Below are 52579 nucleotides of genomic sequence, written 5' to 3' on the forward strand. Positions count from 1 at the left end.
GAGGCGCTCCAGGACACGTGCCTCCAGGCCCGGCAGGCGCTGCCTCAGATCCGGCTCCGTCAGCTCCGCTGCTGCTGGCCGACGCGATCCGTGCCGACCCCTGGTCCGACCTCAGCCGCCCCCTGCTGATGGCCCCGGCCGGCACCGCGTGGCTCAGGGCCGTGCCGATGTCCGACCCCGTCTCGGCCGCCGTACGCGAACTCGCCGCCGACGGCGGCGACGGACCTCTCCGCGTCCTCACCGAGAACGACATGATCACCGTTCTCGCCGTCTCAACCGCCGCACGCGGGATCGGAACGTGGGGGTTGGAGGGGACCCTGGAACGGCTCGCGAGGGCGCGTGAGGTCGTGGCGCAGCCGTAGATAGGCGCAGCTCAAGGGCCCGCGTCCGGCGTCGGGGCGGGCCCTGAATAGTGCTGAAGGTACTGCGGCTACTGCACTTCAGTACCGCAGTGTCGCCGTAGTTGCCGGTCCTGAGGCGGTCGAGGACACACTCCTCCAGGCCCGGCAGACGCTCGCCGGCATCAGGCTCCGTCAGCTCAGCCAGGAGAGCACACGCGACCTGAGCAAGGGCGACCTCCGTAAGGTCAAGGCGCAGCGCAGCACTGTTCGTCCAACGCCTGCCCCCGGCCGGGCAACCGACTTGGCTCCTGACCAGCATTGAACCTATGGCTCGCTAGGGCAAGCGGTCTTGGGCCCCGGCCGGGGAAGCCCAACCATCTGACTTGGTCTTCGTGGCGGACTTTGAAGACTTTCCTAGCGGGAGACGAGCGGCGCGTGGGCGGGAACCATCTGACTTGGCTTTCGTGACTCACTTTGAATACTGCGGCGTGTCCGTACCTCCCCGCTCGGCCGGACCGGGATGATCAGCGCATGAACGTGGAGTTGCCCACTGAGCAGTGGGACGAGCTGTGGCTGCCGTTGCGGCCGTACGCGACGAACCGGCTGCAAGAGGGGATCCGGCGCGAGCGTCGTCCGGTGGCGATGACCCGTCGGTACGTGGAGGCGAACCCGTCGGCGATCAGCAATCTCCTCGTCGTGGATGTGGACCATTCGGATGCGGTGCTGCGGGCGGTGTCGTCGGTGGGGTCGCACCCGCTGCCCAACGCGGTCGTGGAGAACCCGGTGAACGGGCACGCTCATGCGGTATGGGCCCTGGCGGAGGCGGTGACGCGGACCGAGTACGCCCGGCGCAAGCCGCTGGCCTACGCCGCTGCCGTCACCGAGGGCCTGCGCCGCGCGCTGGACGGCGATGCGGCGTACTCGGGGCTGATGACGAAGAACCCGCTGCACACGGACTGGAGCACCGAGTGGCTCCACGGGGGACTCCACACGCTCGGCGGCCTGGAGGAGGCGCTGAGCGGCCACATGCCGTCCGCCCGCTGGCGGGAGACCAAGCGGTTCCGCACCAACATCACAGGGCTGGGGCGCAATTGCTCGATCTTCGAGACGGCCCGGACCTGGGCGTACCGCGAGGTACGCCACCACTTCGGCAGCCCCGACACCCTCCACACCGCCATCCACGCAGAAGTGCACACCCGCAACGCCGAGTTCACGGAGCCGCTGCCGACATCTGAGGCCCGCGCGATCGCCAACAGCATCCACCGGTGGATCACGACCAGGTCGAGGATGTGGAAGGACGGTGCGGCGGTCTACGAGGCCACCTTCGTCGCCATCCAGTCCGCCCGCGGCAAAAAGGGCGGCGCCAAGGGCGGGAAGGCTTCCGGGCAAGTACGAGCTGCGCGCCGGGACGAGCGTGCAGCAGCAATGCTGGAGTACATGAGGGGGACGTCGTGACGCAGGAACCCAACCGTGAACGCCGTACCGCGACGGCCCGTGAGCTTGCGGACCGGTTCGGAGTGTCCCCACGGACGGTGGTGCGCATGGTCGCTGAGGAACGCGCGGCGTACGAGGGCCGCTCCCGGCAACGACGGGACCGGATCGTCGAACTGCACCGGCAGGGACTGAAGGGCTACGAGATCGCGCGCGAACTGAATGTTTCCGCCGGCCTGGTGTCCACCCGGCTCAAGGAAGCACGCTCAGCCGGTGTCGACCTCACCCGCCACGCCGCCGCCGGTTCCTGAAACCACCGCAGGTCAGCAAGTACGGTGTGCGGTCCGGCTGTTGGGTGCGGAACAATCGACGGGCCTGCGTCGGCCGATGGGCGGCGCGAGCGTCGTGGTGCAGACCGAGGGGAACTCATGAGCGTCCGGACACGTGAGCTCCTCCTTCAGCCGCCGCACCTCGGGGTCGGCGAGCAACCCCGACCAACGACACCCGGCCCAACCGGCCTCAGTCAGGTACTGCACCAACTGAACCCACTGACATCACTGAACAACCCCCACCCACCCCCAACGGCACCAAGCCGGCTCCACCACCGGGCCCTCAGACGCCCCTGAAGGCCCCTCAGACGCCCTGGAAAGCCCCCAGCCAGGCGAGCCCCGGCGGAGCCCAGACGCCCGCACAGAGCCCCCCAGGCACCGAAAGGGCCCGCCACAACCGGCACGGACCCCAACCTCAGTAACCCACTGCACTAACTGCACTTCAGTAAACACAGCCATAGGCAACTATGAACGCATAACCCCGCAGCCGCGGTCACCCGGGAGTAGACGAACCAGCCTCCCCGACAAGGGAGTTCGCCTAACTGACAGGAGCACGCGGAAACCTGTCGTGATGCCTGCCGGCGGCGCTCTACCGTTTGCCGGGTGACCAACGACCCCCCATGGACACCTCTGTCCAACCGCGACACCCCCACCCCCCGCACCCTGCGGGACGGCGTTCCCGCCGGCCTCGAACTCCCGCTCCGGGAGTGGGTGCGCACCACCGCCGACCGCAACACCGGTGCCGCGAGGCGAGCCGCCGTGCGTACCGACACCGTCCTGTACGCGGAGGACGACGGGTTCGAGGACGCCGGTGTCGGCGAGCGCCTGGCTTACGCGCCGCCCGCCGAGAGGCTGCTGGACGTCACCGACGCGCTCCTCGACCTGGTCCCCACCGGCGGCTGGCACAACACCCCGCAGACCATGGGCCAGCCGAAGTGGCAGGCCACCCTCGTCGGGCTGAACTCCCTGCCGGACGTCCAGCACCGGGTCCCGCTGCAACGGCTCCTCGACGACGCGGGCTCGCTCTACACGATCCGCCGCGACGGGCGGGCCCTGGCGCGGCGCGTCGACCCGTCGGTGGCGGCCGTCGTCGCCGAGGCCGCCGGGGCGGCGGACCGTCCCGGGCGCGGGTCGGCCACCCGGCACCTGCGGCAGGCATTCAACGCCGCGTACGCGCTGTACCCCGACCCGGTGCGGGCGTACAGCGAGGCGATCAAGGCGGTCGAGTCGGCCGCGCACGCCACCCTCCAGCCCAACAACGCCAGGGCGACGCTGGGCACGATGATCGGGGAGTTCGCGCAGATCCGGCACAAGCTCAGCGTGCCGATCGCCGGGAAGACCGGGGCCGAGGGCCTGACAGTCGTCGAAAGCATGATGAACCTGCTGTGGACAGGCCAGACCAGCCGTCACGGCAATCTCCAGGAAACCCGGGACGAAACTGTTGAGGAGGCACTCATGGCGGTGCATCTCGCCTCGACGCTGGTCCAGTTGTTCGCGTCGGGAGCCTTGCGCCTCTCGTAATAAGGCCCGTGCTGACAGCCGGACGGGAATAGCGGGGTCCTGTCAGGGGTGGGCTGCTGCGTCTTTTATGGGATAGGCGGCCCAGACCTTTCGAGTCTCTGAGCCGCTTCTTTCCTGATCTCGTCAAACACGTCGCGGGCATCGAGACATCCACTCAGGGCAGCAGGAAAGTTTTCCTTTTCGGACCCTCACGGAAGTAACACATTAGGAATTGCCGGAGCGCCTTCGACTTCAGTCAGGTACTGCGCCGACTGATGTGCAGTCGGCGCAGTAGGCATGTGCAGGCGGAGCGCCCAGGTGCCGCTTGGGGCCCCTGCAACGCCCTGGAGGGGGAAACCCCCACCAGGGCGTTGCAGGGCGTGTAGACGGCAGCGCAGACCCGTCGGCGCCTATGGGTTGCTGACCTCACTGCGGATCAGTGAGGTCAGTACCGAGCTGGAGTGTAGTCCGCGTGCGGGTCGTAGCCGGCTTCCAGGAGTACTCCCGCCTCCTGCCGGAGTTCGCCGGCCGTCGTGCGGCCGACGCTGAGGTCCCCCTCGATGTCGGCGAGGGTGACGACGTCGAGGTTCTGATCGTCGCCGCCGGCGGCGACGATCATGCGAGCCACCCGGCGGGCGCGGCGCTCGCGGGGCGTGAGCCGGGCCCAGCCGTCCGCTGTCTGGGCCTCGGCCTCCAGGAGCGCGGCGCGGTGCCGGGCCTCAGCGGCCCGCACGATCTCGGCGTCGGCGTCGGCGGAGGCCTTCTCGGCCTTGGCCCGCTCCGCCTGCGCGCGGGCCCGCTCCGCCTCCGCGTCGGCGGAGGCCTTCTCGGCCTTGGCCCGCTCCGCCTGCGCGCGGGCCCGCTCCGCCTCCGCGTCGGCGGAGGCCTTCTCGGCGGCCCTCTCGTCCTCGGCGACCTTCCGCGCCAGTGCCGTGTGCTCTACCGACCGGAGCGCCTCGGCCTCGGCCTGGACGGCTCGATCCGCCTCCGTCTTCAGTCGCTCCGCCCGTACCCGGGCGACTTCCGCTTCCGCCTGCGCGTTCGCGGTCTTCGCCTGGGACAGGGCCGCCGCCGTGCTGGTATCCGCGGCGATCCGGTGCTCTGCGGTCTGGATCCGTGCGGCCGACTCCGCCTTTTTGATCTTCAGGTCCGCGTCCCGGTCGGCGGCTTCCGCCATCGCCACGTCTTTCTGTTCTGCGGCGCGGCGGGTCCGGGCGGCCTCTTCGGCCTCCCAGCGTGCGGGGAGCGCCAGGGCCTCGTCGACGGTGAATCCGCGCGGGGCGAGGGTCATGGGCAGGAGCTGCACTTCTGTCGCTTTGGACAGGTCTCCGCCCAGCTTCTGGGTGAGCCAGACCCGGTACCCGTCGAGGTCCTGCTCGCGGCGGATCATCTCCGGGTAGGAGAGCACGCCGGCGAGCCGCATCCGCCGGTACAGGCGGGTGGTGGGCTTCGGGGCCAGTACCCAGCGGTGCAGGGGGATGCGGTCGCTGACCTGGCCGCTGGCGAGCCGGGCGGCGTACACGATCAGGTGCCGTACCGCCTCCACCCCGATGACGAACAGCAGGGGCATCAGCCCGTGCCAGAGCGCGCTGATGACGTCCTTGCCGGCGGATGCGTTGAGCACGACCGTGGCGAGGGTCATGGTGTGTGCGGCACCCCGCAGCAACGGCCAGGGGGTACGGCGGGCCGCCAGGTACAGGTCGAGGGCCAGGAACGCGAGGATGGCGCCGTCGATGCCGATGGGGACCCAGTACGACAGCGTCTCGGTGAATCCGTGGTCGGCGGCGGACTTCCGGAGAGTGTCGTAGGACGAGGCGAACCCCACGCCGGCCACGACGGCCATCCCGGCCCCGATCACGCAGTTCAGGGGGTACCGCGTCCACTTCCCCATCCGAGCAGGCGCGCGCGGCGGCCTCCCGGTCTCCGGGGGCTTGCTCGGCCCCGGCACGGCCGGAGCGGTATCCGGTGCGCCCGGAGCGGCCTGCCGGGCGGCCGGAACGGTGTCGGTCCCGGCCGCCGTGGGGGCGGCTGTCGTCGCGGTGTCGGTCCGGTTCTGGTCGTACGTCAGCAGATCGTGCACCTCGGCAGTCTGCACTGCCGGGCCGGGAACCGGAGAGCCGCCCCGCCCGCCGGGGCCCGCGCGGGGGTGCGCTGAGGGCGCGCGGAACGAAGACGGAGGACAGCGGCATGGTGGCGGAACGGGGCAGGACCGTTCGCCCGCGTTGCCGTGCAACGCCTCCGGAGAGTTCCGAATTCTGAAACCTTTATAGGTCCACCGCTGGCCGGGAATACGGACTTTCCGGTAATGCAAAAGAGCCCCGCTTCCGGCGATCGCCGGAAGCGGGGCTCTTAGAACTCCTAACGAAATGATCTTCGAGGTGGTTGGATCGCTCCGGGACCGTTGATCCGGGGGTGTGAGGTGGCTCGGCCGAAGCCGTGGGATGTCGACGACGAGTTGTGGGCGGTGATCGAGCCGCTGCTGCCCACGATCGAGCGTCGGACCCGGCATCCTGGGCGCAGGCGGCATCCGGACCGGCTGGTGTTCCAGGGCATCCTGTTCGTGCTGCACACCGGGATCGCCTGGGAACACCTGCCGCAGGAACTCGGCTTCGGCTCGGGCATGACCTGCTGGCGGCGCCTGGCCGAATGGACCGGGGCCGGCGTGTGGCCCAGGCTGCACGAGGTCCTCCTCGCCGGGCTCCGCAGCGCGAACGCCCTGGACTTCTCCCGGGCGGCGGTCGACGGCTCCCACATCCGGGCGCTAAAGGGGGAGCCAGGACCGGACGAAGCCCCGTCGACCGGGGCAGGACGGGCAGCAAACACCACCTGATCACCGACGCCACCGGTATCCCGCTCGCCGCCACCCTCACCGGCGGCAACCGCAACGACGTCACCCAGCTGATCCCCCTCCTCCAGGCCGTGCCGCCCGTGCGGGGCAAACGAGGCCGGCCCCGACGCCGCCCCGATGCGGTGCTGGCCGACCGCGCCTACGACCACGACAAGTACCGCCGGCTGGTCCGGGATCTCGGCGTGAAGCCGCTGATCGCCCGCCGCGGCACCGGCCACGGCTCCCGGCTCGGCACCCAACGCTGGGTCGTGGAGCGCGCCTTCGCCCATCTGCACTGGTTCCGCCGCCTGCGCATCCGCTGGGAGATCCGCGACGACACCCACGAAGCCTTCCTCACCCTCGGATGCGCACTCATCTGCTGGCGACGCCTGAAGTCATTCCGATAGGAGTTCTTAGAGGTCCGCCAGTCAATTACTGAAGGTGGCGACGGCGAACAGTGCCAAGGCGACCATCCGATGCCCCTCAGTCACCCGGTGTTTACGGCCTCTGAGGCAAGCTCCGATGCTTCAGCGCGAGCCTGTACGACGCGGTAGAGGCCCAGCCCGGTCCTGAGGACTCCCACGCCGACCAGCATTGACGCCGCCTTCGCCAGGAACGGGCCCACGCCGTCGATGTCACGGCCGGCGTAGGCCACGACCGCCATGCCCAGCATGAAGATGAGCCCGCTGCGGACCATGTACCAGGCATCCTTCTTCGGGTTGGGCAGCAGGCACTCGTCCTCGTCCTCGAACCCCTTGAATTCTTGTGACATCTCGCTCTCACTCCTGGTGGTCATGCCGGCATGGCACCGGCGGGGTCCTGGCAATACGGACATCCTGACGGCCCCCGTGAGCGCCCGTGTCCCGGTTGAGCTAATCCTGAGGTTCCGGCAGTCCGTGTTCCTGCCGGTCGGCCGCCGGAGGCGGTGACCGCCGTGACGGCGAGCGGCGGCCGGGCCGGCGACTCGTCAGCCCGGGGTTCCTTCCCGCACTTGGAGGCGGCTGAGGATCTCTACCGGGCGGGGGTTGCCGAGCACTTTGGCATCGCGGGCCGCCGCCCACAGGGCCTTCTCCAGCTCCGCCACGGCCTTCCCGTATCCGTGCCAGGGTGCCTGCTCGACCCGTTCGTAGGCGTCCATCAGCCGCCGGGTACCGAACTGCCGGACGTCGTCCAGCTCGGGCCAGGAACCGGCCAGCGTCGCGTCGGTGGACAGCCGCCCCATCAACTCCCGTACGAAATCGTGCCGCGCCATCCACCCCTCCGGACGTCGGCCCGGTTCCTCGATCATCAGCGTCGTCTCCTTCACGGCGTGGGTGGCCGCGTTGATCGCGGCGATGTGCTCGGTCTTGACGTTCTCCGCGGACATGCGGGAATCCTTCCCTGTTGGGTGGTCCGGGTGGAAGGCGGGGACCCGGCCGGTTGACGCCGACGGGCGACCCGCGTATGGCGGGGTGGCGCAGCCGGCTCCTACGGCTGCGCCACCCCGTCCTCCGGCCGCGATCTGCGCGGTCACCGGCAGGGCCGGGGCGGGGGTCAGGCGCGGTAGGTGGGCGGGCGGACACCGGCGCGGAGTTCGCGGATGACCGCGCAGGGGCCCTTGGTGGCGCAGAACGCGTCGTCGGTGTCCGGCAGGGAGTTGCGCGTGGTGCCCCACATCTCGCGGGCGACCGCGTTCGCGATGCGCAGCGTCTCGCCGTTGTTGGGGCGGCAGGCGCTCTTCTCGGTGCCGACGCCGTGCCGGGCGGCGCTGATGATGTGCTGGCGGGCCTGGCGGGCCGCCCAGTGGCGGGCGTCGGGGCCGGTGTTCTCGTGTACGTGCCCGCAGTTGTGGAACGTGTCCGCGTGGCAGGCGGTGCAGTGGTAGGTGACCAGTTGCTGCGGGTCGCCGCCGCGACGCCACGTGCCTTCGAACTCGTAGACGATGACCTCGGCGCCCGGGGTCTCGGTGTGCGCGAAGGCGGTGACGAGGCCGACGCCGTCCGCGATCGCGCCGTGGGCCTTCGCGCACCAGAAGACGCGGGGGATGAAGTTGTCCCAGCCCTTGCCGGCAGGCCAGTTCGCGTACATGACGCCCTGCGAGACGTCGAAGGTCGCCGTGCCGTCGGTGTTCTCGCGCCGGTACTTCTCGATCTGTTCGACCGACCCGAAGTAGGTGGCGCTGAACTCCTCGGACTCCAGGAAGATCACCCCGTACCCCTCGGGGCGGGTGTCGTGGCCGTTCTCCTTCAGCATCTCGACCATGTCCTCGTAACCGGCGAGGCCGGGGACGATCGTGCCGACGAGGGGCAGCCGGTAGCGGTCGCAGCTCGTGACGTGGGCCGGGTTGTTCTCGCTGACGTTGTGCACGGTGCCGAACGTGTTCCTGATCGTGATGTTCATGGTGTGGGTGTCCTTCCCGGGGTGACAACGTGGCGCGGATGGTGCGGGACAGCGGGGCGGCCCGGTCTCGGGTTGACGCCGGCGGACCGTTCCGGCGTACGGTCGGCGGGCGGGGGGGGGGAGGGGGGCCCTTCTCGCTTTCTCCCCCCCCCCCCCCCGAACCCCCAGATAAGGCTGGGGGGGGTGAGGTCTGGNGGGTTGACGCCGGCGGACCGTTCCGGCGTACGGTCGGCGGGTGGGGTGGCGCAGCCGGCTCCTACGGCTGCGCCACCCCGTCTCCGCCGGACGTCAGGCGCGGGTCGGGGCGATGTAGTGCCGGGCGGCGACCATGAGGCCGAAGGCCAGGGCGAACCCGGTGAGCATGGACCCGGTGATGGCCAGGGAGGCGGTGGTGCCGGTGAGGTCCTGGCCGTGGACGACGAGTTGTCCGGCGGCGTAGCAGGTGCCGCAGACGGCGAGCATGGCCGTCAGCAGGAGGGTGATGCGCGCGCCGAGGGGCAGCCAGTGGGGGCCTTTGGAGGGGCCGGTCCGGGTCGCGAGGTGGTCGAGGTGAGCGGTGAGGACGCTTTCGCGGGTGCCGGCGGGGTGGTGGGGCATCCGGCCGCAGGAGCACGCGGCCCGGTAGAGGGCGGTGCCGGCGGAGGTGGAGGCGTCCTCGTCGATGACGATCTGCGGCGTGTGGAGGCCGTCGTCGATGAGGTACCGGTCGAAGCGGCCCTTGTTCGGTTTCTGTGGGGTCACCGGTTCGTCTCCTTGGCGTCGGGGTCTTCTGCGGTGTCCAGGGAGGAGCGGACGTTGCCGACGGCGGTGTGGGAGAGGCCGGAGGCCCGTCCCAGGCCGGAGTCGGTGTCCTCCTCACCCCAGCCGAGGACGCGGGTGACCAGTACGGTGCGGCGCTTGCGGGCGGGCTTGAGCTGGGTCTCCAGGGCCTCGATCTGACCTCGCAGTTCGGCGAGCTGGGCGCGGACGGCGGTACGGCGGTCGGCGCGGAGGGTGTGGGCCCAGCGCCCGGCGCCGAGCAGCTTGACGCCCTGGGCGGCGGCGTCGCGCTCGGCGTTGCGGGCGGCGGTGGCGAGTTCGGTGTCGGTGCTGTCGTCGGCGACGTGGAGGGCGTGACGGGCGGCGCCGTCCCATCGGGTGACGTCGGTGGGGGTCAGGCCGCCGGCCCGGTCGAGGCGGTAGGCGTGGAGCCAGGCGCGGGCGCCGTGGAGACGGACCTCTGGCACGGCGCGGCGGCCGTCGCTGCTCTCGGGCAACGGGGCGCCAGTGAGGCTGATCGAGATCAGCTTCTCCATGGCCTCGGGTGCGTTCTTGTACCGCTGGTAGAGGCGGGCCTCCAGGTCGGCGGCGGCGTCCTGGAGCTGCTGGTCGGTCCCGTCCGCCCAGGCCGGGTTGATGAGGTCGGGGAAGGCGTCCACTACGGCGGGCGCGTCGACCGCGTAGCAGAAGCTGCGGCGCGGGAAGTCGTACTTGCTGCCGCGGTAGGGGTAGCGGTCGAGGAGGTGTCGGGCTTTCTGGGCGGCGTCGTCGGCGCGGGCGGTCCAGTCCCGGCCGGTGGTCCCGGCCACGGGCAGCAGGTTGTCCACGATCTCCTGGGCCAGCGGGCGGATCTCCTCCAGGACCGTGTTGATCTGGTCCGGGTGGGCCAGGCTGGCGGACGTGTTCAGGCTGATGCCGCCGAGGTGGATGACGGGGGGGACGACGCCGTTGCGGGTGTGCTGGTAGCTGATGAACTCTCCGGGCACCTGCCGTTGTTCCGCTCCCTGGCGGAAGGGGTGGACCGAGAGTTCGCGCCGCTCGGTGTCGAGTACGTAGGCGACGCTGGCGCGGTAGCCGGTGGACGTCCGCTCGCCGTCCGGGTCGCTGATGTCCAGGACGACGTTGTCGCGTTCCCAGTCGGCGGGCGGAGTCCAGTTCCTGGGCAGCGGGCGGAGCGTGAGCTCTGTGGTCGTGGCGTTCACCAAGGTCTCCTTCGCGGTAAGACGGGATGTTCTGCAAGTACTTGCATTCTCTGAGTTATTCGACAGGTAACGCAAGTACTTGCAGAATCATAAAGATGTTTCGGCTTGTTCCTGATGTCCTGACGGCCGGTTCCGGGCGCCTGTACGGTCCGCGCTACTGCCGGGCGTGGACTCCGGCGGGCAGCAGCGGCTCGCCGATGTCGCGGTGCTCGATCCCGGCCCGGCGACCGACCAGTTCGAGGAGCTCGGCGGTCCTGCGCGCCAGGCCGACGCTGCGGTGCCGGCCGCCGATGCATCCGAACGCCAGGACGACGTCGCCGTCGGTCTCGTCGGTGAGGCCGATCGCGGTGGCAGCCGCGTTCCGGGCCAGAGCCTCGATGCCGGGCGTCGCCCGGACGTGGTCGTACACGGCCTGGTCCAGGCCCGTGAGCTGCTTCAGCGCCGGGTCGTGGAAGGGATTGCGGAACCGCTTGCCGCTGACGTCGTAGGTGATGTCGGCCGTGGGGGCGGCGGCGTGGCCGTAGCCGAAGGAGATGATCCGGATCATGGGGTCCTCCAGGATGGTTGCGGTGGGACGCGGGCCTTCAACTGCCGGATTCCTACGCGCCGTTCCCGGTCTCGGTGCGCCACGTCCACGGTTCGCCGTCGGCGGCGGCCCGCGCGGCGGCGCCGGCCAGGGCGCGTGCGAGGGCGGACCACCTGGCGCCCGTGCCCCGGGCGCGGGAGACCCTCAGGAGCTGCTCGGCGTACCGGCCGGCGTCCTCGGCCGCAATGGTCCGGGCGGCCGGATTCACCAGCGTGTCCAGGAGCGGGGCGACCGTCTCGCGGTCGCTCCAGGAGAACGCGGCGGACACGTACGGGGCCAGGCCGCGCAGGCTGGTGGCCGCGTGCCGGTCCTCGCCGAAGAAGTCCGTGCCGTGGGACACCACGATCACAATCGCGGTCATCGTCACCGCTCCCAGGGGAAGTTGAGCATCGCACGGGCAGCGGCCTCCGCGGCCTCGGCGGCCTTGATCTCGGCCAGCCCCACGGTGACGCGGGCGCGGTAGTCGGCGTCCTCCTGCGGGGAGCGCGGGGCCTCGATGGGGCGGTAGGGCAGGGCCCTGTGCGCCTCCTCCAGCCTGCGGCGGGCGGCACGCCACACGGTGTGGTCGGCCTCGTAGGCCGCCAGCCGCCCGGCGTCCTCGTCGGGCCGGGGGTCGGCGGTGCCGAAGGTGACGATCTCGTCGAATCCCTCGTCGGCCAGGCCCTCGCGGGAGTGGAGCGCCTCCTGGTACTGGGCGCGGACCACGTCGTCGGGCACGGCCCGGTGCGCCGGACGTTCGGCCTGCCGTGCCAGGCACACGGCGAGCGGAGTGTCCATCAGGACCGCGACCGCCGGCATCCCGTGGCACCGGGCGGCCTCGATCAGCGGCTCCCTCACCGCGCGGGAGGTGTTCGTGCAGTCGATCAGGGTGGGCAGCTGCCGGGCCATCCGGCGTTCCAGGAGCAGGTGCAGGATCTCGACCGCTTCGCGGGTCGCGCTCTGGTCGCCGGCGTCGCTGACCGCCTCGCGCAGCGCGTCCAGCGACAGCACCCGCGAGGAGGGCCAGGACGACGCGACCGTCGACTTGCCCGAGCCGGCCGCTCCGATCAGGATGACCAGGCAGCGCGAATCCGGCAGCGAAACATGCTGTAAGGGGTTCAATTCGGTTTCTCCAGACGGGAGTTGTCGCCTCGCCGCCCCGGTCGGGGCGGGCGGATCGTGTCGGGTGCCCCGGGCCGGAGTCGATCCGGCGGCCTCGCGCCGAGTTCCGGGGCTGGTGGTGCGGGAGGGTGTCAGCAGTCGGTGACCGTGACCACGACGATGTGCTCGTTCTCGAAGGGCAGGTCCTCGTACGGGCGGGCGCTCTCGTTGTCGGGGACGGTGGTCTCGACGGTCGAGCCGGTGTCGTCGGTGATCGTGATCTTCTTGGCCATGGCGTGCTCCGTTTCCTGTTCCTGGCTGGGCTGGGCTGGCTGCCGGTTACTGCTGGTCGAGGTGGTCGAGGGCGCGGCGCAGCAGCGGACGGTGCGCGGCGTAGAGGGTGCGTCCGGCGGCGGCGACCGCGCTGTCCAGCTGGTCGAACGAGCCGAAGGGGTACCAGCGGGCGTCGAGGGCGTCGTCGGCGGCGACGGCGGTGACCGTGGCGGGCAGCTGGTAGAGCGCGGAGGTCGAGACGACCCATGCGTGGTCGCTCTGGCGCCAGTCGTCGACGAGGTCACGTCCGAGGAGGACGGGAGGGTGGCCGGCGAGGTCGACTCCGGTCTCCTCCCGGAGCTCACGGACCAGGGCTGCGGGGGCGGTCTCGCCGGGATCGACCATGCCGCCCGGGATCGCCTCCACGCCGATGTCGGACCGGGTGATCAGCAGCACCCGGCGCTCCCGGCCGGCGCCCGCGACGACGATCGGGTCGGCGGCGGCGTTCTCGCCCCACTTCCCCAGGTTCCGGCCGGTGCGGCCGGTACGTCCCTGGGGGTGCAGGGGCCAGCCCCGCCCGTCGCACGCGTACGGCACGAGCGCGTCGGTCTGCCGCTGCGTCCAGTCCTGCACGTCGGCCGGCGTGGCAGCCGCCTCGGCCCAGCCGGGCACGTGACGGGCCAGCGCCGACGGCAGCAGTTCGGGCGGTGTGACGTCCACGGGCGTGTACTGCGGCCAGCTCACCGACCAGCAGCGCAGCTCGGCGGGGACGGTCTCGGTGATCTCGCTCATGACGCATTCCTCCAGGTCGGTTCCGGCGCGGGTCATCGGATCAGTGCGGCCAGGACGGCCGCGGCGGCGAGCAGCACGATCCCGGCCAGGGTGCAGTCGACCGCGTACCTGATCCGGAGGAACTTCAGCCGGGCCGCCGCCGCGAGCGCGCGTACGTCGTCGGTGTCGTGCCCCCGGGCGAGACGCAGCTCCAGCACGTCGTCGGTGAGCCGGTGCCAGGACGGCCAGCCGCCGCCCAGCCAGGGACGGACCGTCAGCAGCAGCAGGACCGTCGAGGCGACGAGGGCGCACACCCCGAGCGCCCCGACGGCCGCCGCCGCGACCGGCAGGTCGAGCTGGGGGACGGCGGAGCCGATCCCGGCGAGTCCGGCCCCGGTGAGGGCCAGTAACAGGGAGGCCTTGCTGTCGGCCCGCCCCAGCTCGGTGCGCAGGACACCGGCCATGGCATCGGCGCCCGGGGTTACGGTGCGCTGCGGTTCGGTCGTGGTCACGCTGTCTCTCCTGATGTCGACGGTGGTGGTGCGGGAAGGGAGAAGGGGTGCCCCGGGCCGGAGTCGATCCGGCGGCCTCACGCCGAGTACCAGGGCCGGTGATGCAAGGGGGGTGTCAGTCCGCCGACAGGAGGCGGCCGGCCGCTGCGACCAGGTCGTCGGCCTTGGCGGCGGCGAACTCGCGGGCGCAGCTGAGGACGCCCGGGGTGTCGGCGCCGCGCATGCTGTAGACCGCCTGGGCGGCGACCCGCGCGGGGAGCGCGATCTCGGGCATGAGCAGCTGCACGGACAGCAGCCGGGCCGTCAGAGCGGACCGCGTGCGGTGGCTCTCGCCCCGGGCGTCCGACCAGTCCGCCCCCGACAGCCGCAGATCCTCACGCATCCACATCGCGCGGCGGTGGTCGTCCAGCGCCTGCCCTAACGCGATCACAGCGGCCAGGCACGACTCGTAGTGCGCGGAGGCGTCCTGGTCCCGGCGGACCGCGCGCTGCCCGACGTGCTGGAGATAGCCGGTCAGCAGCGACCCGGCGAGAGTACCGAGGACGGCGACGAAGGCAGTGAGCATGGGATTCCCCTCCACTTGTCAACTTTGTTCGCGAACTAAGTTGACAGTAGGGCGCACCGCAGACGTCTGTCAACTTAGTTCGCGAACTTTATTCGCGAACTAAGTTGTGGGAGGCTGGCGGCATGACACCGACCGAGGACCCCGCCGCCGCCGTCGAGCGCGCACGGGAGACGTACGACGAGGCCCGCACCGGCCTGTTCGCCGCCATCAGGGCAGCCCTCGCGGCGGGCGTGCGCCCGTCGGAGATCGCCCGGCGCAGCAAATACACCCGCGAGTACATCGCCAAGATCCGCGACGGCCAGGGCCCCAAGGATTCCTAATGGAGATGTCAAGCGGCCAGGGTGGCGGGCGGTATGGGGGCATAGCACCGTCCGTCACGCAAGAGGGCCCACAGAACGTTGACCCGCCGACGGGCGAGAGCCATCACGGCCTGGCTGTGCCGTTTACCTTCGGCGCGCTTGCGATCGTAAAAGCGGCGGCTTTCGTCGCAGCAGCGGATGCTGATCAACGCGGAGGTGTAGAAGACGCGTTGGAGGCGCCGGCTGTAGCGAGTGGGGCGGTGCAGGTTGCCGCTCACCTTCCCGGAGTCACGAGGCACGGGAGAGACGCCGGCGAAGGCGGCCAGCCGGTCCGGGCTGGCGAAGGCGCCCATGTCTCCACCGGTGGCGGCCAGGAACTCGGCGCCCAGCAGGACACCGATGCCAGGCATGCTCGTGATCACCTCCGCGTCGCGGTGGCGGCGAAATCGGCCCTCGATGAGCTTGTCGGTCTCCGTGATCCTCTCGTTGAGGGCCATCACCTCCCTGGTCAGGGAGAGCACGACATGGGCGGTCATGTCCTCGCCGGGGACTGCGGTGTGCTGTCCTTCGGCCGCCTGGACGGCCTTGGCGGCGAGTTCGTCCGCGCCGCGGACCTTGCGGTTGCGCAGCCAGGTGGCCAGTCGCCGCTGGCCGGTGCGGCGTATGGAGGCCGGGGTCTGGTAGCCGGTCAGCAGTACCAAGGGGCCGATGTTGCCCAGGTCGAGTTCGCGTTCCAGGCCGGGGAAAATCTCGGTGAGGTGGCCGCGGAGCCGGTTGACGGTCCTGGTGCGGTCGTCGCTGAGATCCCGGCGGTGCCGGGTGAGGACCTTGAGGTCGGAGACCAGTTCGTCGCCGGGCCGCAAGGGCGTGAGGTCGCGCCGGATGCGGGCTTGGTCGGCGATCACCGCCGCGTCCTTGGCGTCGGTCTTGCCGTCGCCCCGGTAGCCCTCGGAGGCCCGGTTGACCGCGCGGCCGGGGATGTAGAGGAGCTGCTGGGCGTGGTTGAGCAGAACCGCGATGACCAGGGCGGCCCCGCCGTCCGCCAGGTCGATGCCCCAGACCGTTTCGTCGCCCAGGTCGAGAACGTCTCCGAGGAGCTTGAACAGCTCGCTCTCGTCGTTGGTGACGCGCCGGGACAGCAGCCGCTTGCCGGTTTCGTCGATCACCACGCAGTGGTGATGGGTCTTCCCGGCGTCGATACCGGCCCAGATCGCTGTCACGTGCTTCTCCGCGGGTCGTGTTCGTACAGGTACCACGGACGACCTCGCTGTCAAGTCCCTACTGAGCGATCAGTGCCGCAATTCCTAATGAGCAGCCGAGTCGTCGTGGGGCGCCGGGCGGCGAATCGTTGGAAGCCACAACTACGGCAGACGCCTGAAAGCCACACCCGGCACCCCTGGGTGAGCCAACCCTACGAATGGCTCGCTCAGCCCGATCAACAAGGTAGGGACGCCTGAGAACCCGCCCGGCACCCCGAAAACACGGGTGGGCCCGTACTCGATCGATCGAGTACGGGCCCACCCGTCATCGTCTCAGGACACGATCCCCAGGTCCTTCTCCAGGCTGTGCACGTGCCACCGGCAGGAAGCCCGGCGCAGGCGCGCCAGACGGTAGCGCCGGGCCCAGAACACACAGAGGCCCGCGTGACACGCTCCGAGAAAAGCCATCAGGCCCCGGTACCCGGGCGGACTCTCCGAAGCCGTCACAGCGAGCCACACCGTCATCGGCGTGATCACCCCGGAGACGACCGCTTGGGACGCCGCCTGCCGCACGCACCGCTGCTCCTCCCGGAGCCACTCGCGCATCCAGACCAGCATGGCCTCATCGTCGCTCCGCCCCCACGCCACAACCACACCTCCTCGAAGAACACAACGATTCAGAGATCCGAAGGAAGCTGCCGACCGGTCTCCGTCGGTCTCCGTGTGCCGGCAGCCGCAGCCACCACGGGCACGACCACCGGCACTCGGTACCAGCACGGGCTCATGCCGCCCGCCGCCGCTGCTGCGCCCGCTGCCTCTCGGTCTCCCGATCGAAGCGGCGCCCTCGCCGGCGCATCACCCACCTCGGCGTCAGCGCATCGCCGGGCCGTTCACCGCGGAGGGCGACCCTCACGGTCACGAGCACCGCGTACATCCACACGAAGACCATGGCGATCCAGGCGCTCCAGTCCATGTCCCTGCCGTCCTTACGTTGTTGCCGTGCTGGTTCCAGACCGTAGCGCCGGGCACCGCCTGTCAGTGGTTTTGATCTGTCACCCGATGGGGTGCTGAACCACGAAGGGGCCTGCAACCCAACCGAGTTGCAGGCCCCTTCGCCACGGAACGGCATCAGAGATCCGAGGGCAGCCGCCGGCCGCTCTCCGCGTCGTACGCCACCCCGGCCGGGGAGAGACGCACCGTACGCGACGCCGCCCGCGACCCCTCCGTCCACGACGCGCCGCCCACCGCCACCCGCACCGTCACTTCCGCCAACGGATCACTCACCGGCAACGCCAGCTGAGGATCTTTCGGGAAATAACCGTCCTTCTGCGTACTGCTAGCGGTCTGCTCACCAGCGTCGACCCTCAGATACCGCGAATTACGGTCGAAATATGAGCTTAGTTCCACGATGACGCGCTGACGGTCGCTGCTCCAATGGGCCACCACATGAACCTTGACTCCGTCGATCTGGAGTGCGGCTCCGGAGCGGCCTTTGTAGGCGGCGGCGGTCGCCGCCCGCTCTTCGCGGGCTTGCTCCAGGCTGGAGTGCTGGAGGAAAGCAGCGATCGCGATGCCCACGGCCGCGATCCCCGCGACGTAGCGCCAGGTCCGCCGGCGCTTCGGCGCGGGAGCCCCGGTGCCGCTCGGGGCGGGGTTGGTGAGCGGGGGCGGGGGCGGCGGGGAAGCATCGTACGGTGCGCTTCCGCCGGCCTGCGGCCCGGGACGCTCGTACTGCTCGAACCATTTCACGTCTTTGCCCATACGGGTGACGGTAGCGCGCAGGTAGGCCGCCTGAGCACGCTCACCGCACCTGTCGGCCATCCGCGCGCGGGTCACCAACCACGCAGCGGCCTCATCGGAGTTGAGCCCGTAGGTGGTGATGTCGTCCCGCTCGTGCACGGCTGCCAGCTGGGCGGCCTCGCTGTAGCGGCCCTCCTCCGCGGCCTGCATCACGGCCTGGTGCCGGGCGTCGAAAAGCCGTCGCCGGGGGTCGTCAGGCTGTTGAGAGTCGACCACAGGCTGCTGAGGGTTGACCACGTTGGGAGGCATCTCCCAGCCCCACCCGTCCTTCTCCCCCTCCTCAACTTCAGCGGCCTCGTCGGCGAGGCCGTGATCCGGCTTGATCAGGTCCACCGGGCCGCTCTGCCCGGCGCCCTCTTCCTCATCGTCTTCCGTCCCGGCGACGTCCTGCCCGTCCTCCTGGTCCAGGACTTGCTGGGCCCGGCGGCGGCGTGACGAGGTGTCGGTCAGCCGGACCTCGTCCTCCTCCAGGAGTGTCTCGACGATGTCGACGTAGTCCGGGCCGATCTTCCAGACGGCCTGTCCAGGGCCCAGAGAGGGGATCTTGTCGACGGCCCACTGCGGCAGGCCGAGCACCGAGCCGACGGCCAGGGCCTCCTCGGGAAGGAGACGGCCGACATGCGCGATTTCGCAGAGGCGGGCGAGGTCCCGGGCGCGGCCGTCACCGAGGTCGGACAGGGTGTGCATCACCACGTCCAGGCTCAGCGCGGTCTTCCGGCTGTACTTCAGCTGCCTCTGGATCAGGGCGGCGGAGGCGGGGGACAGCAGGAGCTGCCAGGCCTCCTCAAGGACCAGGTGGCGGTGGACGGCCGTGGACTGCCGCAGCCACACGTGTTCAGCCCAGCAGGAGACCGCTGCCATCAGGGACGGGATCGCGGGCGAATTGCGGTCGAGGAGGGTGAAATCGAAGCTGATGATCGGCAGGTCCGCCTCGGGGAGCGCGGCGTCCTCTCCGTCGAAGATGCCGCTCAGCGAGCCCTCGGTGTACCGGGACAGCGCGATCGCGACGCCCTCGCCCCACTCGGCGAGGCGGGCGGCGGGCCACCGGCCGTCCTGGGGACTGACCAGCACGTCGACCAGGGCGGCCAGGGCGGTCGCCTTGGGGTGGGCCAGGGCGTGCTGGAGCGCGTGGCCGGCCTGGGTGGTGAGCGCGCCGGGTTCGACCGAGAGGATGAGGGAGCGGATGAGCTGCTCACGGACCGGCGGCGAGAACAGTGTGCTGCACGGGTTGAGTGTGAAGTTCCCGGCCTGGATGACCCTGCCGTTCAGCTCCTTGGTGATCGGTGTCCACTCCCCGCGGTCGCCGTCCTCTCCCTGGGAGTCGATGACGACGGCCTGGTGGCCGTGGTCGCGGATCTCCCGGCGGATGCGGACCTTGGCCGTCGAGGACTTGCCGGAGCCGAGGCCGCCCAGCGCAAGGCTGTTGGTCGACGGCAGGACTGCGGCGTCGGCCATGACGGGGGACAGGCGGAACTGGCGGCCGTCGAGGAGCGAGCGGCCGACGGGGATGCCCGGGAACCGGCTGCTGGACACGGCGAGCGGCGCGGTGATCGCGGCGTGGGTGGAGGACAGGCGGATCATCAGAGGATCGCTCCCTTCCTGGTGGAGGCGCCGTGGGGGCTGGTCATCACGTGCGCGCGGTGCTGCTGGCCCGGGAGCCAGTCGAGCCGGATGCGGTGGCGGTCGGCGTCGAGGGAGGTCTGCCAGCGCGCGGCGGCGACCTGCTCGGGGCTGTCGCCCCACACGGTCAGGTAGGCGTCGACGTCGACGAGGGTCGCGCCCTGGACCAGCGCGCCGTGCGTGCCGCTGGAGGCCTGCTGCTCCGAGTCGAGCTTGACCTTGTCGGTGGTGAACGCCTCGCTGGCGGCCTGCTGCCACTTCGCGGAACGGCGCGCCTGGCCGACCGGCAGCGGCCGGTACAGCACCCCGACCGACCGCTCCGGGCCGTCCCGGTCCTCCAGCAGCAGCTTCGACATCAGGTCACCGCCGGTGGCGTCCGGCCAGCCGGTGATCCGGGCCGTCGCCGCGAACCGGCCGTCGTCCAGGCCGACCCACCCCGGGCCCCGCTCCACCGCCTGCGGGACCGGGTCCGGCTCCACCAGCATCAGCGCGCCGAGCCGGGCGAACTCCGCCTCCAGCGTGTCCAGCACCCGCCCCGGCTGACCGACCAGGCCCTCCGGCACGTGCACGGACACCGTCTGGGTGTGCACGGTGTACCCGCCGGTGGCGGCGGCGTGGTGCGTGACGTGCACCTGGACGCCGGCCGCGCGTGCCTGTTCGCTGGCGAACACCAGCGCCGCCGCGAACGCCTCGTGGAAGGCGGCCCGCCGGTAGGCGTCCTGCATGACGCCGTGCTGGGGGTAGAGCGTCCACGTCTCCGTCTCGCCCCGGCCGGCGGTCATCGAGGCGGGAGCGGTCCGCTCGCGCAGGTGGCGGTAGCCGACCGCCGCCCACCGCCCCACCGAGCGCCGTCCCGGCGCGGCGTTGATCACCGCCGCCGCCGCGCCGACCACGCCGAACGACCACAACGGGGGCGGCGCGGCCATCGCCGACAGCAGCAGTACACCCCCCATGCCGGCGTTCAGCTGCGTCATCAGGGTCTCGGCACGGCTCAGCCCCCGCTGCACGGCGGGAACCCGGTAACCGGGAGAGAGGGAATACACGGGCACGCTCCTTCAAGTCTGGGGTGGGGGAAGGGAAATCGGGCGCGGCCCCTGGCCCTGCCCCGGGTGAGGGCGGGGCCAGGGCCCCCCTCCCCCGCGTCCGGCTGGCCGGGCTACGGCCGGGCCGGGCCGGACCGGGGGGCCTGCGTCCTGGGCCTCGGGGCCTGCGCCTGCCCGCCGGACGGGGCCTGCTGGCCGGGGCCGGACGGCGGCTCGGGCCGCGACATGCGCGCCGCCCGGCGCGCCTGGGTCAGCCGGGCGGTGCGCTCCGCGCCCTCCTGGGTCTGCGCGATCACCGACGGCGTGGTCAGCCGCGATGTCCGGCTCGCCGGACGGATGCCGTACGCGCCGAGCAACGCGTCCTTGTCCCGGTGGACGGCCAGGCCCGGGGTGTCGACCGTGCGCCGGCCCTGCGGGGTCAACTCCCGCTCGTACGTCTCCGGTGCACCGAGCCGGACCAGCGCCCGCACCCCTTCGTGCTCGGTCTTGCGGTCCACCACCGTCCGCACGGCCCCCGCGACCCGGGGGCCGATGTAGGGGATGCCGTGGTGGATCATCCGGAGCATGATCACGTCCGCCGCCGTCAGCAGCACCAGGTGCATGGCGACGGAGTCCCTGGCGAAGCTGACGAACGGGGTGATCGCCAGCAGCGCGAACGGCGTGAACATCAGCCCCAGCAGCCGGTTCAGCCAGAGCTTGACCGCCGAGGTGTCGCCCCCTCGGGCGAGGGAGGCCAGCACCAGCGGGGCCATGATCACGTAGGCCAGGATGCCGAGCTGCCTCGTCATGAACACCAGCACGGCGAACCCGATCGCGACGCACATAGCGGCGAAGAGGAGCATCATCAGCAGCGGATTGCCCGCGTCGGGGCCCTTCTCCACCTCGCGGCCGATCGACCCCAGCAGCGTCGTCTCGTTGGAGTTGAACGCCGTCTTGAAGGCGCTGCTGATGGCTTTGTTCAGCAGCACGACGATGCCGGGGACCGAGGCCATGCCGGCGACCGCCGCCAGGGTCCAGCCGGTCGACATCCCCATCTGCTTCAGGCGGGGCGCGCCCTGCCAGGCCGTCAGCCCGCAGATCACGACCACGCACACGAAGATCGCGACCGCCAGATGCTGGCCCAGCCACAGGAACGGCCCGTACAGCCCCTCGGTGGCCTGCGCCGGCGCCCACAGATGCCCCGGCGCCAGCAGAGCCTTGAGCATCCTGATCAAGACGTCGGCAAGGTCTTTGACGTGGTCGGAGGCGCCGCCGATGAGGCCGCCTCCGCCGCTGCTGCCGCCGGAGCCGCCGCCCTCGGTACCCCGCTCGCAGTACTCGCGAGCGGGGCCCGTGATCCCGTCACAGGGATTGGAGGGCATCCGGATCAGCCCTTGACCGACGTGACGGTCGAGAACAAAGTGTCACCGTAGAGAGCCAGGACGACGGCGACGAACAGGGTGCCGACCGCCATCGACCCCCGCCGCAGGGACTCCTTGGGGTTGTTCGACAGGGTGAACAGCATCCGCAGAGCGATGACCGCGATCACGGCAGCGATGCCCTTGACGACCAGGCCGCCGCCGGTCAGTCCGATGGTGTCGAAAAAGTCTTTGAAACCGCCGGACATGTCGACAGCCTTGGCGAGCTGGATCGGGGACTTGGACATTTTCATGCCTCCTTGCTGTTACGGGGAACGGGCCGCGCGACGCCGAACAGATCGGTCATCGAATTGAGCGGTGAATAACGGACACTGATGCCGGGCCGGGGAGCCTCGATCATCCAGCCGCCGCCGATGTAGATGGCGACGTGATGGATGGCCGCGGCACTGGCACCGTAGAAAACGAGATCGCCGGGGCGCATGTCGCCGGGCCGGACCGGTTCCGACGCCACGTACTGCTGGGCGGCGGTCCGGGGGAGGAAAATACCGGCTTTCGCGTAGGCGTAGAGGGTGAGTCCGGAACAGTCGAACCCGGTGATCGTCTGCCCGGAACTCCCGTTGGGCGAGCAGCATATCCCCGTACTGGGACCGGACGCGTTCCCCCCGCCCCACGAATAGGGCTTGCCGATCATCTCCTGGGCGGCATTGATGGCGGTCACGCCCTGCGACGTACTCGCCGTTTTCCCGCCGGACGCCTGGCTGGCGAGGAACTTTATCGACTGGACATAATTCTGTGTCTCCTTGTACGGGGGGACGCCGCCGTACTTCTTTACGGCGCCGCTCCCCGCGTTGTAGGCGGCCAGCATATTGCTCTGCCGGTCGCCCGGAACATCTTTCACGTCCCTGGCGATGGAGCAGAGATATCCGGCGGCCGAGGGAATCGCGTCCTCGGGGTCCCAGACATCGCGTTTTCCGTCGCCGTTCCCGTCGACCCCGTGGGCTTCCCAGGTCGCGGGCATGAACTGCGCGATCCCCTCAGCTCCCACGGGCGACCGGGCTTTCGGGTTGAAATTGGATTCCTGCGTGAGGAGTGCAGCGATCAGATTCGGTGTGACCTCGGGGCAGGTTTTTCCCGCCTCCTCGATCAGGGACCGGTACTCGGCGGGGACGGACAGGCTGAGCGCCGCTCCCGCGGGGTCGTCGCCGGCCGTCTGCACGAGGGCCGCCACGACGACGGCCGCAGTGGCTCCCACGCCGATCGTGGCGATGGTGGTGGCTCGCAACGCCGTTTTCCCCTCCTTCCCTGTTTTTGATCGTTTTCACTGGTCAGGACCGTCATCGGGGACCGTCACAGGACCGTCCGGGCACCGTCCGGCGGACGGTGGTGACCGGCGGCCGACCGTCTTCCGGACGGTGCCCGGACGGTCCCGGCGACGGTCACGAACCGGACATCAGGGCCGCTGTGAGAGCGGCGAGCTCGTAGCCGCGCACGCCCTTCACCCGGCCGGCCGGAACGCCGAGAAGCCTGGTGAGCTTCTTTCCGGTATCGGTCGCGTCGTCCCCGAGAATTCCGAGGGCCGCCGCGAGATCGGGAGTCGCCATGAAATCGACTCCCTTGTCCCGCAGCACGTCGACCGCCTGTTTCAGTGGGGAAACAGGAATCGCCTCGATCTGCTTCTCCTGCCGCTTCTGAACATCGTCCACGACATCCCAGATGAACTGGTCAGGGAAATTGAATCCCCGGACGAGAGTGGAGACGCCGTGAGCGAACAGAACGCCCTGTCCCTTGATGGTCGAGTCCAGAAGAGAGGGACTGATCGGGGCCACGGTTTCGAAATACGTGTCACCGAGGACGACTTTCGCGGTGCCTTCGGACGCCACGTACAGGCTCAGCCGGTAGAGGAACTGGTCCCGGACCATCACCGGAATCGCGTCATTGGCCGGGCGCTGCGTGAGCATCACCACGCCGATTCCGGACTCCAGCGCCTTCGCCACCAGGGAACGTGCTTTCTCGGCGACCCTGCGGGCCATTTCCTTCCCTGCGGGTGTCCCGTCGTCGGAGAAGAAATCGGCCGCTTCGTCGACGATGAAGAAAACCGGCCGGAATATCGGAGCTGGTTTGCGGTTCCGGATGGCGTCCTGGATCTCGGTGTAACGGGCCGTGACCTTTCCGTTCAGTTCGTCGAGGAGATTATCCATGACAGCCGGTTCGTCCGACGCCTCGTAGCGCACGGCGATCGGTGCGAACCTGGTCAGCCCGCAGTGTTTTCCGTCGAGCAGGTAGAGGTCGAATTCGCCGTAGGCGATCAGAAGGCATGTGATGAGGCCGTTGACCAGAGTGGTCTTGCCCATCTGTGTCATTCCGCCGACCAGCATCGACGCCTTGTCGAACGTTTTTACTCCGGCGAGCTGGCCGGTGACTTCGTGCCCGAAGGGGACCCCGTCGAATTCCTCGATCTCCGTCCGGGTCGGCGGCGCGAACGGCTGGGTGAACGGGGGCTCGTTGAGGACCAGCAGCTGCACCCGGCGCTCGTTGTCGCGGGAGCGTTCGAGCTTCAGGTGAAGGCGGGTGACGCCGAACATGCCGGCGACGGCGCCCAGCTTCTTCTCGACGTGCTGGTAGGTGCGGCCCTTGGGCACGAGGAAGTCGTACATCCTGCCGACGGGCGGCAGGAGCTTGACCGTGGCCTCGTCGGCGCGCACCACCTCGTCGCGCCCGATGACCTGGGCCGTGCGTAGGGCCTCGGTCAGCTCCGGGTGCGCCGGAACCGCCTCAGGCTCTTCGCTGCTCTTCCCGGCCGCCTCCTGCTTCAGCGCCACTGCGGCGGGCTTGTCCTCGCCGCCCGCCCACAGCCGCTTCAGAGCGGTCTTGGCCCTCCAGGCGGCGTAGCCCAGCAGGACCAGGATCCCGGCGGTGAGCAGCACCGTCGCGGGCCACCCCAGGCCGAGCTTGTCCTTGACGGCCGCGAGGACCGCGAACACGGTGACCAGGGCGCCGATCGCGCCGGCCGTCTGCCCGTACATGTCCTCACCGGTGTCGTCCCGGCCCCTGGCTGCGGTTTTCCTCCCCACATTCCCTCCCTTTGCTGATCTTTTAGGCACGCAGGCACGCGAGCATAACCGAACGGTTGTTCCGAAAACTTGCGGGTTTAGCAGCGGTGCTCGCCGGGTCTGCTCCCTGGGTCTGCGAACGCTCCGTCCGCTCACCAGGTCACTCGCCGGGTCTGCGCCACCGTCGACTGCGGTGATCCGGCAGTCGCAGCAAGGGCCAGCCCACACGGGGCTGGCCCTCACTGGTGGTGCCGGGACACGGGCCGTCAGGCGCCCTCGGACTCCTCTTCCGCGTCGGCGTCCTCGGCCGCCTCGGCGGTCTCGGACCGGACGGAGACGCCCTCCTTCGCCATCAGCGCGCTCCACGCCTCCCTGATCCGCTTCTCACTGCCCGTGTAGCCGGCGGCGCGGAACTCGTCGCGCGCCTGGCGGTAGGACATCGGCGGGTCGTCGTGGTAGCGCAGGCGGCGCAGGACGACGTCGATCTGTTCGTCGGCCAGCGGTGTGCCGGGCTGCGGGACCGGCACACCCGCGACGGCCGCCAGTTCCTCCAGCTCGGTGTCGTGTGCCGCCGGGCGTGACGCCCGTGTGCCGCCGGGTGTGACGGCGTCCGTTGCGGACCCCTCCGGCAGTGCGCTGACCTGCGTGACTCCGTCGTGGCCGCCCGTGCCGGGCAGAGCGGCGGCGGCACGCCCGGGTGTGCCGGGCAGGGCCGGGGCGGCCGGGGTCCACGTGTCGATCTCCGGCAGGACGATCGCGGTCACCGAGGCCGGCAGCACCTTCTCCGCGACCGTCGCCGCGGTCGTCTGCGCCTGCGCGTGCAACACCTCGACCGTCTTCTGCTGGATCTTCAGCCGCTCCTTGCGGTAGGCGGTCTGGGCTGCGTCCACCCGGCGTTCCAGGTCGGCGGCGACGGTCAGGAACTCGATCCGGTTCGCGGCCTTGGCCGCCATCTCCTCCAGGCGGTCGGCGGTCTTCTGCCGCTCTTGCGCGATGCGCTGGCGCGTCTGCGACGACGTCGCACGCCCCAGCGCGGGGAGCACGATCCACCACGCCCCCTTGGTCATGACGATCGCGACCGGGGTGAGGACCACCGCCATGTCCGCGCCCGCGCCGGACAGGATCAGGTCCGCCGTCGGGATCGCGGCGTTGACGGCCGTCAGGACCAGCCCGGCGGTCATCACCCGCCACGCGCGGGAGCGGTTGTTGCCCGCCAGGGCCTCCGTCGCCTGCATCACGAGCCACAGGGTGTCCAGCGCACCCACGACCGGCACCGCCCACCACCCGAAGTGTGGGCTCAGGACGGTGTAGCTGACGTGGACCGACAGCACGGCCACGCCCAGGGTGATCACCCCGAGGACGGCCAGCACCGCCTCCCGGTACCGCTCCGCGAGCTTCTCCGTCTTCTCGCTCATCGTGTTCTCCGTAAGTTGTTAGGCGGCCCGGGAGGGCCGGGTGTGGCTGATCGTGTCTTGCCTTCAGTGGCTTCAGAGGAGTGGCCGCCCGGCTCTCCGGGGCGCCCTGGCTGCTGATTGAGATGTGCGCGCTTCGAGCGGTCGCTGATTACGGAGACGACAGCGGGGTGTTCCTCGGGCCCACGGCATACCGGATGGTGCGAGGAGAGGCGAATGAGTAAGCGGAAGGCCCAGGTCTGGGCTGGTATCGATGCCGGCAAGGGTCACCACTGGGGAGCGGTGGTTGATGAGACCGGCGTGACTCTGTGGTCGAAGAAGATCGACAATGACGAGTCGGCCATCCTGGCCGCGCTCGGCGAGATCCTCGACCTGGCGGACGAGGTCCGCTGGGCGGTGGACATCTCCGGCACGTCCTCCGCGCTGCTGCTCGCGCTGCTCGCGGCCCACGGCCAGAGAGCTGTTTACGTGCCCGGCCGGACGGTCAACCGCATGTCGGGCGCCTACCGGGGCGAGGCGAAGACCGACGCCCGGGACGCCTACGTCATCGCCGAGACCACCCGCCACCGTAACGACTTCGCCAACATCGAGGTACCAGCCCAGCTGGCCGCCGACCTGGCACTGCTGACCGCCCACCGATCGGACCTGGTAGCAGACCGAGTACGGATGATCAACCGTCTGCGCGACGTCCTGACCGGCATCTTCCCCGCGCTGGAGCGGGCCTTCGACTACAGCTCGCACAAGGGCGCACTGGTCCTGCTCACGGGCTACCAGACCCCGGCCGCCATCCGCCGGCGAGGCCGGGCGAGGCTGACGGCCTGGCTGGCCAACCGTGGTGTTCGCGGCGCCGACGCGGTCGCCCAGGCCGCGCTTGAAGCCGCTCAAGCCCAGCAGACCGTGCTGCCCGGTGAGGATGTCGCCGGGCAGATCGTCGCCGAACTGGCCGAGCAGATCCTGGCCCTGGACGACCGGCTCAAGCGGATGGACAAGCAGATCCGTGAGACGTTCCGCAGCCACCCGCAGGCGGAGATCATCGAGTCGATGCCCGGGCTGGGCCCGATACTCGGAGCTGAGTTCGTCGTTGCGGCCGGTGACCTGTCGTCCTACGCAGACGCCGGTCACCTCGCCTCCGCGGCCGGACTGGTACCCGTCCCACGCGACTCCGGACGCCGGACCGGCAACCTGCACCGGCCCAAGCGTTACAGCCGCCGCCTGCGCAGGGTCTTCTACCTGTCCGCGCAGACCAGCATCATCCGCGAAGGCCCGAACCGGGACTTCTACCTCAAGAAGCGCGGCGAAGGCTGCAAACACGTTCAGGCTGTCATCGCTCTCGCCCGCCGACGAGCCAGTGTCTTGTGGGCTTTGCTGCGTGACGGGCGAGTCTTCACCTCCGCCCCGCCGGTCACGCAGGCGGCTTGACTTCGTCATTGAGACTCCTCTCTCTGCAAGTGAGCCCGGCCGGCCGCCGGTTCGGGGCGGCCGGCCGGGATCGGTGCCACGGGGTGGAGCGGTGATCCGCGCGCGTCTCCCGCGCGACGGGACCGGCCGCTCCACCCCCCGGGGCGCCGGGTCAGTAGGCGGGGCCGTCCACCCGCACGACCCTCAGACAGGCCCTGGGGTGCTCTTTCTGGGTGCGGAGCACGTCGAGCGCGACCGACTGCAACGAGTTCGAGTCGCCGAAGCCCAGCAACTCACCGTTCCGCTGGTCGTAGATCCGCCAGTGGATGTCCTCCATGACGAGACCGCGCGGCGGCAGGGCCTCTCCCTGCCACATGTCCGGCGGCCGGGTGGCCGACCGGGCGGTGGGCCGGGCAGGGGTCAGGCGGTCACGCAGCCACGGGGGCAGTCCCATGCTCAATTTCCTTCCGTTCAGGGGGTTTTGGGGTGTCACCGGGGGCGCTGCTCGGACCGCTTGTTGACCTCGCGGACCTTGTCGCTCAGTTCCCGGTGCCCGTCCTCGTCGAGTCGGGTGGTGGTGATCACGCGGCGGCCTCCTGCCCGGCGGCGGCCGGGGCGGCGGCCGGGGCGGGCGCCGCTCCCGGCGGGCAGTCGGCCCCGGTGCAGCTCCACCTCCCGCACATCACGCAGGCGTCGTCGGCCATCACCGGCCGGTGCAGGGTCAGCAGCGGCGGGCGCTCGTAGCCGGGCGCCATCTCCGCGAGGGTCCGCCGCGCCCGCCGACCGGCGGGGACGGCCGCGTCCTGGCGGCGGACGACGTCCAGGAGGTGCGCGCCCAGCCGCTGGTCGGCCTCCCGGCCCGGGACCGGGCGGGTACGTGTCATGATCTTCGTGGTCAAGGGGCTCTCCTTACAGGTCCGTTGACCGGACAGCCCCGGAGCTCTCACCTTCCGGGGCTGTCGCTCGTTTCGTCCGGCCGGACGGCCGGCCACGGCCCGCCTCCCACCCCGCCGCACGGGCAGCGGCACGGGAGGGGGACCGTGGCGGATCGTCAGGCGGCGCCGGTCCAGGCCGACGCGCCCTCGCGCAGCAGATGGTCGCCGTCGGTCCAGGCCGACTCGATCGCGACCGGCTCCGACTCGGCGCGCCGTACATCCCTCACGACCAGCGCCCACCGCGCGCCCTCGCGGCGCAGCAGCCGCGCCGCCTCAAGCGGCCGGGTCACCACAGCGAGGACTTCCCACCGGACGCCGGCGCGGTCCTGGTAGAGCGTGCCGCGACGGCGCGGGCCGATCTGCCCCGCCACCGACTCCCGCAGCTCAACGGCCATTGCAGTCACCGCCGCACCGCCACATGCTCCCGTCGGCGATCCGCTCGGCGTCCTCCACCGTGAGCCTGGCCCGCCGCTCCACGATGCTGGGCCAGTGCGCGGCGTCGGCGCTGTACAAGGGGTCGCCGTCGGCCGACACCAGGGGTTTGGTGCGTGTCATGCTGTTGTCCACAGGTCCTCCGCGTAGGTCCTGGACAGCCCCGGGGGTGCGATCCCTGGGGCTGTCGCCGTTTCCCGGGCAGTCACCCGGAGCGCCCCGGACCGGACTCGAACCGGTCGTCGTTCCAACGGGGCCCGCGATATTCGCCCTTGTCTCACCGCGCGTTCGGATCACGGGCCGCCCGTGAAGGCGGCCCGGAAAAGGTTCGTGTCTAGCTCGCGTCGGCAGGGCTGGCTTGTCGCAGTTGCCTGAACCCGGGTGACCAGAGGACTCACCTCGTAGCTCCCCTCCGCAGGTCTCGTGCTCGGGGGCGCCGGCTAGTCGTGGCTCCGGGATCTCTCTATGCAGTTGAGAAGGAACGGACGGCCAGCCAGCTTCAGCCCCGTCAAGGGCCTGGTTCTGACGCCGCACATTCGGCACGCCTACGCCGGGAGCGCACGGGCCGAGACCCGGCACTCAACTTCGTGTCAGAAGTTGGCGCGACACAGACAGTAGCCTCCGGGCGTCAAGGTCGTCAAGAACTTCAGACACGAAGTTTGGGGAGTCTCAACAGGCCAAGAAATAAGGATTATTCGGAGAAAAGCGCAGCCAGCGGCAAGGACTGGGAGGGCTTCAGACCTGAAGTTGAGAATTCTCGTCCTGACTTCCGACCGGAAGTTGGGCTACTCTGCCGGGCATGCCACCAAGGATGAAGTCACCGCCGGTCCGCGAGATCGTGGACGACCTGGAGGGGCAGATCGTCTCCGGCGAACTGCGGCCCGGGGACCAGCTGCCCAGCACCCGCGACCTGTCGAGCCGGTACGGCGTCAGCGAGAAGACGGTCTACCGCGTCATCTCGCTGATGAAGGCCAGCGGACGGCTCGAAGCACGGCAGGGCAAGGGCGTGTTCGTCCGCTCCATCAGGCCACTTGAGTGGCATCTGCACCGGTTTGAGCGCGGGAGTCGCCGCGACGACCAGGACACCGGCCGGGACGACTGGAAGGCCGCTGCTGAGGAGCAGGGGCGCATCGCCACGCAGGACACCCCCCGGGTGACGGTCGAGCCGGCGCCCGCCGATGTCGCGGAATGGCTGATGGTCAAGTCCGGCACCTTCGTGGTGGCGCGGCGCCGCGTGCGCCGGGTCGACAACCAGCCGTATCAGCTGGCCGACAGCTGGTTCCCGACCGACATCGCCCTGAACACGCCCTTGATGGAGGAGGAGGACGTGACCAGGCCCGGCGGGGTCCTGGCGTTCATCGGGCACCCGCAGGTCGCCCTCCGCGACGAAATAAGGTGCTGGCCGCCCGCATCGCCCGTCGAGGTCGAGCGGCTCGAACTCCCCGAAGGGGTCGGGACGCCCGTCATCCGGCACACACGCATCGGGTACGGAGAGGACCGCAAGCCGGTGCGCGTGATGGTCACTGTGGCGCCTGGCCACCTCAACACGCTCGTGTACGAGATGGATGTCTGACCGTGAAGAATCAGAAGATGACCATCCGTCACGCCTCCAGCAACGACGAGGCGGCCCTGATGGGACTGCGCGTCGAGGCCGAGGAGTGGCTCGCCGCCGCCGGCATCGACCAGTGGCGCAGCGAGGGGTTCCGCGACCGCGCCCTCGCGAAATGGCGGGACGACATCGCTGCGGGCCGGACCTGGGTCGTCGAGAACAACCGCAGGGACGTCCTCGGGACAGTGACCCTCGCGCGTGCCGACCGCGACTTCTGGCGGACGTCCGACGTCCCGGAGGCCGCCGTGTACGTCGCCAAGCTGATCACCGCCCGCGAGGCGGCCGGCCTGCAACTGGGGGGCCGCATCCTCGACTGGGTCGGCTCGATCGCCCGCGAACGCCGGCTGCCCTGGGTACGCCTCGACTGCTGGCGCACGAACACCCGACTCCAGGAGTACTACCTGGAACAGGGGTTCCAGCACGTGCGGACCGAAGCCCCGGCCCATCGCCTCTCCGGCTGGATGGCCCAGCGGCCCGCCACGGTCGTCGCCCACCCCGACCTTCCACCGATCGTCACGGGAGCGGCAACCGTCAACACTCCGCTCTCGTCTCTCTGACCCACATCCGGCGCGGGGAAGGAGGATGATGGCCCGCAAAGTGGCGTCACGCCGACCCTGCGCCGCCCGCCCAGCGGGACGGTTCCGCAGGTTTTTTCCCGGAGGGCGAGCCCTCGGTGTACCGGCAGCGGAAACCCGGTACACCGCCCGCCCGGGGTCCGGCAGGATCGCCAAGTACATCGACTTTTGCCAGCTCAACGCTGGTTTCCCCAACCAGCGGGAGGGTTTCACGATGATCGCAGTGAACGCGCGCGCCCCATAACGCCCGAGGGCCGCCCTGTTGGAGCAGGACGGCCCTCGAACTCACTGCTTTTGACTCAGCCCCTGGCACCCAAGCCAGACAGAGACTGGGTCGTACGTCGGCGGTATGCCGGGCGCCCTACCCCGAAGGGCCCGGTCACCACGGACCAGAGTAGCGGGCGACACCAGGTCTACGCAGCACCATCGTGGACTCGCCCGGCCATCTGATGCTGCCCCGGCGTGCGGCTCTCTACCCCGATTGGGAGAGATCGCACCTCATGCACCACCCCCCCGGACTCGCTCTCGCGATGTCCCCCACCCCGCACCCCGCTACCGACGGCAGAGCCGGACCGTGTCCACAGGGGAATCACCGCAGGGTGGCGGCCATGACTCGTACCGCTCCCTCCCGCCAGGGCGATCTCGCGCCCCAGAACACCGCCGCTGCCTCGGCCGTGAACACCGCTGAGGGGGTGGCCCGATGACAGAGCAGCGTCCCCGCGAGACGTGGGTACGGCGGATCGAGCCGGAGCCCTCGGTCACGATCACCGAGGAGACGTTCTTCGGGCACGGCTGGCAGCCGTTGACGATCGCTGCGCTCCAGGCCCTGTGGTTCATGCCGCCGGGTGAGAACTTCGACGTCCCCGAACTCGTCGGCTGGTTCCGCGCGATGGGCTGGAAGTCGGCGAACGGCAAGCCGCTGGGCGAGGACGCCGTGCGCCGCGAACTCGCGCTGATCCGCAAGGCCGGGTACATCCGCGCGTACCGCGTCAAGGGTGAGAAGGGACGGCTCATCGGGATGCGCTACGAGATCTCCAGGCGCCCGGGGCCGCCGCAGGAGCAGATCGAGGTCGTCTTCGAGGATGAGGCGAAACCGCAGGTCACACCACATGCCTCCATTGAAGGCATGTGGAGGTCGACGGGCGGGGACAAAACGGAAAACCGCAGGTCGCGCCATGTGCCTCCAATGACCGCACATGGTGAATCACCACACATGGTGGATGAGGCAAAACCACAGGTCGCGCCATGTGCCTCCAATGGCGGTTTCCCCCCCACACCCCCCCTGGTGGTGGTGGATACCACCACCCCCAACCCCCTCACCGCTCCCGCTGGTCTCTCCGGTCACACCGACCCCGCTGCGCGGGGGGAGGAGGAGGCGGAAGCGTCGTCCGACGCCGAGGCACTCTCCGCCGCTGAGGAGTTCCTCCAGGAGATGCCCGCGCCGTGGGCCGTGGGACGGCCGACGGCGAAGCGGTACGCGCCGTTGCTGGTGGACAGCGCCAAGGCCCAGGGATGGGAACTCGACGACGACCTGGTCGTTGAACTGACCAAGGGGCAGCGGCCGAACAACCCCCAGGGCGCGCTCAAGACGCGGATCGAGAACCTGGTCCGGCGTCACCGTGCCGCTGCGACCGCTGCCTTGCCGACCCAGGCTGCTGCTTCCAGGGAGCTGTCTCTCGGCCTGCCTGAGTACTGCGGTGACCTGGACTGCGATGAGATCACCCGGATTCGGACCACCGAAAACGACCAGGGCTGGCGGATTGCCTCGCCCTGCCCCGAATGTCACCCGGCCTCCACCCGACAGCGTGCCGCCGCCGGGGCCTGACCCGAAGATCATGTACGGCCGCGTGACGGCCTGAACGGTCATCGGCGACCAGGGAGACCCGGGAGCCTCCCGGCGGCACGCTGAGGGGCACTCAGACCCCTTCAGGGGCCGCCTGATCAACACGGCGGCGGCCGGAAGACCTTGCCAGGACCGGCCGCCGCTTGAAAACTCCGAGAACAGGAGCTTCCCCATGAGCATTGCAGAACTCCCGGACAACACCGAGTCCCCGGCGGACGACGGCACGTTCAACCGCGTCCCGCCGCATGACAATGAGGCCGAACAGGCCGTCCTCGGCGCCATGCTGCTGACCTCTCAGGCCATGGCCCCGCAGGCCATCAACGAGATCTCCTCGATCCTGCGCGGCCCGCAGGACTTCTACCGGCCCTCGCACGAGACGATCTACCGCACCATCCTCGACATGTACGGTGCCAGCGCCGGTCAGCCGAGGATCGACCCCATCACGGTCGCCGCCGAACTCACCAGGACCGGCGACCTCAACAAGATCGGCGGTGCCTCCTACCTCCACACCTTGGTGCAGGCCGTCCCGACAGCGGCGAACGGCGCCTACTACGCCGAGATCGTCCGCGAGCGCGCGTCGTTGCGGAAGGTCATCGAGGCGGGCACCCGCATGGCCGCGATGGCGTACGCCCAGACCCAGCCCGCCGAGGAGATCGTCCAGGACGCCATCGCCCAGGTCCAGGCCGCCTCGACCGGAACCGTCGAGACGGCGCCGAAGCTCTCCGTCGCCGACCGCTGGCAGGACTTCATCGACGAGTTGGAGACCGGGGCCGACCCGGACGCCCTGGACACCCCCTGGCCTGACGTCAACGAAGTGATCCAGCTCAAACCCGGCCAGCTGATCACCGTGGGCGCGGCCACGGCCGGCGGCAAGTCCCTGTTCGGCATGAACCTCGCCGCCCACGTCGCCCTCAAGTACAACAAGCCGGCACTCGTCGCCAGCATGGAGATGGGGGGCAGTGAACTCATGGCCCGGCTCACCGCCGCCGAAGCTAGCGTCAACCTGGACAGCCTGGTGCGCCGCAAGCTCACCGACCAGGACTGGAAGCGCATCGCCAAGGTCTCCGACCGGCTCTCCAACGCGCACAACTTCGTTCTCGACGACAGCGCGAGCCTGTCGCTGTCGAAGATCCGGGCGAGGATGCGGTGGATGAGCGCCCGGGGCCAGGCCCCCGCGATCGTCGTCGCCGACTACCTCCAGCTGATGACACCCGAGGGCAGCGGAAAGAACACCAACCGCGCCCAGGAGGTCGCCGACATCAGCCGCGGACTCAAGCTCCTCGCCATGGAATTCAAGGTCCCGGTGGTCGCCCTCGCACAGTTCAACCGGGGCAGCGCCGGACGCCGACCGCTCGTCACCGACTTCAAGGAGAGCAGCGCGATCGAACAGGACTCCAACATCATCGTGCTGCTCCACCGCGACCTCGCGGAGGACGGCACCGACACGGGACCCAAAGCGGGACAAATTGAGGCAATTATTGCTAAAAACCGCAACGGGGCGAGCGGCAGGATTCTGGACCTGATCTTCCAAGGACACATGGCGCGCATCGCCTCCATGGGGCACTGAACAGGACTTTTCTTCTTCCGCGCGAGAGGAAATCGCCATGCTCACCGCCCACGATGTGACCACCCCCTACACCGAGGCCGCTCGGGCCCAGCAAATCGCCGACCAGTGGAACGCGGTCTATCCCGCGATGCGCCGGATCCTGAACGACGTCATCACGAACCAGCGGGTCGCGAAGAACCCGACCGCTGACATTCCCCGGCTCGAACGAGCCCGCCTTGAGCTGGGACAGCTCCACCGGGGTACCTACCACGGCTGTACCCGCAGCCCGGCCGCCTTCAGTATCTGGGGATCGCTCACCAACGTGCGCGAGGTCCTGAACGTGACCTCCACCAGCACCTCCGAGCTCGGCGACCTCTACCGCTTGGCGGCCTTGCTGGCCGACGCGAACGCCGAATGTTCCCGCCGCTACATCGCCGAACAGGAAGCAGCCGCCTCGGCGTAGCCCTGGGCGCGACCCCGCCCTTGCGTCAAAACCCTTGCCAGGGCGGGTGATCGCCCCCCGGAACGCCGGACAGCGTTCCGGGGGCCCGCTATCGTGGTCCGCATTGACTTGGGCGCGGCCACGCCCTTGCCGCTGTCCGCGCGCTCACGCCGCGTGGCACCGACGCGGTACGCAGGTCCTGCGGGATGCCGGCCGTACGACACCCATCTGACGATCCGTCCGGGATGCCCGGGCGGTGGCGTGAGCACCGGTCCGGGCAAGGGAAACGGAGACGTCATGCCGAAACGCAGCACCGAGCAGCAGCGGGCGTGGGAACTCAAGCGCTCTGCCGGGATCGACTACCAGGAGGCGCTGCGCCGGGTCCGCGCGGACTCCGCAACGGTTCCCGCCTCCCCGACCGCCTCCTCCGGGGCTCCGGCCGCCGTCGCGTACGTCCTCGTCCCCACCGAGGCTGAGGCCGCCGAGGCTGAGGGGATCACCGCTGAGGAACTCGGCGTGCGGGCGCTCCCCGAGGGCGCGGGTCCGGAGCTGCGGGCGCGCGCGGAGGCGGTATGGCGTCCCCGGGCGGACGGATGCCTGCCGTGCCGCTGCTCCGGGACCTCCTGCAAGCAGGGTGAGCGGTGCGTCCAGGAGTTCGGCGGCGACCGGTGCGCCGGGCGTCTGGTCCACGTCGACCGTCACCCAGGGGGCCTGTGGGAGGTGACCCTCTGGTGCGACACCTACGAGTGCGACGCCTGTGAACTGGGGTACGAGGCCACCGTCAGGCTGCCGGACCTGCCGTGGGGCGAGGTGCGCCGACGGGAGGAGGACGACCCGATGGCATGGAGCGGGCCCGCGACCGTCGTCCCCTACGCCGGGACCCGGCACCCCAATTTCCTCGGCGACGTCGAGGAAGACTTCTTCGGCGACATCGACGAAGACGACCAGGACCAGGACGACGAGGACGACGTCCTGGCGGGAGCGGCCCGGTGACCCGGCGTCAGCGCCCCGCGAAGCGGACGCGCCGGCCCGCCGCGCCGCCGCCCCCGCCGCAGCCGCGCGGCACCGCGTACGGACTGATCCGGACGGCCGCCCTCGGGGAGGCCGTCCACCGGGGGGACGGCCCGCCGCCGGCCGACTGGGCGATGCACGACGGGCTCACCGCCGCCCTGGAGCACTGGCAGGGCGAGGGCACCCTGCGGGTGGAGGGCCTCTCCCTGATCGAGTGGCTGGCGGTTGACCTCGGCGCCTACCTCCACGAGCAGCACGGACGGGACCGTGCCCGGCTGGACGCCTGGCTCATCGAGCACGGCGACCGGGCGAGCCAGGTGCAGCAGCGCCACCCGCACCCGGCCGGTCCCACCGCCGTCGAGATCCTCTCGGCGATCGTGGACACCGGGGACGCGCGCCCCGGAAGCCCCCGCGACGTCGACCGGCTCCGGCGGATCGGCGCCGCCTATCTGGCGTACGTCCGCGAGGGGCGCGAGGTCGAGGATGTACGGGAGCTGGTGCTGGTGATCGCACTGTGGGCGGGCCAGAGTCTCGCTGCCCTGATGCGCGGCGACGTCCGCCGGATCAGGGCGTACACCGACACGCGGGCGGCCGGCTGACTCTGCATCGCCCGAGGGCGCTGCGGCTACTGCATCTCAGTAGTTGCAGTGCCCTCAGTGCCGCGTTCCGCAGGGTCTTCCCTGGTGGCGAGGCCGTCGTCCAGGAAGATGCGGACCGTCTCGCCCTGCCGGGTGACGGTGGAGAGGGCGCGGGCGATACGGGTGTAGGTCGTCGAGGCCAGCGCCCACTCGACGGTCATCGCGTCGGCGCTGGAGCGGGTGTTCCACAGTTCGATCAGCAGGGCGATGAGGGAGCGTCCGGACAGGACGGTCCGGATACGGCCCTCGCGGCCGTCCTTGAGGGCTTCGACGGCCGGCGGGGTGCGGAAGTGGGGGTGCCCGCAGGCCAGGGCGGACAGCCATTCCCAGGTGTCCCGGTGCACGGTCACCTCGGAGGAGGCGAGGCCGGCGGCCGTGAGGAGTAGGACGCCATGGGCGACTTGGGGGCTGACCGCTGTGTCGGCGGCGGGCGGCGGACCGGTGTCGGCCGTCCGTTCGGCAGGTACGGCGGTGCCCTGGTAGGCGTTCTCGATGGCGTTCTTCAGGACGGAGTCCTCCTGGCCGTCCTGGGGATTCTCGGGCTGCGGCTGCGTGCTGTGCTCCACGGGTTCCCCCTGGACGACGGTGTCGGACGTGGTCAGGTGCTGCTCGGCGGCGGGGTCCGTCCGGGGCGCGGTCGGCGGAGCTCCTCCCGGGGGGTCGGCGGGGGCGCTCTCCTCGGCGGCCGGTGCGGGGCTGCGGAGGGCGGCAGCGGCGTCCAAGCGCTCACGCAGCTCGGTCCGGGTGTCGCTCAGGTCGCTGATCATCCGTTCCTGGCGGCGGCGCAGCTCGCGGTTCTCCTCGCGCAGGCCGGTGACGCCGCCCTGGACGGCTTCCAGGACCTTCACATGGCGTTGGGTGAGATCCCTGTGCAGGGCGGTCAACCCGACTGCCGGGTCGTCCAACTGCTTCCGTATCGCCCCCAGTTCGTTCATCGCCTCCGTGAACGAGTCTTTCCACCCCACGTGACCCCCTTGTTACTCCGAGTATGTGACGGGTCATTTCTCCCCATCGTGGTCCGGCGGGACGCGGTGGTTTCCGGCCCTTCCCCTGGCCGATACGAGACAGCCGGACCGGGAAGGTCGCCCGGACCGGCCAGGGCGGCGGCCCGTGAGGTGGGGTCCTGTGGATGAACGGCTTTCCACGCCCGCACCCACCCCGCCTTCGCGCGGGACCTGGACGAAGGCACGACGGCGGTCGTGAAATGCATTCCCATGCGGCAGACGCTATCGGCCGCCTCCGGCAGAGGCCGGTACCGGACCCGTCTCCCTGACACCGGCCCGCCCGCGCTCCTAGACTGGGGCTCTCCCGCTCTGATGCGGGGTGGCCCGCAGCGGGCATCTGTTTCCCGCTGCCGCCCTTGGAGTGATCCCCGCGCCTGCGGGGCTGCTGACGGCCCCCTCCGTCGTCTCCGCACCGCGCGGAGATGTCCTTCGTGCCCGCCGCCGTACAGGGCGCGCAGTGCATCCCGGCCCCGCACCGCGGGGGCTGGCCCGTTCCGTCAGCCGGACCCGTTCCCGAAGGGGGCGGTCCGCCCCTTTTCTCACCCCGTGGAGGCATCCCCGGTGTACGAGATCACCCGCCCGACCGTCCCCGACGGCATCCCCGACGACGCGACCCGGATCATCCCCTGGGGACGGGACCACCTGACCACCCGCCGTCTCCACTACACGAGGATGAGCATCGAGCGGGCGGACGAACTCCGCCGTACCAGCGGCCCCTCCTATTTCACCGACCCGGCTGCCGCCCGTGACTGCCTCGGCGCCCCGGACACCTGGCGGTTCCCGGTCACCGCCGACCACGGCCGCCTCCTCCACCAGGAGCACGAGACGCTCTGGAACGACGACCGCACATGGGCCACCGGGAAGAAACAACTGGCGGTGTGGGACGACGGCCGCCTCGATGTGAGCACCCCCAGGGGGACACCCGCCGCGTGGAAGGAGGAGGAGTACGCGGCCTGGCACGAGACGCTCCCAACCCGCTACACCCCGTCGGTCGCCGAACTCCTCATCGTCCTGCGGTGCGCCGACAACTGGCTGGAGCTGGAACGGCAGTTGGCCGGGGGCGGGGGAGCGTGCCCGTGGCTGGAGTGGCAGGGCGAGGCCGGGACGGAGACCGTCGCCGCCCGCGAGGACGAGACCGGTATCACCGCGATCACGGCCGCCGTCCGTACCTGTGAGCTGATCCGGCACCGCGTGCACCGCCGGGACGGGACGCCCGTCGACCTGTGGGCGGTCGAGGTCGCGACCTCGACCGCCGAGAAACCCCGTTTCGGGGGCCGCGGTGCCGAGGCGAGCCTGCGGCTGCTGTGGGAGCACCGGGAGGTCTACTTCGACGCCGCGACCGCGCGCGCCCGTTATGAGGACGACGTCCCCTACGGCGTCTCCCTCACCGAGGCCGCCCCCCTGCTCGGTGTCCCGGAGGGCGAGCTGAAACAGGCCGTGGGGGAGGCACACAAGCAGCGCGGCGAGCTGGTCCGCACGCTCCAGGACCCGGTGCTCGCGCCGATCTGGCTGGGCCTGCGCGACACCGGCGCCGGCGGGGCCCGGCGCTACGACCTGTGGGACCTCACCGCCTGGCACCAGGCCCGCACCACGGGCCCCGGCACGGCAGGAGGCTGACCCCGTGCTCACCCCCGCCCCCACGCCCGCCGGGCAGACCGCCGGCGCCCTCGCCGCGGCCTTCCCGGGCCTGCGGCGCGTGCACCCGCTCGACGTGCCCCACCGGCTGGCCGACGTCCGCCTCGACCCCGCACTGCGCGCCCGCTACCTCTGGTGCGGCTACGACATCGACATCAGCGCCGGCGACCCCCGCCCCGACCCCGACGACCCCGAGAGCCGCGCCCTGCACCGCGAGGTCCGCGCCTGCGCCACCCTCACCGTCCCCCGCCTGACCGGCGGCGCCGACCCCCACGAACGCGGCCACGCCGAAGCCGTCCTCACCGTGCCGGTGCCCCGGATCATGTTCCCGCCGGCGGCCGTGGCGGCCTGCGCGGATCTCACCGATCCCCGTTTCGCCTCGGCGGTCCTGGTCGCGGTCGGGCTCGCCCTGGACCACGCCCGGGAGGCCACCGCCCACGCCGCCTCACGGGCCGCCGAGGCCGCCCGCAGCACCGGCCTGGAGCGCAGCCGCCCGCCGGGCATGCCCCGCGCGCGGTGGACAGCCCTCCAGGCCGGGAAGGACGCGGCCCCGTGACCCCGCCCCGGCCGCACGACGCCGCCGGCCCCCACGCACCCCAAGGAGCACACCCGGTCATGAACGAAGAGAGCAAAGAGCACGAGTACGAAGGCGCCGCCGCCCTCCCGGGGCTGCTGGAGGCCGCCGTGGAACGCGTCGCCGTGCTGGAACGGCAGCTGAAACAGGAAAGGTATCTGGTCGACGACCTGCGCAAGCGGATCGTCGCCGCCGACCTGCACGCCGTGTCCGCGAACGGCATCGTGGACGTCATGGAGCACTGGGACCTCGTGCTGAGGCGGCGCCGTGACCCGGACCCGGGAGGCACCGCGTTGTACCTGTACAGGGCCACGCACAGCTGGCTGGCGGGGGAGAAGAGCCCGCGGCTCATGGTCGCGGCGCGCGCCGCCGGGCTCCGGGACGGCTACCCGTTCCCCCTCGTCTACTGGGTCCACGAGGACACCGTGGAGCAGATCCGGGCGGCGGCCGACAGCCTCACGCTGATGGGCCGTGAGATCCGCGCGGCCCGCAGGGACGGCCGCCAGGTCCGGGGCCTGACCGTCGACGTCGTCCACCAGGACGAGGGCATGTTCCTCGGCGCAGACATGAAAGCGACGCTGCGGCTGCGCACCACCGCACACGCGTGGGACCTGACCACCCCGGACGGCGTCGTCATCGGCTCCGGCGAGGACTGCCGGCCGCTCCTGGAGAAAGCCCACGCGGCCACACTCTCCGCCCCCGACCCGCTGAAAACGGTGGGGCAGGACGACCCCGCCGTCACCGGCGAATGGATCGACCGCATCCTTCTCGGCTGAGCTTGTTCTTTTCTTCTGGTCTCGAACGACGTCTCGAACGGGGTCACTCACCAGGGCGTTCAACGCCTTGGTCTCCCGAGCTGCTGAGGCATATGGGATCGCTCTGCACTATGCGGACGATCCTGATGCGGCCGGGAAGGCGATGAGCCATGCGCTGGGCGCCGTTGCGCGGGGGTTCGCCGCCGCGACCCTGGAGTTTCTCGCTCAGGACAAAGTCCTGGCGCTGAGCCTCGACCAGAAACTGCATCTGAATGCGTTGATCGTCGAACTCGACTCGGAAACCTCGGAAATCCTCCACGACGCGTGACGGTCCCGTGACGGCGAAAAGGCCCGGGGCTGGTCAAGCGGCTTTGAGGGCGGTCCCCGGTCGCGGACAGGATGCGGCGGGACAGGCGGCTGGGCGGGTGAGAAGCCGTCAACCTCCGGGTTTCCGGCCGCTCCCGGCCGCGCCAGCGGCGGGCCGGCGGCCGGAAAGGGCGGGCCGCCGGGCCTGGGGGAGCCGGCGTGACGGCCGGTCGGCATCGTCGTTGAACCAGCCGACCAGTGGGCCAGTTGAGGGAGGCGGCGGATGTCGGCGGACGGGATGTCGCAGGAGTGGCGGGAGTACGCGGAGCACCTGCGGACGGTGCTGGAGCAGTGCGGCGTCGGGACGCGGCCGTGCATGCCGGGGGAGGCGCAGGACTGCGGGGCCGACTACGCGCGGCACTGCCTGAGCTACCTGGCCGGGCTCAAGGCGAAGGCCGAGGCGGGGCTCTGGCACATCCACCACGGCCGGCCGGGTGGCGAGGAGATGGCGGCGCAGCTGCACGCGTGGTGGACGCAGACGATCCGCGCGGAGGGCGGGTGCGAGGACTGCCCCGCCCCCGCCCCGGCGGCCGGCTGACCCCGGTCGGCCGGGTCCTACCGGTTCCCGGTGTCGGGCCGGTCGCGGTGGCGGCGGGCGGCGGTGTCCGCCGAGACGCCGAGGACGGCGCCGATCTCCGCCCATGACGACCCCGCCGTACGGTCGGCGTCGACCGCCGCCGCCGTCAGTTCCTCGGCCAGGGCGGCGACATCGAGGGCGGCGCGGGTGTAGTGCCCGGCGTGCGGCCAGTGCGCCGGGCGCCGCGACCCGTACCATACGGCCGGCTGGTCGCGCTCCGGCCGTTCCGGTTCGGTGTCGAGTTCGGCGGCGAGCCGGCGGGCGGCGGACGCCACCCGCAGCGCGGCCGTCCGCAGGTCGTGGCGCCGTTCGTCGGCCGACACCAGCCGGGTCTCCTGCCGCTGTCCGCCGCGCTCGATCCGGGCGCTGAGGCGCCGCCATTTCGCCCGGCACGCCTCGGAGCAGAACCGGCGCGGCCTCCCGCCGCGCCCCTTCGGCCGGTTGGGCAGTCCCCGCCCGCACCCCGGACCCCAGCAGATCCCCGCCATGCACTCCACCCCTCCCGGCCGGAAACCGCAGACCTGCGGGTGCGCCCGGCCGTCAACAGGCCGGTTCCCGGCCGCCGCTGACAGCAGACACCCGGACCGGCGGCCGGAAAAGCGGCGGAGGCGGTCAGTCACCCGATGGGGTGACGTGGCGGGGCCGGAGGATGCCGGTCTCGTACGCGATCGCCACTGCGTGGGGCAGTGTCGCCGCGTCCAGCGCGAGGCGCAGTCCGTAGAGCAGCCAGCCGGCTGTCTCCGGCCGCACGCGCAGGATCTCGGCGATCGCGGTGTGGGTGTGGCCGCGCGCCACGAGACGCAGCACGACCATCTGATGGTCGGTCAGCGCCGGCTGCCATCGGGTCACGTGAGGATCGGCCGGCTGATGTGGCGGTGGTCGGTCTCGACGCCGTGGCCAGCGGCGCGGAGCCGGTCGGCCAGCGCCTCGGCGATCGCCACGGAGCGGTGCCGGCCGCCCCCGCACCGGACGTGGACATCGACGCGGCGGCCGTCGTCGGCCACCGCCAGGAGCGCGAGGACCCGCCGGACGGCGCGGTCCAGCAGCTGCTGCGCGCCCGGGGTCGTGAGGACGTAGTCCCTGACGGCGGGGTCGAGCCCGGTGGAGTGGAGCATCCGCTGCCGGACGGCGGGGTCGTCCGGGGGGTTGCGCAGGACGCGGGTGTCGACCAAGAGGGCGTCACCGCGCGGGGCGTCGTGGTGGCCGTCGCCGTAGCTGACGATCACGGTCCGGATGTGGGGAGGGCTGGGCTGCGGCCGTGAAGGGCCGCCGTTTCGGGAGGTCATGACCCCTAGTCTGGGCACGTCGCATGGGCCCCGGAAGCGGGTCGGCGATGTTTCCTGTTGCTACTCCCCATGGTTTTGCGGCGGCCGGGGAGGGGCTGGCGGTGGTCGTCGCGGCGGCCACCGCCGTCAGGTGCGGATGCCCTGATAGCCGGGCCCGAGCCCGAGGTCGCGCCGCTGCCGGCGGGGCCGGGGCGGGGTGGGCGGGGTGACCCGCGCGGCGGGGTCCGGGCCGGCGGGCGGGGCGCCGTCACCGGCAGCGGTGTCGGTGTCGGGGTCGGCGGGCGGGAGTCCGAGGGACCGCCGGAGCCCGGCGAGCGCGCGGGTGACGCCCCGCGCCGCGTCGGCGGCGCCGGGCGCGACGGCGAGCGCGGCCGTGATGATCTCCACGGCCTGCACGGCGTCCTCGGCGGCCCCCGCGCCCCACCCGCCCGCGCCGGCCGCGTCGGCCAGCGCGCAGGCGGCCTCGGCGGCGGCGTCGGCCAGGTCGTCGACACCGGGCGGCGCATCGTCGGGCAGGGAGGTCATGCCCCGTCAACGGCCGCACTGGTGGCGGGGTTTCGGCGGTCGGCGTTCAGCAGCGCGACGAGACAGGGGACCAGGGCCGGGGCGACCTCGACGACCGGGTCCGGGCAGCAGTCGAAAGCGGCGGGGTCCTCCGACTCCAGATGATCGCTGTCCGTGCACACCGGCCCGATGCCGTTCGGCTCCCGCTCCCCAGGAGTACCGATGAACAGGCCGCGCCACTCGGGGAGTCCGGCTTGGCCGGTCGTGCGGGTCAGGTACCGGCCGGCCGCGCGGCGGGCGTCGTCAAGGGCGGTGTCGTCGCTCATGCCGGGACGGTACCCGCTATGGTCGGCGTCACCGACGACGCCGACCGCAGCGAGGGGCCCGTGCACCAGATCCGACCGCGCCAGATCTACACGACGTGCGGGGGCGGGCCGACGTCCGTCTACCCGGAGACGGTGGTGGTCCTCGCGCACGAGCCGGGCGGCCGGACCGTCCGGGTCTACGACGACTGCAACTCGGGGCGCGAACACGACATCCCCGTCGGCTACTTCCATGCGACGTCCGAGACGACGTCGGGGCGCCGCCGGAAAACCGGCTACTACCTCGTGCGCGAGCGGTAGCCGGAGCGTCATGCGGCTTTGAGGGATGCGACGTGCCGTGCGCGTTCCTACCAGTGCCCGTACCGTCACGAGTCGTGCTGCCCGGGAGCGCGGGGGACCTGTCCGGCCGTACCGTTTCTGGTGTCGACAGAACGGAGTTCACGATGTCGCACGACGCTGGGAACGACCCGCGCGCGTTCGGTCAGAGGGCCCGCAGCGCGAGGGAGCGCAAGGGGCTGTCGCGGCCGGTGCTGGCCGGTCTGGTCGGCCGGAGCGCGGAGTGGGTTAAAGCCATTGAAACGGGGCGTCTGGGGATGCCGCGCCTGCCTCTCCTCCTCCGCCTCGCGGACGCCCTCGGGGTCGACGACCTCGCCGACCTGACCGGTGACGAACGGCTGTCGGCCGCGACGTACACCAAGGCCGCGCACCCGGCGCTGGAGCGGGTGAAAAGCGCGCTCACCGGCTACGACGTGCTGCCGCGCGAGGGGGAGCCGGCCGGGGCGGACGTGCTGGCGGAGCGGGTGGCGCAGGCGTGGCGGTCGTGGCACGGGTTCGGCGCGCACCGCACGCGGGTCGCGGACGTCCTGCCCGCGCTGCTGGCCGATCTCCAGTTCGCCGCCCGCGCGTACGACGGGGTCCAGCGCCGCCGGGTGCTGGTCTCGCTGGCGCAGGCGTACCACCTCGCCCAGCTCTACCTCTCGTTCCAGCCAGCACCCGAGCTGATCATGCTGGCCGGTGACCGGGCAATGGCGGCGGCACAGGACGCCGACAGCCCGCACGCGATGGCGGGCGCGGCCTGGTACCTCAACCACGTGTTCCGTGACGCGGGGGAGGCGACGCAGGCCCGCGTCGACCTCGCGATGCGGACCCTGACGCTCCTCGACCCCGGCCGGGGTGCCGAGGACATCGCGCTGGGTGGTCTGCTGCACCTGGCGGCGGCCCTGTCCTACGCCAAGACCGGGCAGAAGGGCAGCGCCGAACGCCACTGGGACCACGCCGACCGGGCCGCGACCCGCCTCGGTGACACCTACAGCCACCCTTGGCTGATCTTCGGCCGGGGCATGGTCGACGCCTACCAGGTCACGATGCACACCGACCTCGTGCGGGCCGGCGCGGCGGTCGACGCGGCCACCCACATCGACCTCGGCGCGATGCAGTCGGCGACCCGCCGCGGCTTCCACCTCATCGAGACCGCCCGTGCCCACAGCCTCCAGGGCGAGCAAGTGGCCGTCGTGCATCTGCTGCGCAAGGCGTACGAGACCAGTCCCGAGACCGCCCGTTTCAACGTTTTCGCGCGCGGCGCGGCGGTGGATCTGTCGGAGACCGGGAGCCGCATGATCCGCGACGACGCCCGCGAGCTGGCCCGTCAACTCGGCGCCGCCTAGGGGTACAGGGTGTACCCCTGCACGAGGGGGTAGCGGCCCTACCCGCCGCCGCCCCCGCCCGCGCCTACGGTCGGTCCTCAACCACCCGCCACCGACATCGAGGTCTGGCGATGACCGACAGCCGCAGTGCGCCCCCGCCGGACGGGGCAGTGACCGACACCGACGACTCGCCCGGGGTCGGCGACGAAGTGCTCGACGGCCGCGTCCGCGCGATCGTCACGGACGTCCAGGCCGGCGTCGTCTGGCTCCGCGCGGCCGACCGCCCCGCCACCGGGGACGACGACCGCGAGGAATGGCCCGCGCAGCACCCCGCCCGCCTGCGGGTCACCCGGACGCGCGCCGACCGGATCGCGGCGGGTGACCTGTGACCGGCCCCGCCCCCTACCTCGTGCTCCCCGCCGCCCAGACGGCCGGCCTCCCGGCCGACACCGCGCTCATCCGCAGCTCCTACGGCGCGGTCCTGTCCGGCACCCCCGCCCTCCTCCCGCCCGCCCGCCGGGAGATCCTGACCGCCCTCCTCCAGGGCCACGTCCAGCTCCTCGCCGCCGAACTCCTGCCCCTCCTCCCCGCGATGGGCGGCGAATGGCGCGCGACCGCCGCCCACGTCCTCGCCGGCACCCGCACCCTCCTGACCGCCTCCCACGCCTCCCGCTGGGACCTCGCCGTGTGCTGCCGCGCCCTCCTCGCCCTCTACGAGCAGAGCACCCCCCGTACGACGGCCACGGGGGGGCGGGTATGACCGGAGCGGCCCTCACCCCCGCCCGCCCCCGCCGCTCCGGCCCGCCGGGGTACTGCGTCGCCCTGCGGCGGGTTCCCGAGGCGGCGGCCGATGCCCGCGTCCTGGTCCGCGACGCCCTCACCGCGTGGGGCCTCGGCGCCTTCGCGATCGACGCCGAACTGGTGGTGGGCGAGCTGGTCGCCAACGCGGTGACCCACGGCGGCGGCCCCCGCGTCACCGTCGCCGTCGACCGCCCGGACCCCGGCCGGGTCCGGGTCGCCGTCGCCGACTCCGCCGCCGGCCGCCTCCCCCACCTCCGCACCCCCACCGAGGACGACACGGCCGGCCGGGGCCTGGTCCTGATCGACGCACTCGCCGACCGCTGGGGCTACACCGTCCTCGGACGCCCCCACCATCACCACCACCGCCGCAAAGAGGTGTGGGCCGAACTCGCCGTCGTCACCGATACCCCGGCCGCCGCGCCGTCGTGAGAGGCCGTCACCGCCGCACCCGCTGGCGCGCCACCGGCACCGTCCTCCTGGCCGCCGTCGCGGTCGCCTCGATCATCGCCCTGACCTGGTCCATCACTCACCAGTACTGACCGCATCAGACCATCTCCGCCCCGCCGGCCGCGCCCCCGTCGCGGCACCCCTCACGGCGGGAGACGGCGCCCCGGACGCGCATGGGCCGCAATGCGTCCGGGGCGCCGTCACGCCGTATCGCCAGCGCCCCGCCCGAATCCCCACGCCGGGACGGTCGTTGACAGAGCGTGACCGCTACTGACTTCCGCCCTGTTGAGGAACCCCCGGCCAACGTCGTGATCCCGTGCTGCCGCCTGTGCAGCTACATGGGCCCAAGCTTCCGGGCCGGGACACCGCAGCGCCTGGTCTGCGTCCCTCTCGTGGACCACGTCGACCAGGACCACCCCGGAGCCGGCCTCGCGGAGTCGATGCCCCGCCTGGTCTACGGCTACGTCGACGGCCTCACCGACGAGATCCTGACCCGCGTCAACGCCCGCCGCGCACACGACCCCTACGGCTCCGGGGGCAGGGGCGGCGCGCCCTGCCCCCCGGGCTGCTCGTGCAGCGACTAGCCGGCGCGAGGCGAACCCCCAGCGGCCGGGGGCACGTCACCCGGAGCGCCCCGGCCGCACGGCGAGGTACGCCGCGATCGCCTCGGCGAGGTGGTGCGCCGATCCAGCAGATAGGCGCCGTTCATGCCGCCCTCGGCGAGCGCGGCGAACTTGCTCTTGCGCAGGATCGTGGCGGCTCGGTGCAGCGGGCGATGCCGGTCGATCACGTAATGCGTGACGCCGGACAGGGCGAGCGCGGCGGCGATCCCGCGACGGCTCAGCCCGAGGCCGAGAGCGCGGTTCCCGACGGCGAGGGCGAGGCCCTGCGTCGCGACGTACGAGGCGACGTTCTCTCGGGTTCGTGACGGCGTCGTGCACTGTCGCATCACCCGCCGGGTGACCGAGCTGGAACAGCAGCTCCCCGACCTCTGCGGCGAACTGGCCGAACGCGACGAGGACCTCGAAGCTGCCCGCGCCGCGAACCGTGAGCTGATGGCCCAGATCAACACCGCAAGATGAGCTCATCCGTTCCTGCTCCGAGTAGATTTGCAGGCAAGTACGTTCTGGCCATGACGACCGCACAACCGCAGTCCCTTCTGATCCAGAGCCTCACTTATGCCGCGCGGACCCTGCGTGCTCAGTTCGAGGAGACAGGCCTCTTCGAGCACAAGCCAAGCAAGGGCACTGAGCGGGAGCGGCTCCTCGCCGAGCTCCTGCGTCCCAGGGTTCCCGGCCACATTGAGGTGTTCCACAACGCCGAAATCATTTCGGCAGACGGGAAGAGGTCCGCGCAGTGCGACCTCGTTCTCGCAGACCGCAGCACGCCTCCCTTGTTCGGCACAAGCTCGAACCGGCTCATCCCCGCCGAATGCGTCTACACCGTGATCGAGGTGAAGTCCAAGATTGACGGCAAGGAACTGAAGTCAGCCTGCGACAACATCAGGCAGGCGAAGAGCGTCCCCAAGACCGCGTTCGTGCGGACGTCCGAGAACCGCATCCACCACGCCAACGGCATGCACTACCCCTACATCCCGACTCTGGGAATGATCTTTGCTTTCGAGGGGATAGGCCTGCATACCCAGGGAGAGCGGTTCAGTGAGTGGGTCGCCGACCACCCCGTCGAGGAAGTCCCCGACAGCATTTGGACCCTCGGCAAGGGGTTCATCAACTGGCGAAACAAGAACGGCCATCCGACCGCTGTTCCCACGAGCACGGACGCCTTTGAGACTTGGGCGCCCCACGGAGACATCGACATCCTGGTCCCGTTCCTGCTTCAGCTGAACACCTTCCTGAGCTCAGCCTGGATGAACCCGCTCGCCCTTGCTCAGTACGCGGGCACCCGGCCGCTCGCCGTCTCAGAGCGCGTCTGGACGCGGAACGCGACTTGAGAGGGACCCACCAGCGACAGCTCGGAATGATCTCTGCCTTTGACTGTCCGCAACACCTGTCGCAGACAGCCAAAGTCTCTTCTACCTGGCCACTTGGTTCTTCCCTCACCGCTCACCCCCAGAGAACCGAGGTGTCCGGCGAGGGCTACGTGCCCGGCCACGCCCCGATCGCCCTTGTGTTCGGCCTGATGGCCGCTTTGGACCCAATGGTCAGCGACGTCCGCCGACGCGCGCAGGAGGGCGTACACGGCGGCGGGAGCGGGGTTCGTCGTGGTGGTCGTCATGTGCTCGATCCTCCGCGTACCGGCGCACCCGGTCTGCGGCGCACGCCCACACCGAATGTGGCGCGCGCCACTCCGCCGTGCAACGGCCGCCACCGTCTGGCACGGCCCACGACGATGGCGCGTAGGGGCGTGCCCGGACGCCGAGTTGGGCGTTCGTCCCCGTACGGCACCGCCGGACGGCATACTGGGCACACGACGTGATCCCCGCACAGCGGGGGTGGTCCCTCGATCAGGGCCGGTGTCGTCGGCGTCAAGCTGTGGTCCCCGCGTACGCGGGGGTGCCCCCTGGGGAACTTCTCGGTGTACGTGGTCCCCGCGTCTGCGGGGATGGACCGCCGCCCCTGGAAGGGGCGGCGGTCGCCGCGCGTGCGGGACCGGCCCGCACGCCCCCGCCTCCAGCGAGAGGATTCACGGTGCCCCGTACCGCCGCCGTGGCCGCCCGGCCGCACCCGCTGGCCGACTGCGCCCAGCAGATCGACCCCACCCGCAGCTACGGCGTCCGCGACGTCGCCCAGCTCCTCGGCATCGCGCGCGAAAGCGTGCAGAGCATGGCCACGCACGGCTGGCTGCCCGGCCACAGCGTCCACCCCCACGCGCACGGAGGCCGCCAGTACGCGTGGACCGGCGCACAGCTCCTGCACATCGCGGCCCGCCCCCTCCGGCTCGCTTTTGACGCGGCGGCCCACGCCCGCTACGCCCCGGGCACCCTCTACCGCGCCGGATGCCGCTGCGACCCCTGCACCACGGACCACGTCGCCGCCAGCAGAGCACGGGTACGCGCCCTCTCCGACGAGGCGTTCCCCCCGGCCGCCCGCGCCCAGGTCCTCGACCTCGTCGCAGCCGGCACCCCCGTCCCCGACGCGGCCAGGGAAGCCGGCGTCACCCCCGGCCGGGTCTACGCCCGCGCGCTCTGGGACCCCGCCTACGGCGACGCCCTCGACCAGGCGGGCTGGACCCTGTGCACACTCGGACAGACCGACCACCGGTGCAGCAGCCAGGCCGCCTACAAAGGCCGTACCGGACCGGCGCCGTGCCGGGGCACCGGATGCCGCCAGTGGCGCCGCGCGGCCTCACGCCGGGAACGCGGCGCCGCCTGACCGCACACGATCACAGTCCCCAACAGCCGTTCCACGGCAGGGTTTTGATCCGGGCAGCAGCACCGCCGCCGCCCGCGCCACCGCCCCGGGGGCGATCCGCAGTCGGCCCACCGCCACCTCCTGGCCGTGGTCCTGGTCGTCGTCGGCGGACGGCGCGGCGGGAAGCGCGGGTGGGTGATCAGCGGGTACCCCGGGATGGACCAGCAGGAGGAACTGGAGGAGGTCCAGCCGGGCCTGCGCCGTCTCGCGCGGTCCATCGCGGCGCAGTTCGAGGATCATTTCGGCATGTGCCGTGCGCGGTCACGCGGTGCGCTGAGGGGGCCTGCCGCTGACGTCCAGGAGGAGGAGGTCGTAGGCGGGTCCGGTGGCGGAGATGCTCCAGGGGCCGACGTAGGTGTAGCCGAGGCGGTCGTAGAGGCGCCGTCCGTCGGGGTTGTCGGGGCGGACCAGCAGGGACGACCAGTCGGGGGCGATCGCGGTGAGGAGCGCGGTGTGCAGGCGGGTCCCTGCGCCGTGGCCCTGCCACTGCGAGACGACCGCGAGTTCGCACAGTCCCATGATCCGGCCGTCGCGGACCTCCTGGGGGAGGTCCGGCAGGAGGTCGTGCCCGAACCAGTACTCCGGGCTGCACGGGAACGCGTAGGCGAACCCGATCATCGAGCCGTGGGCGTAGGCGGCGACCAGTGTGAACCCCTCGGCGAACGCCGAGGCGTGGCCGGGGATCTGCCGGCGCAGGCCGTCGACGGACAGGCCGTAGGGGTCGTCGCCGGGGGCGTCGGCGATCTCGGGGTGGGCGTCGGCCCACACGTCGGCGAGGGTGTTGATCAGGGGGGTGATCTGGCTGGGGCCGTAGGTGCGGATCACGATGTCGGCGCGGGTGCTCGGGGTGGTCACGCCCAGGTCCCTCTCTCTAGACGGCGGTGGTGGTGGCGGTGCGGTACTGCTCGATCCAGCCGGCGACCTCCGGGACGCGGGCATGGCGCTGGAGCGCGCCCGCGACGTCGCGCAGCGAGCGCAGCAGCCGGTCCGAGCGGACGTCCGGGAGGTACGCCAGGGTCCGTCCGGCCGCCTCGGCCGCCGCCTCGGGGTCGGGCCGGTCCCTGACCGCATGCTGGATCGCGATGTCCGCCGTGTACAGGGCGCGATTGCGGGCGAACGCCGTCCCGTGCAGCAGCACCGCCTGTTCCGCCCCGGCGGCGGCCCGCTCGTGCTGGCCCAGGTCCGCGCGCGCCAGCGCCTCCAGCCCCGCCAGCTCGCCCGGCGCGTAGAAGCCGAGCCAGGAGGGGTCGGCGCCGGTGGGGCCCTCGGCGTAGCGGTGGTGCGCGCGCACCACCGCCCGGTCCGTCGCGGAGGCGTCGCCCATCAGGGCCCAGCCCCGGGCCTCGCGCATGTGCATCAGCGACAGCAGCCGCGGTGAGCCCACCCGGCCGGCGGCGTGCTGGGCGCCCTGGGCGGCGGCCACCGCCTCGCGCGGTCGGCCGGACGCGTGCGCCAGCAGCGCCATGCAGCCGAACGCGTGCGCCTCCAGCTCGACGTCACCGGCGATCCGCGCGGCGGCCAGCGCCTCGGCGTACAGCGAGGCCGCGTCCGCCGGGCGGCCGGAGTCGTACGACAGCCACCCCGTGGCGATCGACAACGCCCCCACCGCCGACCGCAGCTCACGGCCCGTCGTCTCGGTCAGGGTGCCGTGCTGGAGCCACGAGTAGGCCGTGTGCAGGGCCTGCGAGGCCTCCCGGCGCAGGGCCGCCGACCCGTGGTCGTGATCGTGGTCGTAGATCTCCGCGACCGCCCGGTGCACCGCGACGACCGAGTCCGCCCCGATCCGCCCCGGCCCCCGCTCCCGGTCGTTCCCGGCGGAGACCAGCGACAGCACCGCGCCCGCCGCCACCCCCGCGACCAGCTCCCGCCGGTTCAGCACCTCGCCCACCTCACCCTCACCCTCGATCCCGTCCGCCCCGGCCAGCTCGTCCGCCCCGGCCGTCCGGACGGTCCGTGCAGGGGAGGGGCGTTCACGGCGGCCGAAGCCCAGCGCGGCCATGTCCCGGCCGGTCAGCTCCCGCAGGATGCGCCGGTAGACCGGTTTCGGCATCAGGACGTCGCCGTCCTCCCACGCCGCGACCAGCCGCGCCGTGCACCCCACCGTCTCGCCCATCGCCGTGCCGGTGTCGACGACCAGCCGCGCGAATTCCGTGCGCGACAGCTGGAGTTCGCCGTCACGCACCGCGCGTAACAGCTGATTGGGGGTCCTGTCGGTCATACCGGCTCCCGGGTGACATCCGAGGCAGCGAGGGGTACGGCGACCGTACCTCCTCCCCCGGCTCTCCTGCCCGCAGACGGACCCGCTCCACCCCAACGGGCGGTTTCCGCGCGGTAATTGCATCGGACTTGCATCGCGCTGGCATCGATTCCGCCTCCTGGCCGCTGCTGAGGTGGAGACGTGACCCCGCGCAAAGGGAGGCGCCGTGACGACAGAGGAACTGATGCCGAGGGGCGGCGTGCCGGCGTGCCCGGCCGACGTCGAGACGATCGCCGCGACGTGCGAGGCCGTCCTCGCCGCGCAGCCCGGC

The 52579-nt window shown here is 71.2% G+C and carries 66 protein-coding genes (1 of these 66 cut by a window edge); 29 read left to right on the forward strand and 37 right to left on the reverse strand.

What is annotated here, in order from left to right; translation table 11 throughout:
• The 4 genes from ACYUD3_RS36290 to ACYUD3_RS36305 form a co-directional block, all read left to right on the forward strand.
• Positions 1–362, forward strand: a 362-nt coding sequence (locus ACYUD3_RS36290) for a hypothetical protein (protein ID WP_470979992.1), incomplete at its 5' end; no start/stop codon positions are given.
• A 510-nt stretch (positions 363–872) separates the two neighbouring features.
• Positions 873–1796: a replication initiation protein gene (locus ACYUD3_RS36295; RefSeq protein WP_470979995.1), complete on the forward strand. Its 924-nt coding sequence runs from the start codon at positions 873–875 to the stop codon at positions 1794–1796.
• Positions 1793–2083, forward strand: a complete 291-nt coding sequence (locus ACYUD3_RS36300) for a hypothetical protein (RefSeq protein ID WP_470979998.1) — start codon at positions 1793–1795, stop codon at positions 2081–2083. The genes ACYUD3_RS36295 and ACYUD3_RS36300 overlap by 4 nt, the downstream gene beginning before the upstream one ends.
• Positions 2084–2704: 621 nt before the next feature.
• Positions 2705–3622, forward strand: a complete 918-nt coding sequence (locus ACYUD3_RS36305; protein WP_470980001.1) for a hypothetical protein — start codon at positions 2705–2707, stop codon at positions 3620–3622.
• Positions 3623–4046: 424 nt separating this feature from the next.
• Here the strand turns inward: ACYUD3_RS36305 and ACYUD3_RS36310 are convergent, their stop codons facing one another.
• The gene (locus ACYUD3_RS36310) at positions 4047–5681 is read right to left on the reverse strand and encodes a DUF2637 domain-containing protein (RefSeq protein WP_470980004.1); all 1635 of its coding nucleotides are present in this window, start codon (positions 5679–5681) and stop codon (positions 4047–4049) included.
• A gap of 339 nt (positions 5682–6020) precedes the next feature.
• Here ACYUD3_RS36310 and ACYUD3_RS36315 point away from each other — a divergent pair.
• A protein-coding gene (locus ACYUD3_RS36315) for an IS5 family transposase (RefSeq protein ID WP_470980007.1) occupies positions 6021–6835 on the forward strand; the annotation gives its coding sequence in 2 pieces (ribosomal slippage) (positions 6021–6363 and positions 6363–6835; 816 coding nt in all).
• Positions 6836–6915: 80 nt separating this feature from the next.
• Here the strand turns inward: ACYUD3_RS36315 and ACYUD3_RS36320 are convergent.
• The 12 genes from ACYUD3_RS36320 to ACYUD3_RS36375 all read right to left on the reverse strand — a co-directional run bounded on the left by ACYUD3_RS36320 (position 6916) and on the right by ACYUD3_RS36375 (position 14555).
• On the reverse strand, positions 6916–7200 hold the full coding sequence (locus ACYUD3_RS36320) for a hypothetical protein (protein WP_470980009.1): 285 nt from the start codon (positions 7198–7200) through the stop codon (positions 6916–6918).
• A 195-nt stretch (positions 7201–7395) separates the two neighbouring features.
• A complete protein-coding gene (locus ACYUD3_RS36325; protein ID WP_470980012.1) occupies positions 7396–7794 on the reverse strand; it encodes a hypothetical protein in 399 nt (132 codons plus the stop codon).
• Positions 7795–7961: 167 nt separating this feature from the next.
• Complete coding sequence (locus ACYUD3_RS36330; protein ID WP_470980014.1) at positions 7962–8807, reverse strand: hypothetical protein; 846 nt, start codon at positions 8805–8807, stop codon at positions 7962–7964.
• Positions 8808–9095: 288 nt separating this feature from the next.
• Positions 9096–9548 carry a hypothetical protein gene (locus ACYUD3_RS36335; protein WP_470980017.1) on the reverse strand — a complete coding sequence of 151 codons (453 nt, stop codon included), beginning with the start codon at positions 9546–9548 and terminating at the stop codon, positions 9096–9098.
• Entirely contained in the window at positions 9545–10768 is a 1224-nt protein-coding gene (locus ACYUD3_RS36340; RefSeq protein WP_470980020.1) for a hypothetical protein, read from the reverse strand. The genes ACYUD3_RS36335 and ACYUD3_RS36340 overlap by 4 nt, the downstream gene beginning before the upstream one ends.
• Positions 10769–10922: 154 nt before the next feature.
• Positions 10923–11315, reverse strand: coding sequence for a RapZ C-terminal domain-containing protein (locus ACYUD3_RS36345; protein WP_470980023.1), 393 nt, complete (start codon positions 11313–11315; stop codon positions 10923–10925).
• A 52-nt stretch (positions 11316–11367) separates the two neighbouring features.
• On the reverse strand, positions 11368–11715 hold the full coding sequence (locus tag ACYUD3_RS36350) for a DUF7739 domain-containing protein (RefSeq protein WP_470980026.1): 348 nt from the start codon (positions 11713–11715) through the stop codon (positions 11368–11370).
• 2 nt (positions 11716–11717) lie between these two features.
• Entirely contained in the window at positions 11718–12455 is a 738-nt protein-coding gene (locus tag ACYUD3_RS36355) for an AAA family ATPase (RefSeq protein WP_470980029.1), read from the reverse strand.
• A gap of 131 nt (positions 12456–12586) precedes the next feature.
• The gene (locus ACYUD3_RS36360; RefSeq protein ID WP_470980031.1) at positions 12587–12727 is read right to left on the reverse strand and encodes a hypothetical protein; all 141 of its coding nucleotides are present in this window, start codon (positions 12725–12727) and stop codon (positions 12587–12589) included.
• A gap of 46 nt (positions 12728–12773) precedes the next feature.
• Positions 12774–13499 carry an NUDIX domain-containing protein gene (locus ACYUD3_RS36365; RefSeq protein ID WP_470980034.1) on the reverse strand — a complete coding sequence of 242 codons (726 nt, stop codon included), beginning with the start codon at positions 13497–13499 and terminating at the stop codon, positions 12774–12776.
• A 32-nt stretch (positions 13500–13531) separates the two neighbouring features.
• On the reverse strand, positions 13532–13990 hold the full coding sequence (locus ACYUD3_RS36370) for a Pycsar system effector family protein (RefSeq protein WP_470980038.1): 459 nt from the start codon (positions 13988–13990) through the stop codon (positions 13532–13534).
• Positions 13991–14105: 115 nt separating this feature from the next.
• On the reverse strand, positions 14106–14555 hold the full coding sequence (locus ACYUD3_RS36375) for a protein kilB (RefSeq protein ID WP_470980041.1): 450 nt from the start codon (positions 14553–14555) through the stop codon (positions 14106–14108).
• 122 nt (positions 14556–14677) lie between these two features.
• Between ACYUD3_RS36375 and ACYUD3_RS36380 the strand changes: the two genes are divergently transcribed.
• Positions 14678–14875, forward strand: a complete 198-nt coding sequence (locus ACYUD3_RS36380) for a hypothetical protein (protein ID WP_470980044.1) — start codon at positions 14678–14680, stop codon at positions 14873–14875.
• 8 nt (positions 14876–14883) lie between these two features.
• On the opposite strand, the gene ACYUD3_RS36385 is transcribed toward ACYUD3_RS36380, so the two are convergent.
• The 10 genes from ACYUD3_RS36385 to ACYUD3_RS36430 form a co-directional block, all read right to left on the reverse strand.
• Entirely contained in the window at positions 14884–16074 is a 1191-nt protein-coding gene (locus tag ACYUD3_RS36385; RefSeq protein ID WP_470980047.1) for an IS110 family RNA-guided transposase, read from the reverse strand.
• Positions 16075–16386: 312 nt separating this feature from the next.
• Positions 16387–16659 carry a hypothetical protein gene (locus ACYUD3_RS36390; protein ID WP_470980050.1) on the reverse strand — a complete coding sequence of 91 codons (273 nt, stop codon included), beginning with the start codon at positions 16657–16659 and terminating at the stop codon, positions 16387–16389.
• Between the two features lie 175 nt (positions 16660–16834).
• The gene (locus tag ACYUD3_RS36395) at positions 16835–17026 is read right to left on the reverse strand and encodes a hypothetical protein (protein WP_470980053.1); all 192 of its coding nucleotides are present in this window, start codon (positions 17024–17026) and stop codon (positions 16835–16837) included.
• A gap of 155 nt (positions 17027–17181) precedes the next feature.
• Positions 17182–19434 carry a hypothetical protein gene (locus tag ACYUD3_RS36400; RefSeq protein WP_470980056.1) on the reverse strand — a complete coding sequence of 751 codons (2253 nt, stop codon included), beginning with the start codon at positions 19432–19434 and terminating at the stop codon, positions 17182–17184.
• The gene (locus ACYUD3_RS36405) at positions 19434–20516 is read right to left on the reverse strand and encodes a hypothetical protein (RefSeq protein ID WP_470980059.1); all 1083 of its coding nucleotides are present in this window, start codon (positions 20514–20516) and stop codon (positions 19434–19436) included. The genes ACYUD3_RS36400 and ACYUD3_RS36405 overlap by 1 nt, the downstream gene beginning before the upstream one ends.
• Positions 20517–20629: 113 nt before the next feature.
• On the reverse strand, positions 20630–21877 hold the full coding sequence (locus tag ACYUD3_RS36410; protein WP_470980062.1) for a proton-conducting transporter membrane subunit: 1248 nt from the start codon (positions 21875–21877) through the stop codon (positions 20630–20632).
• A gap of 5 nt (positions 21878–21882) precedes the next feature.
• Positions 21883–22161: a hypothetical protein gene (locus tag ACYUD3_RS36415; RefSeq protein ID WP_470980065.1), complete on the reverse strand. Its 279-nt coding sequence runs from the start codon at positions 22159–22161 to the stop codon at positions 21883–21885.
• Between the two features lie 2 nt (positions 22162–22163).
• Entirely contained in the window at positions 22164–23156 is a 993-nt protein-coding gene (locus tag ACYUD3_RS36420; RefSeq protein ID WP_470980068.1) for a C40 family peptidase, read from the reverse strand.
• Between the two features lie 154 nt (positions 23157–23310).
• Entirely contained in the window at positions 23311–24897 is a 1587-nt protein-coding gene (locus ACYUD3_RS36425) for an FtsK/SpoIIIE domain-containing protein (RefSeq protein ID WP_470980070.1), read from the reverse strand.
• Positions 24898–25190: 293 nt separating this feature from the next.
• Entirely contained in the window at positions 25191–26339 is a 1149-nt protein-coding gene (locus ACYUD3_RS36430; RefSeq protein WP_470980073.1) for a hypothetical protein, read from the reverse strand.
• 213 nt (positions 26340–26552) lie between these two features.
• Between ACYUD3_RS36430 and ACYUD3_RS36435 the strand changes: the two genes are divergently transcribed.
• Positions 26553–27755, forward strand: coding sequence for an IS110 family RNA-guided transposase (locus ACYUD3_RS36435; protein ID WP_470980076.1), 1203 nt, complete (start codon positions 26553–26555; stop codon positions 27753–27755).
• A 151-nt stretch (positions 27756–27906) separates the two neighbouring features.
• Here ACYUD3_RS36435 and ACYUD3_RS36440 read toward each other — a convergent pair whose 3' ends face one another.
• The 4 genes from ACYUD3_RS36440 to ACYUD3_RS36455 form a co-directional block, all read right to left on the reverse strand.
• Entirely contained in the window at positions 27907–28188 is a 282-nt protein-coding gene (locus tag ACYUD3_RS36440) for a hypothetical protein (protein WP_470980079.1), read from the reverse strand.
• Positions 28189–28315: 127 nt separating this feature from the next.
• Positions 28316–28633, reverse strand: a complete 318-nt coding sequence (locus ACYUD3_RS36445) for a hypothetical protein (RefSeq protein ID WP_470980082.1) — start codon at positions 28631–28633, stop codon at positions 28316–28318.
• A 152-nt stretch (positions 28634–28785) separates the two neighbouring features.
• A complete protein-coding gene (locus ACYUD3_RS36450) occupies positions 28786–29064 on the reverse strand; it encodes a hypothetical protein (protein ID WP_470980084.1) in 279 nt (92 codons plus the stop codon).
• Positions 29054–29224 carry a hypothetical protein gene (locus tag ACYUD3_RS36455; protein WP_470980087.1) on the reverse strand — a complete coding sequence of 57 codons (171 nt, stop codon included), beginning with the start codon at positions 29222–29224 and terminating at the stop codon, positions 29054–29056. Before ACYUD3_RS36455 ends, ACYUD3_RS36450 begins: the two co-directional genes overlap by 11 nt.
• A 676-nt stretch (positions 29225–29900) precedes the next feature.
• Between ACYUD3_RS36455 and ACYUD3_RS36460 the strand changes: the two genes are divergently transcribed.
• From ACYUD3_RS36460 to ACYUD3_RS36490, 7 genes are all read left to right on the forward strand, one after another.
• Entirely contained in the window at positions 29901–30674 is a 774-nt protein-coding gene (locus tag ACYUD3_RS36460; RefSeq protein ID WP_470980090.1) for a GntR family transcriptional regulator, read from the forward strand.
• A gap of 17 nt (positions 30675–30691) precedes the next feature.
• Positions 30692–31267, forward strand: a complete 576-nt coding sequence (locus ACYUD3_RS36465; RefSeq protein ID WP_470980093.1) for a GNAT family N-acetyltransferase — start codon at positions 30692–30694, stop codon at positions 31265–31267.
• A gap of 718 nt (positions 31268–31985) precedes the next feature.
• A complete protein-coding gene (locus ACYUD3_RS36470) occupies positions 31986–33110 on the forward strand; it encodes a hypothetical protein (RefSeq protein ID WP_470980096.1) in 1125 nt (374 codons plus the stop codon).
• 190 nt (positions 33111–33300) lie between these two features.
• Complete coding sequence (locus ACYUD3_RS36475; protein ID WP_470980099.1) at positions 33301–34695, forward strand: replicative DNA helicase; 1395 nt, start codon at positions 33301–33303, stop codon at positions 34693–34695.
• 37 nt (positions 34696–34732) lie between these two features.
• A complete protein-coding gene (locus ACYUD3_RS36480) occupies positions 34733–35137 on the forward strand; it encodes a hypothetical protein (RefSeq protein WP_470980102.1) in 405 nt (134 codons plus the stop codon).
• A gap of 276 nt (positions 35138–35413) precedes the next feature.
• The gene (locus tag ACYUD3_RS36485) at positions 35414–36109 is read left to right on the forward strand and encodes a hypothetical protein (RefSeq protein WP_470980104.1); all 696 of its coding nucleotides are present in this window, start codon (positions 35414–35416) and stop codon (positions 36107–36109) included.
• Entirely contained in the window at positions 36106–36726 is a 621-nt protein-coding gene (locus tag ACYUD3_RS36490; RefSeq protein ID WP_470980107.1) for a hypothetical protein, read from the forward strand. Before ACYUD3_RS36485 ends, ACYUD3_RS36490 begins: the two co-directional genes overlap by 4 nt.
• Positions 36727–36752: 26 nt before the next feature.
• Here the strand turns inward: ACYUD3_RS36490 and ACYUD3_RS36495 are convergent, their stop codons facing one another.
• Positions 36753–37730: a hypothetical protein gene (locus ACYUD3_RS36495; RefSeq protein WP_470980110.1), complete on the reverse strand. Its 978-nt coding sequence runs from the start codon at positions 37728–37730 to the stop codon at positions 36753–36755.
• Between the two features lie 585 nt (positions 37731–38315).
• Here ACYUD3_RS36495 and ACYUD3_RS36500 point away from each other — a divergent pair.
• From ACYUD3_RS36500 to ACYUD3_RS36520, 5 genes are all read left to right on the forward strand, one after another.
• Complete coding sequence (locus ACYUD3_RS36500; RefSeq protein WP_470980113.1) at positions 38316–39386, forward strand: hypothetical protein; 1071 nt, start codon at positions 38316–38318, stop codon at positions 39384–39386.
• 4 nt (positions 39387–39390) lie between these two features.
• A complete protein-coding gene (locus ACYUD3_RS36505) occupies positions 39391–39960 on the forward strand; it encodes a hypothetical protein (protein WP_470980116.1) in 570 nt (189 codons plus the stop codon).
• Positions 39961–40019: 59 nt separating this feature from the next.
• Positions 40020–40754 (forward strand): hypothetical protein, encoded by a 735-nt coding sequence (locus ACYUD3_RS36510; protein ID WP_470980119.1) that lies wholly within the window; start codon positions 40020–40022, stop codon positions 40752–40754.
• Positions 40755–40896: 142 nt separating this feature from the next.
• Positions 40897–41061: a hypothetical protein gene (locus ACYUD3_RS36515; RefSeq protein WP_470980121.1), complete on the forward strand. Its 165-nt coding sequence runs from the start codon at positions 40897–40899 to the stop codon at positions 41059–41061.
• Between the two features lie 261 nt (positions 41062–41322).
• On the forward strand, positions 41323–41637 hold the full coding sequence (locus ACYUD3_RS36520; protein WP_470980124.1) for a hypothetical protein: 315 nt from the start codon (positions 41323–41325) through the stop codon (positions 41635–41637).
• A 17-nt stretch (positions 41638–41654) separates the two neighbouring features.
• Here the strand turns inward: ACYUD3_RS36520 and ACYUD3_RS36525 are convergent, their stop codons facing one another.
• The 5 genes from ACYUD3_RS36525 to ACYUD3_RS36545 all read right to left on the reverse strand — a co-directional run bounded on the left by ACYUD3_RS36525 (position 41655) and on the right by ACYUD3_RS36545 (position 43792).
• A complete protein-coding gene (locus ACYUD3_RS36525) occupies positions 41655–42164 on the reverse strand; it encodes a hypothetical protein (RefSeq protein WP_470980126.1) in 510 nt (169 codons plus the stop codon).
• A 124-nt stretch (positions 42165–42288) separates the two neighbouring features.
• The gene (locus ACYUD3_RS36530) at positions 42289–42525 is read right to left on the reverse strand and encodes a helix-turn-helix domain-containing protein (RefSeq protein WP_470980129.1); all 237 of its coding nucleotides are present in this window, start codon (positions 42523–42525) and stop codon (positions 42289–42291) included.
• On the reverse strand, positions 42522–42962 hold the full coding sequence (locus ACYUD3_RS36535; RefSeq protein ID WP_470980132.1) for a RapZ C-terminal domain-containing protein: 441 nt from the start codon (positions 42960–42962) through the stop codon (positions 42522–42524). The genes ACYUD3_RS36530 and ACYUD3_RS36535 overlap by 4 nt, the downstream gene beginning before the upstream one ends.
• Positions 42963–43088: 126 nt before the next feature.
• Positions 43089–43487 carry a hypothetical protein gene (locus ACYUD3_RS36540; protein WP_470980135.1) on the reverse strand — a complete coding sequence of 133 codons (399 nt, stop codon included), beginning with the start codon at positions 43485–43487 and terminating at the stop codon, positions 43089–43091.
• Complete coding sequence (locus ACYUD3_RS36545) at positions 43484–43792, reverse strand: hypothetical protein (protein WP_470980138.1); 309 nt, start codon at positions 43790–43792, stop codon at positions 43484–43486. Before ACYUD3_RS36545 ends, ACYUD3_RS36540 begins: the two co-directional genes overlap by 4 nt.
• A gap of 18 nt (positions 43793–43810) precedes the next feature.
• On the opposite strand from ACYUD3_RS36545, the gene ACYUD3_RS36550 reads away from it, so the two are divergent.
• From ACYUD3_RS36550 to ACYUD3_RS36575, 6 genes are all read left to right on the forward strand, one after another.
• A complete protein-coding gene (locus tag ACYUD3_RS36550) occupies positions 43811–44089 on the forward strand; it encodes a hypothetical protein (RefSeq protein WP_470980141.1) in 279 nt (92 codons plus the stop codon).
• A 143-nt stretch (positions 44090–44232) separates the two neighbouring features.
• A complete protein-coding gene (locus ACYUD3_RS36555) occupies positions 44233–45453 on the forward strand; it encodes a helix-turn-helix domain-containing protein (RefSeq protein WP_470980144.1) in 1221 nt (406 codons plus the stop codon).
• Between the two features lie 110 nt (positions 45454–45563).
• On the forward strand, positions 45564–45821 hold the full coding sequence (locus tag ACYUD3_RS36560; protein ID WP_470980147.1) for a hypothetical protein: 258 nt from the start codon (positions 45564–45566) through the stop codon (positions 45819–45821).
• The gene (locus tag ACYUD3_RS36565) at positions 45818–46192 is read left to right on the forward strand and encodes a hypothetical protein (protein WP_470980150.1); all 375 of its coding nucleotides are present in this window, start codon (positions 45818–45820) and stop codon (positions 46190–46192) included. Before ACYUD3_RS36560 ends, ACYUD3_RS36565 begins: the two co-directional genes overlap by 4 nt.
• On the forward strand, positions 46189–46662 hold the full coding sequence (locus ACYUD3_RS36570; protein WP_470980153.1) for an ATP-binding protein: 474 nt from the start codon (positions 46189–46191) through the stop codon (positions 46660–46662). The genes ACYUD3_RS36565 and ACYUD3_RS36570 overlap by 4 nt, the downstream gene beginning before the upstream one ends.
• 278 nt (positions 46663–46940) lie before the next feature.
• Positions 46941–47264 (forward strand): hypothetical protein, encoded by a 324-nt coding sequence (locus ACYUD3_RS36575; protein WP_470980156.1) that lies wholly within the window; start codon positions 46941–46943, stop codon positions 47262–47264.
• Here the strand turns inward: ACYUD3_RS36575 and ACYUD3_RS36580 are convergent.
• Positions 47261–47629, reverse strand: coding sequence for a hypothetical protein (locus ACYUD3_RS36580; protein WP_470980158.1), 369 nt, complete (start codon positions 47627–47629; stop codon positions 47261–47263). The two genes, ACYUD3_RS36575 and ACYUD3_RS36580, sit on opposite strands and share 4 nt — an antisense overlap.
• A 10-nt stretch (positions 47630–47639) precedes the next feature.
• Between ACYUD3_RS36580 and ACYUD3_RS36585 the strand changes: the two genes are divergently transcribed.
• The 3 genes from ACYUD3_RS36585 to ACYUD3_RS36595 all read left to right on the forward strand — a co-directional run bounded on the left by ACYUD3_RS36585 (position 47640) and on the right by ACYUD3_RS36595 (position 50012).
• A complete protein-coding gene (locus tag ACYUD3_RS36585; RefSeq protein ID WP_470980161.1) occupies positions 47640–47762 on the forward strand; it encodes a hypothetical protein in 123 nt (40 codons plus the stop codon).
• A gap of 50 nt (positions 47763–47812) precedes the next feature.
• The gene (locus tag ACYUD3_RS36590; RefSeq protein ID WP_470980164.1) at positions 47813–48631 is read left to right on the forward strand and encodes a DUF6602 domain-containing protein; all 819 of its coding nucleotides are present in this window, start codon (positions 47813–47815) and stop codon (positions 48629–48631) included.
• A gap of 697 nt (positions 48632–49328) precedes the next feature.
• Entirely contained in the window at positions 49329–50012 is a 684-nt protein-coding gene (locus ACYUD3_RS36595; protein ID WP_470980166.1) for a hypothetical protein, read from the forward strand.
• Here the strand turns inward: ACYUD3_RS36595 and ACYUD3_RS36600 are convergent.
• Genes ACYUD3_RS36600 through ACYUD3_RS36610 form a run of 3 tightly spaced genes read right to left on the reverse strand, consistent with a single transcriptional unit; the run spans position 49986 to position 52269 of the window.
• The gene (locus tag ACYUD3_RS36600; protein ID WP_470980168.1) at positions 49986–50291 is read right to left on the reverse strand and encodes a hypothetical protein; all 306 of its coding nucleotides are present in this window, start codon (positions 50289–50291) and stop codon (positions 49986–49988) included. The genes ACYUD3_RS36595 and ACYUD3_RS36600 overlap by 27 nt on opposite strands.
• 21 nt (positions 50292–50312) lie before the next feature.
• Positions 50313–50906, reverse strand: a complete 594-nt coding sequence (locus ACYUD3_RS36605) for a GNAT family N-acetyltransferase (RefSeq protein WP_470980170.1) — start codon at positions 50904–50906, stop codon at positions 50313–50315.
• 16 nt (positions 50907–50922) lie between these two features.
• Complete coding sequence (locus tag ACYUD3_RS36610; protein WP_470980173.1) at positions 50923–52269, reverse strand: hypothetical protein; 1347 nt, start codon at positions 52267–52269, stop codon at positions 50923–50925.
• A gap of 205 nt (positions 52270–52474) precedes the next feature.
• Between ACYUD3_RS36610 and ACYUD3_RS36615 the strand changes: the two genes are divergently transcribed.
• A protein-coding gene (locus ACYUD3_RS36615) for a hypothetical protein (protein ID WP_470980176.1) crosses the window boundary here: on the forward strand, positions 52475–52579 show its 5' end (the start). 276 nt of this gene lie beyond the right edge of the window; only the first 105 of its 381 coding nucleotides appear in the window; the start codon lies at positions 52475–52477; its stop codon lies beyond the right edge, outside the window.

The organism is Streptomyces sp. AMJ-169 (genome assembly GCF_055597585.1).

What these genes read in the sequence shown, in the direction of transcription:
- ACYUD3_RS36295 (WP_470979995.1), top strand. Translation starts at nt 873, where the DNA reads ATGAACGTGGAGTTGCCCACTGAGCAGTGGGACGAGCTGTGGCTGCCG.
- ACYUD3_RS36320 (WP_470980009.1), bottom strand. Translation starts at nt 7,200, where the DNA reads ATGTCACAAGAATTCAAGGGGTTCGAGGACGAGGACGAGTGCCTGCTG.
- ACYUD3_RS36325 (WP_470980012.1), bottom strand. Translation starts at nt 7,794, where the DNA reads ATGTCCGCGGAGAACGTCAAGACCGAGCACATCGCCGCGATCAACGCG.
- ACYUD3_RS36330 (WP_470980014.1), bottom strand. Translation starts at nt 8,807, where the DNA reads ATGAACATCACGATCAGGAACACGTTCGGCACCGTGCACAACGTCAGC.
- ACYUD3_RS36345 (WP_470980023.1), bottom strand. Translation starts at nt 11,315, where the DNA reads ATGATCCGGATCATCTCCTTCGGCTACGGCCACGCCGCCGCCCCCACG.
- ACYUD3_RS36350 (WP_470980026.1), bottom strand. Translation starts at nt 11,715, where the DNA reads ATGACCGCGATTGTGATCGTGGTGTCCCACGGCACGGACTTCTTCGGC.
- ACYUD3_RS36360 (WP_470980031.1), bottom strand. Translation starts at nt 12,727, where the DNA reads ATGGCCAAGAAGATCACGATCACCGACGACACCGGCTCGACCGTCGAG.
- ACYUD3_RS36365 (WP_470980034.1), bottom strand. Translation starts at nt 13,499, where the DNA reads ATGAGCGAGATCACCGAGACCGTCCCCGCCGAGCTGCGCTGCTGGTCG.
- ACYUD3_RS36375 (WP_470980041.1), bottom strand. Translation starts at nt 14,555, where the DNA reads ATGCTCACTGCCTTCGTCGCCGTCCTCGGTACTCTCGCCGGGTCGCTG.
- ACYUD3_RS36380 (WP_470980044.1), top strand. Translation starts at nt 14,678, where the DNA reads ATGACACCGACCGAGGACCCCGCCGCCGCCGTCGAGCGCGCACGGGAG.
- ACYUD3_RS36390 (WP_470980050.1), bottom strand. Translation starts at nt 16,659, where the DNA reads ATGCGCGAGTGGCTCCGGGAGGAGCAGCGGTGCGTGCGGCAGGCGGCG.
- ACYUD3_RS36395 (WP_470980053.1), bottom strand. Translation starts at nt 17,026, where the DNA reads ATGGACTGGAGCGCCTGGATCGCCATGGTCTTCGTGTGGATGTACGCG.
- ACYUD3_RS36400 (WP_470980056.1), bottom strand. Translation starts at nt 19,434, where the DNA reads ATGATCCGCCTGTCCTCCACCCACGCCGCGATCACCGCGCCGCTCGCC.
- ACYUD3_RS36410 (WP_470980062.1), bottom strand. Translation starts at nt 21,877, where the DNA reads ATGCCCTCCAATCCCTGTGACGGGATCACGGGCCCCGCTCGCGAGTAC.
- ACYUD3_RS36415 (WP_470980065.1), bottom strand. Translation starts at nt 22,161, where the DNA reads ATGTCCAAGTCCCCGATCCAGCTCGCCAAGGCTGTCGACATGTCCGGC.
- ACYUD3_RS36425 (WP_470980070.1), bottom strand. Translation starts at nt 24,897, where the DNA reads ATGTACGGGCAGACGGCCGGCGCGATCGGCGCCCTGGTCACCGTGTTC.
- ACYUD3_RS36430 (WP_470980073.1), bottom strand. Translation starts at nt 26,339, where the DNA reads ATGAGCGAGAAGACGGAGAAGCTCGCGGAGCGGTACCGGGAGGCGGTG.
- ACYUD3_RS36435 (WP_470980076.1), top strand. Translation starts at nt 26,553, where the DNA reads ATGAGTAAGCGGAAGGCCCAGGTCTGGGCTGGTATCGATGCCGGCAAG.
- ACYUD3_RS36440 (WP_470980079.1), bottom strand. Translation starts at nt 28,188, where the DNA reads ATGGGACTGCCCCCGTGGCTGCGTGACCGCCTGACCCCTGCCCGGCCC.
- ACYUD3_RS36450 (WP_470980084.1), bottom strand. Translation starts at nt 29,064, where the DNA reads ATGGCCGTTGAGCTGCGGGAGTCGGTGGCGGGGCAGATCGGCCCGCGC.
- ACYUD3_RS36455 (WP_470980087.1), bottom strand. Translation starts at nt 29,224, where the DNA reads ATGACACGCACCAAACCCCTGGTGTCGGCCGACGGCGACCCCTTGTAC.
- ACYUD3_RS36460 (WP_470980090.1), top strand. Translation starts at nt 29,901, where the DNA reads ATGCCACCAAGGATGAAGTCACCGCCGGTCCGCGAGATCGTGGACGAC.
- ACYUD3_RS36465 (WP_470980093.1), top strand. Translation starts at nt 30,692, where the DNA reads ATGACCATCCGTCACGCCTCCAGCAACGACGAGGCGGCCCTGATGGGA.
- ACYUD3_RS36470 (WP_470980096.1), top strand. Translation starts at nt 31,986, where the DNA reads ATGACAGAGCAGCGTCCCCGCGAGACGTGGGTACGGCGGATCGAGCCG.
- ACYUD3_RS36475 (WP_470980099.1), top strand. Translation starts at nt 33,301, where the DNA reads ATGAGCATTGCAGAACTCCCGGACAACACCGAGTCCCCGGCGGACGAC.
- ACYUD3_RS36480 (WP_470980102.1), top strand. Translation starts at nt 34,733, where the DNA reads ATGCTCACCGCCCACGATGTGACCACCCCCTACACCGAGGCCGCTCGG.
- ACYUD3_RS36485 (WP_470980104.1), top strand. Translation starts at nt 35,414, where the DNA reads ATGCCGAAACGCAGCACCGAGCAGCAGCGGGCGTGGGAACTCAAGCGC.
- ACYUD3_RS36510 (WP_470980119.1), top strand. Translation starts at nt 40,020, where the DNA reads ATGAACGAAGAGAGCAAAGAGCACGAGTACGAAGGCGCCGCCGCCCTC.
- ACYUD3_RS36515 (WP_470980121.1), top strand. Translation starts at nt 40,897, where the DNA reads ATGAGCCATGCGCTGGGCGCCGTTGCGCGGGGGTTCGCCGCCGCGACC.
- ACYUD3_RS36520 (WP_470980124.1), top strand. Translation starts at nt 41,323, where the DNA reads ATGTCGGCGGACGGGATGTCGCAGGAGTGGCGGGAGTACGCGGAGCAC.
- ACYUD3_RS36525 (WP_470980126.1), bottom strand. Translation starts at nt 42,164, where the DNA reads ATGGCGGGGATCTGCTGGGGTCCGGGGTGCGGGCGGGGACTGCCCAAC.
- ACYUD3_RS36535 (WP_470980132.1), bottom strand. Translation starts at nt 42,962, where the DNA reads ATGACCTCCCGAAACGGCGGCCCTTCACGGCCGCAGCCCAGCCCTCCC.
- ACYUD3_RS36540 (WP_470980135.1), bottom strand. Translation starts at nt 43,487, where the DNA reads ATGACCTCCCTGCCCGACGATGCGCCGCCCGGTGTCGACGACCTGGCC.
- ACYUD3_RS36545 (WP_470980138.1), bottom strand. Translation starts at nt 43,792, where the DNA reads ATGAGCGACGACACCGCCCTTGACGACGCCCGCCGCGCGGCCGGCCGG.
- ACYUD3_RS36550 (WP_470980141.1), top strand. Translation starts at nt 43,811, where the DNA reads ATGGTCGGCGTCACCGACGACGCCGACCGCAGCGAGGGGCCCGTGCAC.
- ACYUD3_RS36555 (WP_470980144.1), top strand. Translation starts at nt 44,233, where the DNA reads ATGTCGCACGACGCTGGGAACGACCCGCGCGCGTTCGGTCAGAGGGCC.
- ACYUD3_RS36560 (WP_470980147.1), top strand. Translation starts at nt 45,564, where the DNA reads ATGACCGACAGCCGCAGTGCGCCCCCGCCGGACGGGGCAGTGACCGAC.
- ACYUD3_RS36570 (WP_470980153.1), top strand. Translation starts at nt 46,189, where the DNA reads ATGACCGGAGCGGCCCTCACCCCCGCCCGCCCCCGCCGCTCCGGCCCG.
- ACYUD3_RS36580 (WP_470980158.1), bottom strand. Translation starts at nt 47,629, where the DNA reads ATGCGACAGTGCACGACGCCGTCACGAACCCGAGAGAACGTCGCCTCG.
- ACYUD3_RS36590 (WP_470980164.1), top strand. Translation starts at nt 47,813, where the DNA reads ATGACGACCGCACAACCGCAGTCCCTTCTGATCCAGAGCCTCACTTAT.
- ACYUD3_RS36600 (WP_470980168.1), bottom strand. Translation starts at nt 50,291, where the DNA reads ATGATCCTCGAACTGCGCCGCGATGGACCGCGCGAGACGGCGCAGGCC.
- ACYUD3_RS36610 (WP_470980173.1), bottom strand. Translation starts at nt 52,269, where the DNA reads ATGACCGACAGGACCCCCAATCAGCTGTTACGCGCGGTGCGTGACGGC.